This window comes from Pseudomonas sp., assembly GCF_041601375.1.
Taxonomy (GTDB): Bacteria; Pseudomonadota; Gammaproteobacteria; order Pseudomonadales; family Pseudomonadaceae; genus Aquipseudomonas.
Window position 1 is genome coordinate 1 of record NZ_JBFIIG010000010.1, and the last position, 49,275, is coordinate 49,275.

Consider the following 49,275-nt stretch of genomic DNA (forward strand, 5'->3'; position numbering starts at 1 on the left):
GCTTTCTACTCAACCGCTTGCGCCTCCGATCAGCTTCTGGCATCCCGTCAGCGGGAGGCGAATTCTACAGCGTTTCAAACCGCTGTCAACCACCTCTTTCACCGCTTCCGATCTCCTCGACCGAAACACCGACAGGCTCAGACCACCACCTTGTCAGCCCGGCGCATTCTACACAGCTTTCGCTGCTTTGCAACCCCTCTTTTTAATCTAACTTCTTGTTTTACAAGAGGTTTTCCGAGAGGCCTGCGCCGGAAGAGGTGCGAATTATAGGCCCAGCAGAAACTGCGTCAAGCCTTTATTCGGCTTTTAGCGTAATGCGCGCAAAAGCCTTCCAAATTCCGACTTAACAGGCTGACCAGCTATTGATCGTCCTCTTCACTTGAACCCGCCCTGGAGTCTCCGGTAAAGGCTTGACCTGTCGCTCGCTATAAACCAACCAGCGGCTGACGGAACGCTATCAGATTGGATGATGGGGACAGCTGTGCAGCAGGATGATCTTCGCCAGATAGCAAAACCTGCGACATACCCAAGCGAATTACCTAAGAGATCTGAAAACGTGTAGCAGCCGATAATGGCGAGCCTTGCATGGACGACCAAGGAGAACATCCACGCCGCCGAGGGATCCTTGGTCCTAATTTGAACAAGCTATGGACTCGGATGAGTTCGGGTAGCAATTGCTCGCCAGCGGCTCGGCAAGCGCTTACCCCCAGAAGCGATAGCCCATTAGGGCCTCAGCCCCCTGCTGGCGACCGAGTGGCACAGAGGCCGTAATTAGCTTACCCGGCAGTAGCGGCACGAATCCGGGGAGCCTCGAAGGCTTCCGGACTGATATTGCCCGGAGCGCAATGACCACGCTGACGAATGCGGTTACGCCATACTAAAGGCAGTATCCTGTTCGCCTTGGAGCGCCTTGTTCGAAACCTAAGGCGCTACACCAGAGGCGACCGCCCTCGATCATGCATGCGGATCTGTTGAGAGGGATAAATAATCGCGCCAAAGCGATCACCCGCATGGCCTATGACTGCTCGAACGTCGACTACTTTCTACCTGAAAATCAAGGCTGCCTTCCCTGGGAAAGCGCAATGAACCAGAAAAGCCGGCGTTTCTGCGCAGCAGATTCTGGCCGACTTCGCGTAATCAAATCTCAGAGGTTGTGAACATATCAAGCGCCGTAGCGAGGCCATCTCGAGGCGTTCGCAGCGCAACGTCAGCATCGGGTGTCTGGAGGCGGTCGCAGTAGGCGAGCCTTTTTTCACAAGCGCTCAGTGGCCACGCTACTGGCAATCACCGCACTCGGCCCAGCAATAGGCACAGGCAATCCATCTTCGGCCGCTACCACTTCGCGCACCATATCCCAGTCCAGTCGCAGACTGCCCAGATCCTCACGCTTGAGTAGCGCATTGATAACGGCTGCGTGCCTGTCGACAACAGAAGACTCGCCTGTATCGTCAAGCGGTGCATGCGCCTCCAGATACACCTTGCCGTCACTCAAACCAAACTTATATGGCTCGTTGATGATGCGCACAGGCGTGCCAACCGGCGCCATGTCGGCAAGTTGCAGTATGTTGTGGTTGAGCATACGGAAACAGCCGTGACTGACGCGCATGCCGATACCGAACTTCTTGTTGGTGCCATGGATCAGGTAACCCGGCAGCGACAGGGTCAACTTGTAGGGCCCAAGGGGGTTATCCGGCCCGGGGGGGACATAAGCCGGCAGCGGATCGCCATCGGCAGCATGCTCCTCAAGAATCGACTGCGGAGGAGTCCAGCCCGGGTTTGGTGTTTTCGCGGTAATACGCGCATCGGCCAGCGGTGAGTTCCACCCCTCGCGGCCAATCCCCAGCGGATAGGTATGCACCACGCCCTGCCCCTTAGGGAAGTAGTACAGGCGGTACTCGGCGAGATTGATCACGATTCCCTCGCGCGGCCCCGACGGCAGAATAAAGCGCGTGGGCAGGATGATTTCCGCGCCTTCTCCAGGCAGCCAGGCATCGACCCCCGGGTTGGCTGCGATCATTTCCAGATAACCCAAATCGTTGGCAACACCAAGATCGGCAAAAGTGTCTTCGTATTTGGCTCTGATTACCTGCACGTGGCCGACAACGTCTTCACCGGGTGGCGGCAAAGGCCATTCCATGGCAACCACAGAACTGGCGCCGAACAACGCGCAGAGTGACAAGCAGCGGGCGATGGCAGGAACGCGCGACGACATTCGTAAATCCTTGACAAAATGGCTGACAATTCAACTGGGTAATTGTACATCGGTGGTGAAAATATCCAACGCTGTGTCGAGGTAACTTCAGGTCAAGACGAACGTTATTTCACGGCCTCTCAGGCCAGAGCGGCCGTTGCCCGCGGCGCTGCGCGTCGAGGTTCGCGCGGCACGCCGAACACAGGCGAGTATCGCGCAACATGCCTTTGTCGAGCTCGCGCCAGAGCGGTTGCGCCGGCAACAACCCGCCGCACAAGGTACGATCGGCAAAGCCACCCAGCTCGAGTTGACGCGCGACCAGATGCACGCGCACCTCTCGGCAGGCGAACAAGTCAAGCTGCTCGTCCGGCTCGATCAGTTGATAGGCGTACAAGGACCAGGCAGAACGCGGCATTGATGGCTCCTAGGCGGGGGCGCCACATTATCCGAAAGACTGCTCGCGGAAAAGCCTGTCAAAGCAGCGACTGCAGGGTCGGCCAGAGGTTTTCCAGGAGCACTGTCTGAGCAACTGCGGCTGGATGAATACCATCGCGCTGCATCATTTCGGGAACGCCGCCCACCCCGTCCAGAAAGAAGGGGACGAAGGCCACCTGCTTCTCCTCCGCCAAGGTGGCAAACACCTGCGCAAAGGCTGTCGTGTAACGGATACCGTAATTGGGTGGCAAACGCATCCCCAAAAGCAGCACCTTTGCCCCTGCGTCCTGCGCTTGCTCAATCATCGACGCAAGATTCTGTTGCAATTGAGCCGGGGGCTGGCCGCGCAAACCATCGTTGCCGCCAAGCTCTAGAATCACCAGGTTTGGCTGATGCTCGACAAGCAGCCCAGGTAGCCGTGCGGCGCCGCCTGCACTGGTATCGCCACTGATCGAGGCATTCACCACCTGGTGTTCATAACCCTGCTCGGCCAGGCGTTTTTCCAGCAAAGCGACCCAACCCTGACGGGTATCCAGGCCGAAAGCCGCGCTGATACTATCGCCAACGACTAGCACGGTGTCCGCCAGCGCGACCTGCCCCCAGCACAACAGGGTGAAAATCGCACTCATTAACCCTGCACGCATTGGATTCCCCATGAGCTCAAGCATTCTTACCGCCCGCAACCTTAGCAAAGTGGTTGCCAGCGCGGAAGGCGAGTTGACCATACTCCATGATCTGTCCCTGGCAATGAACAAGGGCGATAGCCTGGCCATTGTCGGCAGCTCGGGCTCGGGCAAGTCGACCCTGCTCGGCCTGCTCGCCGGTCTCGACCTGCCGAGTGGCGGTACTGTTGCCTTGGCCGGGCACGACCTGGCCGCACTCGATGAAGATCAGCGCGCACGGGTACGTGCCGAGCATGTCGGCTTCGTCTTTCAATCCTTCCAATTACTCGACAGCCTCGACGCCCTGGAAAACGTCATGCTGCCGCTGGAGCTGGAAGGCCATGCCGATGCCCGCCAGCGCGCCCGCGCCCTGCTCGAACGGGTCGGTCTGGGGCAGCGCCTGACCCACTATCCGCGCCAGCTCTCCGGCGGCGAGCAGCAGCGCGTGGCCATTGCCCGCGCCTTTGTGGCCGAGCCTGACGTGCTGTTCGCCGACGAGCCCACCGGCAACCTCGACAGCCACACCGGTGAACGCATCAGCGACCTGCTCTTCGAGCTTAACCGGGAACGCGGCGCGACCCTGGTGCTGGTCACCCATGACGAACGCCTGGCCCATCGCTGCCAACGCCTGATCCGCCTCGAAGGCGGCCACCTGGTCGACCACGTGGAACCCTGATGACTGGCTTGCCGTTTGCCCGACTGCTCTCGCTGGCGACTCGCCAACTGTTGCGCGACGCCCGCGCCGGCGAGTTGCGCGTACTGTTTTTCGCCCTGTTGGTCGCAGTCGCGACCAGCACTGCAATCGGCTACTTCAGTGCGCGACTGAATGACGGCATGCTGATGCGAGCCACCGAGTTCCTCGGCGCCGACCTGCTGCTCAGCGGCAGTTCGCCCGCCGCACCGGAACAGATCAGCCACGGTAAACAGCTGGGCCTGGACCATTCCCAAGTGGTCGAGTTCTCCAGCGTGATCGCCGGCGATGCCGGTATCCAGCTGGCCAGCGTCAAAGCCGCCGACAACGCCTACCCCCTGCGTGGCCAGCTGAAAAGCGCCGCGGCCCCCTACGAAGTTGAGCAAGCCGGCGCGGGGCCACAACCCGGCGAGGCCTGGGCCGAGGCGCGCTTGTTCGCCGCACTCGAACTGAGCGTCGGCGACACCATCGAGGTCGGCTCGAAAACCCTGACCCTGCGTCGGGTCCTGACCTACGAACCGGATCGTGCCGGCGACTTCTATAGCCTAACCCCGCGCGTACTGATGCACCTGGACGATCTGACTGCCACCGGCGTGGTGCAACCCGGCAGCCGGGTGCGCTACCGCGAACTCTGGCGTGGCGCACCAGAAGCGCTGGCGGCTTACCGCCAAGCCATCGGCGCAGACCTGGCGGCCAACCAGCGCCTCGAAGATGCCCGCGACGGCAACCGGCAAATCGGCAGCGCCCTGGGCCGCGCCGAACGCTACCTGAACCTCGCCAGTCTGGCGGCCGTGCTGCTCGCCGGGGTTGCGGTAGCCCTTTCGGCCGCGCGCTTCGCCGCCAGGCGCTTCGATGCCAGTGCCTTGCTGCGCTGCCTTGGACTGTCGCGCAACCAGGCGCTGGGCCTGTTCAGCCTGCAACTGGCCCTGCTCGGTCTCGGTGCCAGCCTGATCGGCGCCTTGCTCGGCTGGCTGGCCCAGCATGGCCTGTTCTACCTGTTGCAGGACCTGCTGCCGACGCAGATCCCGGCGGGCGGTTTATGGCCCGCACTGGCCGGCATCGCCACCGGCCTGGTCGCCCTCGCCGGCTTCGCCCTGCCTCCCCTGGCCGCCCTCGGCCGAGTGCCGCCGCTACGCGTGTTGCGCCGCGACCTGCTACCCGTGCCCGCCAGTTCCTGGCTGGTGTATGGCGCCGCCCTGTTCGCCCTCGGCCTGATCATGTGGCGCCTGAGCCTGGACCTGCAACTGACCTTCGCCCTGCTCGGCGGCGGTCTGGTCGCCGCCCTGCTGCTCGGTGGCCTGCTCCTGCTCGGCCTGCAAAGCCTGCGCCGTCTGCTGGCCCGCGCGTCACTGCACTGGCGCCTCGGGCTCGGCCAGTTGCTCCGTCATCCCTTGGCCGCCGCCGGGCAAGCCCTGGCGTTCGGCCTGATCCTCCTGGCCATGGCCTTGATCGCCCTGCTGCGCGGGGAACTGCTCGATACCTGGCAGGATCAATTGCCAGAGCAGGCGCCCAATCATTTCGCCCTGAATGTATTACCGGCCGACAAGGATGCATTTGCCGCCCGCCTGGCCGAGCTATCGCCTCACCCAGCTCCGCTCTACCCGGTGGTGCCCGGACGTCTGACCATGATCAATGGCGAGCCGGTGCGGCAAATCGTCAGCAAGGAGTCCCAGGGCGAGCGCGCCGTTCGCCGTGACCTCAGCCTAACCTGGGCGGCCGATCTGCCCGTGGGCAATCAGTTGCTCGCCGGCGATTGGTGGAGCGCGTCCACCGCCGACGACTTGCCGGGCGTCTCGGTCGAGTCGGAGTTGGCCGAGAGCCTGCAGCTCCAACTGGGCGACCGCTTGCGTTTCAATGTCGGCGGCCTCGACCGCGACGCCCGGGTCAGTAACCTGCGTGAAGTCGACTGGAACAGCTTCCAGCCCAACTTCTACATGATCTTCGAACCCGGCACCCTGCAGGATCTGCCGGTCACCTACCTGACCAGCTTCTACCTCCCCCCCCAGCAGGAACGACGCCTGGTCGAACTGTCGCGCGCCTTTCCCGCGGTCACCCTGCTGCAAGTCGAAGCCCTGCTCGCGCAGCTGCGCAGCATCCTGGCCCAGGTTACTCTGGCCATCGAGTTCGTCTTACTGTTCGTTCTCGCCGCCGGCCTGGCCGTGCTGTTCGCCGGGTTGCAGGCCACCCTGGACGAGCGCATCCGCCAGGGCGCCTTGCTGCGCGCCCTGGGGGCCGAGCGCAAATTGCTGGTCAAGGCGCGGCGGACCGAGTTCGTCCTGCTCGGGGCTATCAGTGGCCTGCTGGCCGCCATTGGCTGCGAACTGATCAGTTTCCTGCTCTATCGCTTCGCCTTCGACCTGGCCTGGAATGCCCACCCCGGGCTATTGCTCCTGCCGCCGATCGGCGCGCTTCTGGTGGGCGGCGCTGGCGTGCTGGGTACCCGCCGCGCATTGAATGTCAGCCCGCTGACGGTGCTGCGCGAGGGCTGATAGACTCGCAACTCACTCGTCACCCAGCAGTCCTATGAGTCGCTATCGCCCACCCCGTTCCGCCGGCACGCCACTGATCACCCCCGAAGGCGAGGCGCGCCTGCGCGCCGAACTGCACGAGCTTTGGCACGTACGCCGGCCCCAGGTTACCCAGTCGGTCAGTGAGGCGGCGGCGCAAGGTGATCGTTCGGAGAACGCCGAGTACACCTATGGCAAGAAAATGCTGCGCGAGATCGACAGTCGCGTGCGCTTTCTCAGCAAGCGCCTGGAAAGCCTGAAAGTGGTCAGCAGCCGACCCAGCGATGCCGACAAGGTCTATTTCGGCGCCTGGGTCACCCTCGAAGACGAGGACGGCAAGGAGTCACGCTACCGTATCGTCGGCCCGGACGAGCTGGAGCTGAAACTCAACCTGATCAGCATCGACTCGCCCCTGGCCCGCGCCCTGATCGGCAAAGCCCTGGATGCCGAGGTCCGGGTGGCAACCCCGACCGGCGAGAAGACCTGGTATGTGATCGCCATCGATTACCCCTAATTGCAGGCAGCACTTTCAACTACTGACAGGCTTAGCGGCGGGTGATCAAGCCCTGCCGGGCGACCCGCGTCAGCTCCCGCACGGTGACATGCAGATGCTCGGCACTGGGTGCTTGCAGCACGGCCATATCGAAGCTGTCGCGGGCGAAGCGCGCCAGCGCCTTATAGTCGTCGACGAAGTGGATCAGAAAGGCGCGCGACCCGCCCCAACGTCTGGGCCAGCCGTCGAGATAGCGCAGCAGGGTCGGCTGGTGGCTGCCGCCGAGGAGAATTTTCAGATTGCGCTGGCTCAGCCCGGACGTGATCGGGGCCAAACGAACCAGTGGTTGGGGACAACTCATGCTCATGTCTCCGCCTCATGAATCCCGCCGGGCAGGTGAGAGGCGACACCGAACCAGCGCTTTAGCGGTATTTCGAAGCCTCCGCAGAGTCCTTCTCAGAGCCTTGCAATCTGCAAGTGACTCGGCGCCCCGCAAGTAGCTGTTTAAATCGGCGCATGGACAGCATCCTAGAGAAGCCTGCGCAATACTGTCAAGACAGCGCCCCACACGGGAATCGAACGCCATGAAAGACGATGTTCTGCGCCTGTTCTTTGCCCTGGGCTGCCCGCTTGAACTGGCCGAGGCCATCACCACCTGGCGCAGCAGCCTGCACCTGCACGGCCGGCCGGTCGCCGCGGCCAATCTGCACCTGACCCTGGCCTTTCTTGGCCAGCAGCCGCGCGCTCGCGTAGCGGAGTTGCAGGGCCTGGCGGACGGGTTGCGCGCAACTGCATTCGAGCTGCACCTCGATCGCCTCGGACGGCACCGCAATGGCCTGCTGTACCTGGCCCCGAGCCACACGCCAGAAGCATTGCTGGAACTGGTCGAGCGGCTGTGCAGCAACCTGAGCAGCGCCGCGATCCAGCTGGACAACCGGCCTTTTCGCGCCCACCTCAGTTTGCTGCGGCGCTGCCCCATGCAGCCAATCGACGCCAACCCGTGCTTCGACTGGTCGGTGACCCGGTTTTCCCTGTTCGCCTCCGAACAGAGCACCCGGGGCACCCATTATCGGCCGTTGCACACCTGGCCACTGTTGCGCAACGGTCCGGCCTGAGGCTGCACCCTGCAATAAGCCGTCGCTCGCGAGAGGTGCACTGCCCTGCGCCCAAATACGCCCTGGGAACCCACAGATAGCCTGTTGCACACTTAATAAAAATGCCGCTTTCCCTTGGCAGGAAAGCGGCATTTTTCTGGGCGTTGAACCGTAGAACGGATGGCGTCCGTGCTTAGCCAGCGATTTGCTTGTCCAGCGACAGCTTGCCCGCCCCTTCGACCAGTATGGCCAGGCTAATGGCCATCAAGGCCAAGGCGAATTCATAGCCGTTGTTGCTCATGAAGAAGCCGTTGCTCAAATGCACCGTGACAATCGCCACCAGCATGGTCACCGCCAACACTGCCGCCACCGGGCGCGTCAGCAGACCGATGACCAGGGCCAAACCGCCGAAGAATTCGGCGCTGCCAGCCAGCAATGCCATCTGATAGCCCGGCGTCAGGCCGATGCTCTCCATCCACTGACCGACCCCCACCAGCCCATAACCGCCGAACCAGCCAAACAATTTCTGCGCCCCATGCGCAGCGAAGGTCAGGCCAGCGATGATGCGCACTATGGTCAGGCCGTAACCTGCTTGAGTAGCGACGACAGATTTGATCAGAGTGTTCATGGGTTGCAATCCTTGTGGGTAGGGGTTGATGGAGCCAAGACTAACCCAATTATCAGATATTAAAAGCCGATAAATCCGCTAATTAATATCGTATAAGCAGATCACTCCCGCACGCTAACCACCGCTTCCTGCGGCTCCAGCAAATAACGCTCGCGGTTATAAGCAAGGTAGTACTTGTTCACGCTATTTACATAACTGACCACGCCCATCCCGACCTGCTCCATGGCGATCCGCTCGACCTGGAAAAACCACTGATTGGGATTCAGGCCACGCCGACGGGCCTCGGCGCGCATACCCTGCACCCGCTGCGGCCCCATGTTGTAACCCGCCAGCACGAAGGCCATGCGCTCGCGCTCGTTGAGCTGCGGACTGTTGAAGAAGTTGCGCCGAATCATCGCCAGGTACTTGGCGCTGGCCTGCACGTTGTTCTCCAGCACGCCGATATTGGCGACCCCGACACTGCGCGCGGCGGCCGGGGTCATCTGCATCAAACCGGTGGCGCCACCGGCACCCCGCGCAGCCGGATCGAGGGTGGATTCCTTGAACGCCAGCGCGGCCAGGGTCAGCCAATCGAAGCCATGCTGCGCGGCATGCCGTTGCAGCACCGGACGCACTTTCTCCAGGCGTTGACGTTCGATTCGCCCAAGCGGGTAATGCACCTTGTAGAGACGCCGATAGATCCGCTGAAATGCGCCATCCAGATCGGCCGGGGCGCGATAGGCCGCCAGAAAACGGTCGACACTGGCACCGAGCATCGACGCTTCACGGCGCAGGTACCAGCGCATGTCGCCGTCCTTGGCCAGAACCAGGTGCGGCTCCGGGCGCAGCTTGGGCATGACCTTGGCCCAGCGCTCGGCAATCGGCTGCTCCACTGCGGTGACACTGTAGATACCGGCCTGCACCATTTCCAGCACATCCTCGACCGCGAGGCTGGGGTCGACCCACTCGATGATGATCGGCGGTCGCTTGTTCTGCAGCAGCTTCTGGTTGAACGCATGCACGGCAGTGCCCGCGGCACTACCAGTCGCCAAGGCCAAGCTACGCCCGGACATCTGCTCGAGACTCTGATAGCGCCTATCGCCCTGGCGCGCCACTATGATCAAGGGGACATTGCTACGGATCGCCGCACTGGCGCTGACACCGCCGCCACCGCGCATGTCGAGCAACTCCCCCGGCGCGACAAGATCGCCTTCGCCACGCTGCAGGGCCGCGAGCAGTTGGTCCTTGGCTTTGGGAATGATCTTCAGTTTGAGCGCGCGACCATCGCGGGCTTGCCGGTTGAGGTACTGCTCGAATGCACGCAGGCGGTGGTACTCCACCCCGATGCTCTGGCCTTTGATTTCACCGGAGCTATTGCGACTCTGATTGACCAGCACACGCAGTTCACCACTGTGGCGAATACTCGCCAGATCACGCGCCTGGCTCGGCTGCCGCACTTCGAGCGGCCCAGCCACACGTGCAGCGGCCGACAACGGCAGCAGTAAGAAAAGACAGAATACGAGCAGCGGGCGCGACATCGAGTCTCCACGGCGAGGGCAGCCACCAGGCGTCATTGGCCGAGTGAGAGTACCGCAGCGCTCGCCAAGTTCCAGGAATGCGTGGGCCGCGGAGATTCGCACAGCTCGCTGGCGGATACCAGCCCGACGACCGACTCAACATTACAAAGCCATCATATCGCACTGTAATTTATGGATTTTTTTAAAACAAAAAAGCTCTGCTATGCTGCCATCCCCAGCCCATAGGTCGCACCATGCAACTCATCGACATAGGCGTCAACCTGACTCACCCAAGCCTCGCCGAACAGCCTGAGGCCCTGCTCGCCCGCGCCTATGCCGCCGGGGTCTGCCAGCTTGTGCTGACCGGTACCAGCCTCGAACAGAGTGAACAGGCCCTGGAGCTGTGCCGCCAACTGGATGAAAACGGCCAGCGCCTGTTCAGCACCGCCGGCATTCACCCGCACGACGCCAGCAGCTGGCACGCCGACAGCGCCAACCATCTGCGGGCCTTGCTGCGTGAGCCACAGGTGCGCGCCGTGGGTGAATGCGGGCTCGACTTCAATCGTGATTTTTCGCCGCGCCCACAACAGGAAAAGGTACTCGAAGAACACCTGGCCCTGGCCGTCGACCTGCAGATGCCGGTCTTCCTCCATGAACGCGACGCCGACCAGCGTCTGCTGGAGATCCTGCGCGACTACCGCCACCGCTTGCCCGCAGCGGTGGTGCACTGCTTCACCGGCGAAAAGCGCGCCCTGTTCAACTACCTAGACCTCGACCTGCACATCGGTATCACCGGCTGGATTTGCGACGAGCGCCGCGGCACCCACCTGCACCCGCTGGTGAGGGAAATCCCGGTCGGCCGGCTGATGCTGGAAACCGATTCACCGTTTCTGCTGCCGCGCAGCCTGCGCCCGAAACCGAAGAACGGCCGCAACGAACCGGCCTTCCTGACCGAGGTGCTCCGAGAGGTGGCGCTGCACCGCAACGAAAGCCTGGAAACCTTGGCGGCGCACAGCAGCGCCTGCGCCAGGCAGTTCTTCGGCCTGCCCGTCGTTGCCGAGACAGCCGCCGAGAGCGAGCACGACTGAAGTCCGCGGCGGCCGCACGACACAACACTTGAGAAATAACCGCGGCAAGACTTTTTCTAAAGTCCGCAGCAAAGCAGTCGTTAACCTGAACGGACCTTCCTGTTGATAAAGATCAACAGGCGCTATGCAGTTTCGCGAGACAGTAATAGCTCTTTGCCAAATTGCTTCCACCGCCAGCAGAAGAAGACATCTATGGGCTCTTGGGTTCGCGATCTTTCACTCAAATACAAGTTCTGGGCCGTCAATGCAGTGGCCTTCTTCACGACCCTGCTGCTGGTGCTCTACGCCCTGCAACTGGAACAACAGGTTCATGTCGACGCCGCCAAGCGCGCCGCACAAGCGCAGGCCAAACTCCTGAGTGCCTGGCCGGCAGGCCAGCCGCTGCCTGACGGCGCGCATCTGCTGGCGTTTGCCGATGGCCAGACACCGCCGCTGGCCAACAACCAGGGCGCCAGCCTGAGCCGGGCGCGCGGCTGGGTCGCCCTGGAGCATGACCCGCTGTCGACCCAAGACGGCTTGATCGGCGCCGAGGTCATCGACCTGGGTCAGGGCCAACGCCTCGCCGTACTGGCCCATGCGCCCAGCCTGATGCAGGTGATCGCCGAGCGCGCACTGAGCTATGCGCTGGTTGTCGTCCTGCTGATGCTGGTCCTGCTGGCGGCCTCGCAACTGCTGATCCACTTCCTGCTGAGCCACCTCAACACCCTCAAGGATGTGATGCTCCAGGTCGAGAAAAGCGGCGACCTGGCGGCACGCGTGCCCCTCGACTGCCGTGACGAAGTCGGCCAGATGGCCACTGCCTTCAATGCCATGCAGGCCGGTTACCAACGCGTGGTCGGCATCGTTGCGCAGACCGCCGCACGCCTGGACGAAGGCGCCGAGCGCATGGCCCTGAGCATGCGTGACGTGCGCCAGGGCATGCTCGACCAGCAAAGCGAGACCGAGCAGGCGGCCACCGCGATCAACGAGATGTCCACCACCGTCCACCATATCGCCCAGCACACGGCGGATACCCGCGACCAGTCAAAAACCGCCGAGCAACTGGCCGGTAGCGGTCAACAAGTGGTCGACCGTGTCGGCCAGTCGATCTCCGGTCTGTCCAGCGGCGTGCAACAGACCGCGCAAATGATCCAGCAACTGGCCGTCGACAGTCAGAAAATCAGCACCGTCGTCAGTGAAATTCACGGCATTGCCGAACAGACCAACCTGCTCGCCCTCAACGCCGCCATCGAAGCCGCCCGCGCAGGCGAAATGGGCCGCGGTTTCGCGGTGGTGGCCGACGAGGTACGCAATCTGGCCAAGCGCGTGCAGGTCTCAACCGATGAAATCACCCTGATGATCACCTCCCTGCAAAGCGGCACCCGTGATGCCGTCGAGTTCATGCAGGAAAGCTCGCTCAAGGCCGATGACTGCGTGCAACAGGCCCGCGAAGCGGGCGAGGCGCTGGTTGCCATCACCGCTTCGGTGGCGCAGATGCGCGAAAGCAACACCCAGATTGCGGTGGCCGCCGAGCAGCAGAGTCAGGTGGCCGAAGAAATGAATCGTTCCATCGTGAGCATTCGCGACGTCACCGAGCAGACGGTGCAGCAAACCTCAGGCTCCGCCGCCACCAGTTCCGAGCTGGCAACCATGGCCGGCGAACTGACCAAGGCCATCCGCCAGCTCAGGCTGTAGCAACAGGAACGGCAACGAGGGTTGAAACGCGACAATACTCCGTAGCCCCGGATAAACCGGCACAGGCTGCAGTCCGCGATTCGACTGCGGATGGCAGCGGCGCAGGGCAGGTTACGGTGCTGTTTGCCGGTTAACCGAACACCGTGACCGTCTGCCGGCTGATCGCCAGCAACTCACCGCGCGGCCCCCACAAGGCGGCGGCGATGTGTCCGTAGCCGTCGCGGGCATGCTCGATCTGCGCACGGTAGAGGCACCAGTCGCGGGTATTCAGTTCGACAACCGGCTGGATGAACTCGATGGTCCAGGTCAGCGAGCTGCCGGGCGCCGGTGTACGCAGGTGCGGTAGAACCGCCGGCGGCCAGGCATCGACCAGGGCCAGCAGGTGCGCCTCGCCGACCGGCTGCACCTCGCCCCCTTCGCGCATGCGCACCCAGCCGCCCATTTCCCGCGAGGGGTTGTTGCTGAAGGGCATGCCGCCGATCCCCCAGCGCATCGCCAGGAAGCGAGTGAACTCCGGGGTCACATTGCGCACATAGGCGAGTTCCTGGCAGTCCTCGACCGCTTTGATCTGCGGCGCGGGCTCGGCAGCGACCTCTATCGCCGACTGGCGCGCCGCGCCGAAACTGCCCTGCACCAGGGTCACCACCTGACCATTCTGCACCGCGCGGCCCAGCACCTGACTGACCGACCTGCCTTCACGCAGCACCTCGACCTGGAAACTCACCGGCACATCCGGCTCGGCCGGGCCGACGAAGGTGATCGCCAGCGAACGCGGTGGTCGTCCTGCGGGAACGTGGGCGCGCATGGCTTCATACACCAGCGCCGCCATCAAACCACCAAAACTGGCCCGCCCCTGCGCCCAGACGGACGGGATCACCACGGCCTGCGGGTTGGCGCGAACGGCCTGGAGCAACTCGGAAAAATCCATAACCACCTCAAGACATCGATAGCAGGTGATCTTAGGGGAAATCCACGGCGGGGCGAAACGGCGTTTCGGCCAATTGACGCGGGCAAACGGCGGGGCGTGCGCGGAGATCCGACTTACCCTCGCTACGAACGGTCACGAGATAAAGTCCTCTTGCAGCGCCAGCAATGCCAGGTCCGCCCGCTCCTCGGCTGCCTGCAATGCCGTGCGCCAAGTGTCGACGCAGGCGGCCAGATCCGCTTCCTGCTCGGCCCGCTGCAACCGCTGCAACAGATCATGCCAATCGCCCAGCGCCGACTGCGCCGCCTTCAGGCGCGCCAGGGTCTTGGCCGACAATCCGCTCGGTTTCGGGTAGGCCTCGGCGCCGTAGCGCACGCGCTTGATCAACAAGCGCAGCCGATGGCGATCATGCGCCGGATCGACCAGGGCCTCGGCCAGGCGCCGCTGCTGCTTGGTCAGGCGACGCTCGACGCGTTTAGTCAGACCACGCAACTCGGCGTCCGCCGCCGCTTGGCGCCACGATTGCGGCCACTGATCCAGCGCCGCGAACAGCGCCGGCAGCGCGGCGTCGGCCAGCAGCGCTCGATAACCATCGAGCAGCCGCGACTGACGCCGGCTGACCGCATCATGCATGCCCAGAGCCTGCAAATGGCCGATCAGCACCTCGAGATCACGTAACGGCCCACTGATTCGCCCGAGCTCGGCCGCCTGTTGCTGCAGCGCATCACACGCCTCCACGCCGCGCAGCGGCCGCAGCAGGCTGCGTAGCTTGCGCAGGGCGATGCGCAGGTCGTGCACGGCTTCAGGATCGGTCGCCGCCAACAAACGTTCGCGGCAGGCATACAGCGTTATCTGCAAACGCAGAACCTGCTGCAACTCGCCTCCAATGAAGCTTCCCATAGGCCCCTCAATTACAGCCTGCCAGAGCCGCCAGCTTAGCAGGGTGCTGGAAAACTACGGCGCGCGGAGGTAATACCAACAATTTCTCGCATACTGCCTGAGTCCATATACGCCCTACGGATCGCGAGTTGCTCCGGAGCGCAGGGCAGACCGCCAGGGTAATGCCCGGCGCAATACCGCCAGGTGCGCACGCAGCACTGCCGGACAAGCCTCGCCCCCGGCATAGCGCTGCGCCTCGAACGCGGCAGCAAAGTCATGAATAGCCTGCGCCTGGGCCGGCAAGGCCAGCGCCGCACGCTCGGCATAGGCGCGCACGCCTTCGCCCGGCTGACGCTGCACGGCATGCCGCGCCAGCAAACGCTCGAAGCGCCGGAACAGACGCTGCTGCGCATCACGCTCGCGCTGCCAGGGTTTGAATAGCCAGAGCGCCAGCAGCCCCAGCAGCAGCCCACCACCGCCCACCAGGCCGAGTGCCAGAACCCGGGCGTCGATACGCCCGAACCAGCGCTGCAGCAACTCCAGCTGCTGCGCACCCTGATAGCCGAGCACCAGGCTCTGCCAGCCGTGATTGAGGTTGTCCCAGCCCAGGCGCAGCTGGTTAAGCCACGTCAGCTGACGGTAACGCAACGGCGAGAAGGGCGAGCCCTCGAGAAAGCTCTGCTCGTCGACCAGCGCCTCTTCCAGGCCCAGCTCGATGCGCTCCGGAGCCACCTGGAAGGTCGGGTCGACACTCACCCAGCCCTTGCCCGCCTGCCAGTATTCGACCCAGGCGTGGGCATCGAACTGGCGCACCTGGAGGTAGTCGCCGCCGGGGTTGTACTCGCCGCCCTGGTAGCCGGCCACCACCCGCGCCGGGATGCCGGCCGCACGCAGGACGAAGGTCATGGCGCCGGCGTAATGGGCGCAGAAGCCGTTGCGACTCTCGAAGAGGAAATCATCGATGCTGTTCAGCCCCAACCGTGGCGGGCGCAAGGTATAGCCGAAGGGCTCGCGGTTGAAATGGCTGAGCACGGCCTGCACCAGTTGCTCGGGCTGCGGGTACTGCCGCTTTAGTTCGACGCCCCAGGCGCGACTGCGTGGATCGCCATCCTCCGGCAGTTGCAGGGCGCGGCGCAGGCTGTCGCTGGAAGCCGCCGGCTCACGCACTGCCGCCGGCCAGGACGTCACCTGATAGAGCAAGGGGCGCTCGACCGGCCGCCCCCGCTGCAGACGGTAATCGCTCATCTGCCGGGTGTTTTCGAGGCTGGTTTCGGCGACGTCCAGGGCGAACAGCCAGAGCTGCGAACTGGGCTGCATGACGATGCTATAGCGCAGCGGCTCGCCCTGTTTCTCCCAGGCCGGTGCCAGCGGCAACTGGGCGAAGGCGGACTGCGACCAGCGCCGGCCGTCGAAGTGCTCGAAGGTCAACGCCCGCCAGTAGAGCTGCTCGCGTGGCGGCACCGCGCCGGCGAAACTGGCGCGAAAAGCCAACCCGCCCGAGCGGCTCAATTCGGCGATATCCGCCGGCGCCATGCTCTCGGCCAAGCCGCTGACCGCGCGCTCACTCGGCAGCGGCAGTGACCAGAGCGGCCCCAGACGCGGGAAGAAAACGAACAGCAGCAGCATCAGGGGCACGGCCTGCAGCAACATGCCGGCAGCCAGCCGTGCGGTTGCCCAGGGCTGCGCAGCGAGGCCGCTCTGCTGCAGGCCGATCAGGGCCGCCAGCAAAGCGGTGACCGGCAGCAGGCTGAACAGTGCGGCAAGCAGGCTGTCGTCGAACAGATAGGCGCTGACCACCACGAAGAAACCGAGAAAGATCACCACCAGAGCATCGCGGCGCGTGCGCATTTCGAGCAGCTTGAGGATGAAGGCGGCGACCAGCAACACCACACCGGCATCCAGGCCGAGCAAACTGCCGCGGGAAAGCAACACACCGACGGCCGTGCCGAGCAGCAAGCCGGCCTTGACCCAGGCATTCGGATAACCGGCACGCATGCGCAGTATCTGGATGCGCCAGGCCGCGCAGCCCAGCCACAGGCCGACGATCCACAGCGGCAGGTGACTCAGGTGCGGCACGATCACCAGCAGCTGGGCAACCAGCAACCAGGTCAGGCTGATCCGCGGAATATCCGCACGCCCGCTCACGCCGGCGTACCGAACAGCGCCAATGCGCGCAGGCAGGCATCGCGGTGCTGCTCGCCGCTGGCGGGCGCCAGCAACTGGCCCGGCAAGCACAGGGCAAAGGGCTGCTGGCGCTCGGACAGTTGCAGCACCCAATAACAGAGCAGCGACAGGCGCAGCTCGACATCGCCCGCCAGCGCCTCGAAATCCAGCCACGGCTCGCGCCCGCCGAACGCGGCGAAGTCCTTGACCAGCAGGCCCTGGCCGCGGGAATAGGCCTTCCAGTGCAGACGCCGCTTGGAGTCACCGGGCTGGTAACGCTTCAGCCCCTGAAAATCCTCGCTGCCCGGCCCCCGGGCACGCATGCCCTGCTCGTCCAGCTCGTCATCGGCGCCCGCGACTAGCGGCAGCTCGCCCTCCAGCGGTTGCGGATAGACCAGCAGCGCCTGATCCAGGTCGACCCAGCTCCAGGCCACCAGGATTCCCAGCGGGAAACGACTCTCGACCCGCAAGCGTCCCGGTCGCAACCAGCCACGGCGCACCGCCGGCAGGCTCAGCTCGCACTCGCTGACGCCCTGTGCCGGCACATCCCGAGTCTGATACGCCGCGCGCGACCAGCCCAGGGCAATCGCCTGGTGCGCCCGCGCGCTGCTTTCCAGGCGCAGGCGAAACGGCCCCTGTTCGCCGACGAACACCGACCTTGCCCCGGCGGCCTTGAGCACCAGACCCGCCAGGTTACGGTAGGTGTGCAGGATGGCGACGATAAACACCGATGCCAGCAAAAACGTCAGGGCATAGGCCAGGCTGTTCTGGTAATTGATCGCGGCCAGCAGCATCAGCAGCAGCGCCAGGGCAAATGCCACCCCGACCCGGGTCGGCACGATGAAGATCCGCCGCTGGGTCAGGCGCACGCTGGCGGCGGGAGGAATCCGTCGGCTCAGCCAGCGCTGCCAGTGCCGTTTGAGCAGTTGCCTCAAAGCGCCGGCACCTCGCGCAGCAACCACTGCACCAGCGCGCCGCCGCCATGCCCGGTCGGATCGCTGCGCTCGCGCAGGCGATGGCCGACCACCGCTGGCAACACCGCCTGCACATCCTCGGGAATCACATAATCGCGGCCGTCGAGAAAGGCCCAGGCACGGGCGGCGGCGAGCAGGGCCAGGCTGGCGCGTGGCGACAGACCCCAGGCGAACTGCGGCTGGCTGCGGGTGGCATCGACCAGGCGCAGCACATAGTCGACCAGCGCATCGCTGGCACGCACCCTGGGCACCTCGGCCTGGATCAGCGCCAGTTCGGCATGGTCGAGAATGGCCTCCAGGCGCGGCAGCAACGAGCGCCGCGAATAGCCGAGGAGCAGGGCTTTTTCAGCGGCCTTGGCCGGGTAACCGAGCGAAAGGCGCATGAGGAAGCGATCGAGCTGCGACTCGGGCAAGGCGAAGGTACCGCCCTGACTCACCGGGTTCTGCGTGGCGATGACGAAGAAGGGGTCCGGCAGCGGCCGGGTCGCGCCCTCGATGGTCACCTGGCCCTCCTCCATGGCCTCGAGCAGCGCACTCTGGCTCTTCGGCGTGGCCCGGTTGATCTCATCGGCCAGCACCAGCTCGGCGAAGATAGGCCCGGGGTGAAAGCGGAACTGTCCGCTTTCCCGGTCGAACACCGAGGTGCCGAGGATGTCGCCGGGCAACAGGTCGGAGGTGAACTGGATGCGCTGAAAGCTCAGGCCCAGGACCCTGGCCAGCGCGTGGCTGAGGGTGGTCTTGCCCATGCCCGGCAAGTCCTCGATCAGCAGATGACCGCGGGCCAGCAGACAGGCCAGGGCCAGGCGCACCTGCGGCTCCTTGCCCAGCAGCACCTGGTTCACCGCGTCCAGGCAGGCGTTCAGTCTTGTGCGCATCGTTCGCTCCGGCACTTTATCCAAGTGCGTCGATGCTACTGGCCGGCATCAGGCGGGCAAAGCACCCTGTAACCTTTACTGACGAAACTGTGAGCGCGGTTCTCACTTTACGGCGAACGCTACAAGCGAAAATGCCCGGCCATGCTCTGCAGTTCGCGGCCCAGCTGCGCCAAGCGAACGCTCGAGTCAGCCGTTTCGTCCATCGCCGCCGAGGACTGGTCGGCAATATCGCGAATCGAGGTGACGCTGCGGCTGATCTCTTCGGCCACCGCCGTCTGCTGTTCGGCCGCCGCGGCGATCTGCTGGTTCATTTCGAAGATCAGGGTCACCGCCTCGGCAATCCCGGCCAGGGCACCCTCGGTCTGATTGGCATCCTCGACCACATGGGCGACCAGGGCGCCGCTCTGCTGCATGTCGGCCACCGAACGGCGCGTGCCTTCGCGTAGCGTGGCGATCAGTCCTTCGATTTCCGCGGTGGACTGCTGGGTGCGCTGGGCCAGGGCGCGCACCTCATCGGCTACCACGGCAAAGCCGCGGCCCTGTTCGCCGGCGCGGGCGGCCTCGATGGCGGCGTTGAGGGCCAGCAGGTTGGTCTGTTCGGCCACGCTCTTGATCACATCCAGCACCGAATCGATGCGCTGGGTGTCCTGGCTGAGGCGCTCGATGCTCTGGGTGGTGGTGTCCATCGCCGCCGCCAGCTGGTCGATCCGCACCAGGGTCTGGCGCACCACCTCGGCACCGCGACCGACCCGGTTGTCGGCGTCCTCGGTGGACGCGGCGGCAGCCTCGGCGTTACGCGCCACCTCGTGTACTGTGGCGGTCATCTCGCTCATGGCGGTCGCCACCTGATCGGTTTCCACCCGCTGGCCATTGACGCCCAGGCGGGTCTTCTCGGTAATCGCCGACAACGACTGGGCCGAAGCGGAAATCTGGCTCACCCCGCCCTGCAACTGGCCGACCATCTCGCGCAGGTTGTCCGACATGCCCTGCATGGCGGCCTGCAACTGCCCCACTTCATCGCTGCGCTGCACCTCGATGCGCACACTGAGGTCGCCATCGGCGATCTGCCGGGCCTGCTCGATCACCTGTTTGAGCGGACGCACGATCAGCAGGGTGATCGCCAGGGTCGCCAGCAGACCGATTACCAGGGCCAGCGCCGCTGCCAGCAGAATCAGCCAGCCACTGGCCTGCAGTTGTGCCTGCATGGCGCTCTTCTGGCGGGAATAGGCCTGATCCACCAGCTCGCCGATGCGCTCGGCCTGCGCCACCAGCAGGGTGTATTCCTGCTTTTGCTGACGCAAATGGCCGTTGTACTCCTTGAGTCGTTCATTGAACGAGTCGACGTTGCCGATGACTTCCGCCAGCACCGAGGCATAGCCCGGGCTGGTCATGGCATCGCGCAACTCGCCGGCCAGGGTCTGCGCATCCAGGGCCTGCTGGATCTCGCCCTGAGCGATTTCAGCGGAACTGCGACTCAGCTGCAGGCGCACACGGGCCTGGTCGAGCGCCTGCAGCAACAACTGATGAACCTTGCTGATCTGTCCGGCCTGCAACACCGACTCGCCACCTTGGGTACCCTGGCTGCTCTCGAGCAGATCGATGCCATCCTCGGCCAGGCCCTCCCCGATCAGGTCAAGGCTGTTGGCAGCACTCACCACCAGCCAGTTGGCCGCCTCCAGGGACAGGCTCATGTTATCGGTCAGTTCGACATAGCGATCAAAGGCCGTGCGGTACTGGCCGATGGCAGTGTCGACCTCGCCCAGCAGCTGTCCCTCGGCAGCCGGCAGTTCGGCCTGCAGGGCTGCGCTGCTCGCCAGCAGCGCCTGGGCCTGCTCATGCAGGCGCTGGACATGAGCGGTGTCGGTAGTCAGGGCGAAATCCTGCTCGCTGCGGCGAATCTGCAGGACCTGGGAATTGATCGCGCTCATGCGCTCGAGCAGTGTCGAACGGACACCGACCTCGCGCAGCGCCGAATAGCCGGTGGCGGCAACCACCGTGGTGAGCGCCAGCACCACGCCAAAGCCCAGGGCCAGTTTCTTCGCCGTACTCAAGCTGGCGACGTGTCGCTGCAGATCAGTCCACATATATCCCACTCCACCCCGGTCACTGACGAACCACGCTCGCCACCTTAACACGCACGATAGGAGCGCTAGGCTGCTGGCGACAAGCCAACAGCCTAGACGATAGTACTTTTAGCTATGTGCGGGTCGTTTTCAGAGCGGGTTGGCCTGCAAGTTTCAGGGGCGCTGCATCTCGAAACTATCGCGGGTACGGGTGTAGGCCATGCCGCCCAGGCGACCGATCAGGTCGAGTTTTTGCGGATCGATCCGGCCCTTGTCGTTGAGTACCGCATCATCGACATGGGCGAGCAGCACTTCGGCGAAGATCAGGTGGCAGTTCGGCGCATCCGGCGGATACGCCAGCACTTGCGCCACACGGCACTCGAAGGCCACTGCCGCCGCAGCCACGCGGGGCACGCCAACTCGCTCACAGGTCAGGCTGGCGATGCCGCAGCGTTCGAACTCGCTGACGCCATGGGGCAACTGGGCAGCGCTGGCATTCATCGCTTCGGCTTGGGCGAAGGACACCAACTGGATCACCAGCTCGCCGCTGGCCTGAACGTTGCGCAGGGTGTCCTTGGGACTGCCGTCGTCACGCAGATTGACGTTGACCATCAGCGTCGGCGGTGCATCGCTGATCACCTGGAAAAAACTGAACGGCGCCAGGTTGCTGATGCCATCGGAGGAAACACTGGACACCCAGGCAATCGGCCGCGGCGTTACCGTGGACGCCAACCAGCGGTAGGCATCCAACGCTGTCAGGCTGGCGAAATCGAGTTGCATTAACGCCCTGCTCGCGATTCTCTGATGTAGAAGCGCGCCCGTTCGGACTTGCTGGTGCAGCCCTCGTAGCTTTCGAACTGCTGCTGGGTTTTCGCTGCGGTCAGCAGCGACAGGGCCTTGGAATAACTCACGGTGCCGGCAAAGCCTTCGGCCTTGGCCAGATCCAGCTCGGCCCAGGCCGCATTCAGTTGCTTGGCGCAGCTATCGCGGTAGGCGGTTTTGCCGGCGCAACCGGCCAGCAGCAGGGCAATCATCGGTAGCAAGATCCAGGCTTTCATGGTGCGCTCTCCTTGAGACGGGGAAATAACCAGATGGTCATGATGCGATATGACGGCCGCGGGACGAAAAAGTGCCCGCATCCTTCAAGAATGGGCGCGCTGGCGGAGAAATGCCACTACGTCCGCCTGCTCGCCCACGAACTCGATCCGCCCGGCCTTGCTCTCACGCTGGAAGACGTACATGGGGTCGTAATACTCCACCAGCAACGCCTCGATCCAACCACGGTGCAGATCCACCACACCCTGGCTCTGCTGCTCGAGCAGGGCTTGGTCCATGATCGCTGCCAGGCGCTGGTAACGTTCCCCGCCCAGGCGCTTGAGAATGTTCGCCAGGCTCTGCTGCAGGCGCTCGGCGAAGGCCTTGAAGCCCTCCTGGGCACCGTACAGGGCGACGAATTCGGCGCACAGGTCGATCACGTAGTCCTTGAGAATGCGTTCGACCCGGCCCGCCAGGCTGTCTTCCAGCCAGACCAGGGGAAATTCCTGCATGCCCTGGTAGAGTTCCAGCGGCAGGGCGCTCCTGCCGATGATGCGGCCCTCATCCTCGAGTACGAACTGGCGGATACCCGCCGCGCGTTTTTTCAGGATGTCGATGGCCAGAGCATTCTCGAAATCGATCTGCGCCGGCTGGATCGTGGCGCGTTTGCCGAAGCTGGAACCGCGGTGATTGGCATGGCCTTCCAGGTCCAGGCTGTTGTCGAGTTGCGCGATCACCTCGGTCTTGCCGGTGCCGGTCATGCCGCCGACCAGGATGAAGTCGCACTGCGCCGTCGCCTGCTGGGTGGTTTCCAGGAGGAAGGTACGCATTGCCTTGTAGCCGCCGATCACCCGTGGGTAGTCGATGCCTGCCTCGCTCTTCAGCCATTGCTGGACGATTTGCGAGCGCAGGCCGCCGCGAAAGCAATACAGGTAGCCCTGCGGGTTGGCCCTGGCGAAGGCCGCCCAGGCCGCGATGCGCTCGGCCTTGAGCGCACCGCTGACCAGCTGATGACCCAGCTCGATGGCGGCCTGCTGGCCGCGCTGCTTGTAGCAGGTGCCCACCCTCTGCCGCTCGTCGTCATCCATCAGCGGCAGGTTGATCACCCCGGGAAAGGCGCCCTTGGCGAACTCCACCGGGGCACGGGCATCCATCATCGGCACGTCGTCGAGAAACAGCTGGCGGTAATCCTGGGTGTTGTCGCGCATCACAGCACCTCGACCGCGTAAGTCTGCCGCTCAAGCAACTGGCCGACCGGCTCGAGTGTCAGGCCCAGTTCGGCGGCGACCGCGAGAAACTCCGCCTCGCCCTCGGCGGTCACCGCGATCAGCAGGCCGCCGCTGGTCTGCGGGTCGCACAGCAGGAGTTTGTGCGCTTCGGCCAGTGGCGCGATCTTCTCGCCGTAACTGTCGAAGTTGCGCTGGGTGCCGCCAGGCACACAGCCCTGCTCCAGGTAATAGTCGACGCTGGCCAGGCGCGGCACCTTGGCGAACTCGATGCGCGCGGTCAGGCCGCTGCCGTCGGCCATCTCGACCAGGTGGCCGAGCAGGCCGAAACCGGTGACATCGGTCATCGCGGTCACCCCGGCGAGCTTGCCGAAACGGCTGCCCGGCTTGTTCAGGGTGCACATCCAATCGCGCGCCAGGCCGACGTCCTCGGCGCGCAGCTTGGCCTGTTTCTCCGCGGTGGTGAGGATGCCAATGCCCAGGGGCTTGCTCAGGTACAGCCGGCAACCCGCTGTGGCGGTGTCGTTGCGCTTCATGTGACGCTTTTCCACCAGGCCGGTAACGGCCAGGCCGAAGATCGGCTCGGGCGCATCGATGGAGTGCCCGCCAGCCAGCGGGATACCCGCCTGGTCGCACACCGAGCGGGCGCCGCGAATCACCTCACGGGCCACTTCCGGGGCCAGCAGATTGACCGGCCAGCCGAGAATGGCGATGGCCATCAGCGGGTCGGCGCCCATGGCGTAGATGTCGCTGATCGCATTGGTCGCGGCGATCCGGCCAAAATCGAAGGGATCGTCGACGATCGGCATGAAGAAGTCGGTGGTCGACACCACCCCGCGCTCTGCGTCGATGGCGTAGACCGCCGCATCGTCACGCGAGGCATTGCCGACCCACAGATTCGGGTCGAGATTCTGCGCGCCACTGCCGGCCAGGATCACTTCCAGTACCTTGGGGGAAATCTTGCAGCCGCAGCCAGCGCCGTGGCTGTACTGGGTCAAACGGATCGGCTCGCTCATGAAATCTCACTCATATCGTCGACAGGCGGCGGCATTCTAGCAAATGTCGCCTTGGCGCCAGTGATCGGCGCGCGTATGTTGATAAAACAATGCCTTACGGAGGTTGAAAGATGACTCAGCGAGTAGCCTTGGTCCTGGGCTCCGGCGGCGCGCGCGGCTATGCGCATATCGGCGTGATCCAGGAGCTGGAAGCGCGCGGCTATGACATTGCCTGCATCGCCGGCTGCTCCATGGGCGCGGTGATCGGCGGCATCTACGCCGCCGGCAAGCTCAAGGAATACTGCAACTGGACCCAGAGCCTGGATTACCTGGACGTGCTGCGCTTGCTCGATGTGAGCTTCCGCCTGGGCGCCATCCGCGGCGAGAAGGTGTTCGGCAAAATCCGCGAGATCGTCGGCGAGGTCAATATCGAGGACCTGTCGATTCCCTTCACCGCGGTCGCCACCGACCTCACCAACCAGCAGGAAATCTGGTTCCAGGAAGGCTGCCTGCACCAGGCTATGCGTGCCTCGGCGGCGATTCCCAGCCTGTTTACCCCGGTGATCCAGGGCAAGCGCATGCTGGTCGACGGCGGCCTGATCAACCCGCTACCGATAGTGCCGGTGGTGTCCAGCCACTGCGACCTGATCATCGCGGTCAACCTCAACTCGACCAACCAGCAGCATTACCAGTTACCGGTGATCGAACGGCCGCCGGCACTGAAAAGCCGTTTCGACCTGGTGATGAACTCGCTAGGCTCGCGGCTGCCCTCGTTCCGCCGCAAGCAGGGCGAAGACGACGAGTTGCTGCTGCAGGACGAGGGAGAAGCAGCTGCGCAGGAGCCGTCAAATCCCTGGCTGCAACGACCCGCCACGCCCACGCACCCCGATGGACGCAGCGCAGGCGCCACCAAGTCCGCCAGCGGCTCGCGGGTCGCCGACCTGAGCGGGCCGGCCTCCCTGCTGGAGCTGATCAACCAGAGTTTCGAGGTCATGCAGACCTCACTGGCACAGTACAAGATCGCCGGCTACCCGCCGGACATCCTGATCAACGTACCCAGGCGCGCCTGTCGCTTCTTCGAGTTCTACAAGGCCCCGGAACTGATCATGCTCGGCCGGCAGATCGCCCGCGACACCCTGGAGAGGTACGAAAAGGAGAACTAGCAGCCGCCTCGGAGCCTGTCCGCGAACAGCCATCAACGTCAACTGCAGGCTGGGCCTGCGCGGCCCGGCCTGCGCGGCCCGGCCCAAGCAACAAAATCCGAGTATCCGGACAGGCGGCTAGCCCGCTTGAGCGGATGACGAGGTGTCGGGGGGCGGAGCCTTGTCCGCCACCCAATCGCTAAGCAGGCTGTAGGCCAGGGCGAGCAGGGTCGGACCGAGAAACAGGCCCATGAAGCCGAAGGCCAGGATGCCGCCGAACACTCCGAGCAACACCACCACCAAGGGCAGGTTGCCGCCGCGGCTGATCAGGTAGGGCTTGAGGATGTTGTCCACGCCGCTGATGACGAACATGCCCCAGACTCCGAGGAAGACGGCAAAGCCATAGTCGCCCTGGGTGAAGAGCCAGACCGTGGCGGGGACCCAGACCAGGGGCGGCCCCATGGGGATAAGACTGAGCACGAAGGTGAGGATGCCGAGAATCAGCGCACCCGGTACACCGGCGATATAAAAGCCGATCAGTGCCAACAGCGCCTGCGCCGCCGCCGTGCCGATCACGCCGTTGACCACTCGCTGCACGGTGCCGGCAACCAGTTCCAGGTAGTGCTCGGCGCGTTCGCCGATCAGGCGCTCGAGCAGGCTGTGGGCGAACAACGCCAGACGCGCGCCGTCACGGTAGAAAAAGAACACCAGCACCAGGCTCAGGGTCAATTCCAGCACGCCGCCGCCAATTTGTGCACTACGCGCCAGCAACCAATTGCCGACCTGACCGAGATAGGGCTTGAGGGTGCCGAAAAACGCCGCGCCCTGCTGGTCGATGGTCTGCCAGAGCCCCAGCAGGCTCTCGCCTACCAGCGGAATATCATCCAGCCAGTCCGGTGCTGGCGGCAGGCCGGTGACCTGGTAACCCTTGAATAACGCCATGGCATCGCCGATGTGCTCGGCCAGGTTGAAGCCCAGCAGCACCAGGGGCACCGCCACCAGGCCAATCCAGCCCAGGGTCAAGAGCCCGGCCGCAGCGGTTTGCCGGCCATTGAGCAAGCGGGTCAGCCCGCGCATCAGCGGCCAGCTGGCAAAGGACAGGACTGCCGCCCAGAACAGCGCCGAGCCGAACGGCGCGAGCACCCACAGGCTCGCGCCGAGTAGCCCGAGGAGCAAAATCTGCACCAGCAAGCGATCGTTATTGAGCATGCTTGCAACTCCGCAATAGTGAGAAACGACGCTGAGCCCTGCACCTCGGGTGCAGGGCTCAGCGCTTGTGAAGATATCGAGCGCCGTAGCGAGAGCGTCTCCTGGTGTTTGCGGCAAGGCGCGTTACGCGAAAAATGGGGGAGCTTTGTGAGCTAAATGACCCTGTTTTTCGCATGACGCAACGCCAGCAGCGCACGCCAGGGGGCGATCGCAGTAGGCGAGAGCCTTTTCACACGCTCTCAGTCAGCAGCCCTTACGGGGCTGGAGCACGGGCAACGTGCGCCCTCGCGGCGGGCTCAGCGCAGCACGTTGATACGCAACCCCTCAACGGCGGCATCGCCCAACTCCAGCCGAGCGGCCCTGACCCGCTGCTCGACCAGCGCCTGGCGCCAGGCTTCGGCCTGGACGCCGGCCAGGCTGACACGCAAGGTGCTGTCGAGGTTGAGGCTTCGCGCCAGCAATGTCACCCAGGCTTCGCTGGGCTCGGTCTGCTGCGGCAGGCGCAAATCGCCATCGTCTCGCAACTGGCGCAACAAGGTGGCCGGTGTTGGCAGCATCTCGGGCAGGGGTGCATTGGCGGCCAGCCGTTCGACATGCAGATAGGCACGCTTATTACCGCGGGTGATGCTGTAGAGCGCCAGCAAGCTGTCCTGGCGCGGCTCGGCCAAGCGCATCAGTACATAGGCCTGCTGGTCATCGGAGCCATACAAGATGCGATTGCCGAATACCGCATTGGCCCACAGGCTGCTCGAGCCGCACTCACGGCCCTGGCACCAGTAGAGCAGCTCGGCATCCTGCGCCTGCAACGCTTCGCGGGCCGCGGTAAATACCTCATCGGCGGCATGGGTGGGCGGCAACTCGTATGTCAGCGAGGTCAGTTGCCCCTGCACCGCTACTTCGCGCTCGTAGCGCAGACGGCCGCTGATACGCCGAATCGCACCCTGCGGGTAGATCCGCTCCTGCTCGGCGGTTTCGCTGAAAGCGACGATCTGGCTACCGGGAAACCGCGGCAGCACCTCGAGATCGCGACTGCCGGCGACATCCGCGGCCGACACCGCAGCGCTTGCCAACACCCCAGCCAACAGACTGAACCAACGCATGTGAGCCCTCATTGAATCAGCATCGACTGGGCGGTTTTTACCGCCGTGTCATCAAGTACTTCGCGGCGCGGCAAGACGATGCCGCGCTGCACCGCCGGACGGCTCTCGAGTGCAGAGAGCCAACGTTGCAAGTGCTCCAGGCCTTCGATCGAGACGCCCGACCAGTCATGACTGCGCACCCAGGGGTAAGTGGCGATATCGGCGATGCTGTAGGCGCCGGCCAGGTATTCGGCCTCGTCCAGGCGTCGATCCAGCACCTCGTAGAGGCGCCGGGTTTCGTGCTGGTAACGGTCGATCGGGCCTTGCAGCTTCTCCGGGAAGTAGCGGAAGAACACATTGGCCTGGCCCTGCATCGGGCCGACACCGCCCATTTGGAACATCAGCCACTGCAATACCAGCGAGCGGCCCTTGAGGTCCTGCGGCAGCAGTTGCCCGGTCAATTCGGCGAGGTAGATCAGGATGGCGCCGGACTCGAACACGGCGAAGTCGTCGTTATCGCGGTCGACGATGGCCGGAATCCGGCCATTGGGATTGATCTTGATAAATGCCGGGGTCTTCTGCTCTTTGCGCTCGAAACTCAGCGCATGCAGGCTGTAGGGCAACTGCAACTCCTCGAGCGCGATGGACACCTTGTGCCCATTGGGGGTCGCGGCGGTGTAAAGGTCGATCATGCGATTCTCCATTGCAATCGGCCACACCTTCCCCAGTTGCCTTTGGCAAGTCAAGACGAGCGTAAGAAAGGATTGAAACAGTCTGCTACGAGTTGCGCGCCCGCCTCGTCATCCAGATGCAGATGATGCCCGCCGGGCAGATGGGTCAGGTCGATCGGCAACCCGCTCAACAGCTCGGCGAAGCGCGGCTGCGCCAGGAGGATGCCCTGCTCGGCCAGCAACAGGCTGACCGGGCATTGCAGGGATCGGACGAAGGCCATGGCATGGGCCTGGGTCAGGCGCAGCGGCGACGGCAGGGTCAGGCGGCTGTCGGTGCGCCAGGTGTAGCCCCCCGGTACCGGCATCAGCCCTCGTTGGGCCAGCAACTCGGCGGCGTCGCGGCTGACCGCGGCGGTTCCGCGCATGCGCGCCTGGACCGCCCGCTCGAACTCGGCGTATACCGGCTTGCGCTTGCCGGCCAGGGCCATCTGCGCCTTGAGCGCCTCGGCCAGCTTCTGCGGCGCCGTGTCGGCCTCGCCGGTGTACGGGATCAAACCGTCGATCAGCGCCAGGCGTTCGACGCGCTCGGGCAATGCACCGGCCAGCAGGACCGAGACGATGGCGCCCATGGAATGACCGAGCAGGGAAAACCGCTGCCAACCGAACTGGTCGGCCACTTGCAGGACGTCATGCACGTAATCCCAGATCGCATAGCTGGCGCCCAGGGGGCGGTGATCGGAATGGCCATGACCGGCGAAATCCAGGGCGACGATGCGCAGCCCCGGCAACTTGGGCGCCAGCCGGGCGAAACTCGCGGCATTGTCCAGCCAGCCGTGCAAGGCGATCACCGGCTGGCCATCCGCCGGGCCATACAGATGGGCCGCCAGCTCGATATGCGGCAGGCTCAGACGTACTTCCTCAAACGGCAGATTCATGCGAGTTCCTCGACGGGGGGTTGACCGGACCAGCGCCTGAACAGTGAGCGCAACAGCTCGGCCGTGTCCTGCGGCCGCTCCAGGGGGAACATGTGTCCGCCCGGCAGGGTCAGGTATTCGCCCCTGGCCATTCGCCGAATCAGGCGCGCGTGATGCGGCAGCACCACCCGGCTGTGCCGCCCGCGAATCATCGCCAGCGGCACTTGCAGCTGCTGCGGGCGTCCCGGTGTGGTGTGCGGCACGCTGCGATAGATACTGATCTCCGTGGCCGGGTCGAAACGCAGGCGCAGGCTCTGCCCATTGCCATGCAGGCCATGCTGCAGATAGGCATCCAGGCATTCCGGATCGAAACGGCGAAACAGGCTCTTGGCGGCGAAGTAGCTGCGCGCCTCGATCAAATCGGCGAACTCTTCGCGCCGTCCCAGAGTGCGTCCCGCCGGGGTGATGCGGTCGATAAAGCCGAAGCGTTTGGCCGCGCGAATGACGACGCGGTCGGCCAGGGTCAGCACCGGCGAATCGAGCATCACCACCCCCAGATACAGCTCAGGCCTGAGCAAGGCCGCGTGGTAATGCAGCACCCCGCCGAGCGAGTGGCCGACGCCCCACACCGGCTCGCCGCGCTCTTCGAGGTGATGCAGCAGCTCGTCGACCAGGTTGCTCCAGTTGTCATTCACCGGGAAGCGCGGGTCGTGGCCGTGTTGCGGCAGATGCAGCACCTGGTAATCCGGAGCCAGGGCGGCGAACAGCTTGCCGTAGGTGGCAGAGGGAAAACCATTGGCATGGGCGAAGAACACGGGCTGAGTCATGGCGGCAGGCTTAGGCGAAATGATCAGAGGATTGTCCGGCAGCCTCGCCGACACGGCAATGACGAAACGGCCAATGAATGACGGCACTATGGCCAAACCCAAGGGGAGGCACGCCAGCACCCGGAGTTTGCCGCCACAGGCTCATGGGAAATCCTTTTTTTGCGGTTTAAGGGAAGCGGCTAGTGTCGCGTCACAGATCGACCTGCGGTTAAAACGGCTTTTCGTGGGTTAGGCGCACGCTGCCGATAATGATGTACCAGCAAGATCCGTTGCGCCGTAACCCACCATCGGCGCAACGCAGCCCAGTTTCGAGGCGAGGCGCTCGCAACCCGTCACTCGTGCCACAGCACCGTTTCGCGGCGCTCGACCCAGCCGGCGAAGTGCGGCCCGTAGGTGCCTTCGACCACGGCGCGCTTGATCTTCAGGGTCGGCGTGAGGAAGCCGTTGTCCACCGCCCAGACGTCCTTGACCAATACCAGACGCTGCAGACGCTCGTGCTTGTCGAGCGCCAGGTTGACCTGTTCGAGCAGGCTCTTGAGGCTGTCTTCCAGGGCGCCGCGGCTGCCATTGGCGATCTCCTGGCGGCCGACTTCGGAGAGCACGCACAGCGCCAGCGGCTGGGCCATGCCATCGCCGATCACGCACACCTGCTCGATGCGCGAATGCACGGCCAGACGGTTTTCGATCGGCGCCGGGGCGACATATTTGCCCTTGCTGGTCTTGAAGATTTCCTTGATCCGCCCGGTCAGGCGCAGGTTGCCCTCGCTATCCTGCTCACCCTTGTCGCCGGTGCGCAGGAAGCCATCGGCGGTAATGGTTTCCGCAGTTTTCTGCGGATCCTTGTAATAACCCTGCATGGTCGCACCACTGCGCACCTGCACCTCGCCATCCTCGGCGATGCGCACCTCCACGCCGGGGCTGTTCTGGCCGATCCAGCCCTGCTTGAACTGGCCCGGCCGGCCGACATGCGAGTAGCCGCAGTTCTCGGTCATGCCATAGACCTCGAGTACTTCCAACCCCAGGCGCTTGTACCAGTTGAGCAAGGTCTCAGGCACAGGCGCGGCGCCGGACAGGGCATAACGCACCGCGTCCAGGCCCAGACCGGCGAGCACCTTGTTGCCGACCAGGCGCCCGATCAGCGGCAGCTTGAGCAGGAGGTCAAGCCTTGCGGCCGACATCTTGCCGTATACCCCCATCTGGAACTTGGTCCAGATCCGCGGCACGCCGAAGATCACCGTCGGCCGGGCGCGCTTGAGATCGTCGAGGAAGGTCTCCAGGCTCTCGGCGAAGAAGACTGTCTGCCCAGAGTAGATCGACGCCAACTCGACGAACATGCGCTCAGCCACATGACACAACGGCAGGTAGGACAGCACTCGATCGTCTTCACCGACACCGAACAGCTCGGTGGCATGGCTGGCGGCAAAGCCCAGGTTGCTGAAGTTGTGCATCACCCCTTTCGGCGTGCCGGTGGTGCCGGAGGTATAGATGATGGTGGCCAGTTGATTGGCCGAAGGAGCAGGGTCGTCCTGAATCGGCGTACAGGCTTGCAGATCGTCCCACAGGTAGCTGAACGGCCCTGACGGGCGCAGCGGCAAGCCGATGGTCGGCAGGTCGGCAGGCACCCCCGCCGCCATGCCCGGCCAGTCGTCCAGCTTGCCGATGAACACCAACGCCGCCTCGGAATGTTGCAGAACCTGGCGCACCGACTCGGCGGTCAGGTTCGGGTACAGCGGCACCGAGACGTGCCCGGCCATCCAGATCGCCAGGTCGGCGATGATCCAGTGCGCACAGTTCTTGGAAATGATCGCGATGCGGCTGCCTTGCGGCAGCTCCCGGCTACGCAGCCAGTTGGCGCCACGGCGTGCCTGCTCGCCGACATCGGCCCAACTCAACTCCTGCAGCTGCCCCCCCGGCAACGGCTGCACCATATAGCGTTTATTCGGGTGTCGAGCCTCACGCTGGTAAAACACCTGCAACGGCAAACGGATAGCATCGGCCACGGGGCTTCCTCCTTTGTTGTTTTTGTGGAGCCAACCAAGCAATTGCTTGGCTGGACTATATCCACGCACAAAGGCGAGCGGCAAGTGAAGAAATGTTTCGCTGTGTAGCCCGCTTTCAGCCGTGCTGCGGGTGCACCAGGGCCAGCAAATCCATCAGACCGGCGGCCAGCACATCGCCTTCCAGTTCGGCCAGACTGGCGGTGTGCATCGGCACTGCCTGCTGGCGGTGACCATGGATCAACAAGCCGGCCAAGGCCCCGACCAGTGGCTGGTGGGTCACCAGCAGCAACTCGCCATCGCCGTAGCGATCGAGCTGGCGGAGGACTTCGCGCGGGTCGCTGTCCGGCGTCAGCCAGGGCACTGTATGGATACCGCCGGCGAAGCCCAGGGCTTCGCGAACCAGTGCGGCAGTTTGTTGCGCACGCACATAGGGGCTGGCCAGGATCGCACCGAGCGCACGCCCCTCCAGCTGCACCGCCGCCTGGCGCACCTCCTGGCAACCACGCGCCGTCAAGGCGCGCTCGGCATCGCTGCGCGCCTGTGCTTCGGCCTCGCCATGGCGCAGTAACCACAACCTCATGGGCTGGTACTCACAGCTTCGGCTCTTCGTCACGCACCGGGTGTGGTGCGGGCGGCACGCTATGCGGCGCCTGACCCTGCGCGGCTTGCGGGGTCGGCCAGTCGGCGAACGGCCAGGGCTTTTCTTCGGTGTTGAAGGTGCCGAAGCGGCCAATCTGTGCCAGGTACTGGCTCAGGCTGTCACCAAATCCGAGCAGGCTGGCACTGGGCGCACCATAAAACAGCCGGTAGCCCAACTGCAGCAAGACCACGCCACCGAGCACCAGCTCGGCCAGTTGCCAGACGATGACGAACACCACCATCCAGAGAATCCGCAGCAGAATGGATTCGCGCTCCAACTCTTTAGGCTCTTCGCTCATGAAAATCTCCTTGTGAACTAGCGGGTCAGAAACCCGTGGTGGGAATGAAATCGACGTCGGTCTTGGGTTCGGCCAGCATCAGTGCTTCGATCACCTGATTCAGCGTGCGACCCTCGAACAGAATGGCATGCAAACCCGCGACCAGCGGCATGTAGATCTGCAATTCCTCGGCCTTGGCCTTGAGCACCTTGATGGTGTTGACCCCTTCCGCCACCTCGCCCAGACGCTCCACCGCATCCTCGAGGCTCAAACCCTCGCCCAGGGCGAAGCCGACCTGATAATTACGGCTTTTCGCTGACGAACAGGTGACGATCAGATCGCCGACCCCGGCCAGGCCGAGGAAGGTCATGGGGTTGGCCCCCAGTTGCACGGCAAAGCGGGTCATCTCCGCCAATGCCCGGGTGATCAGCATGCTCCGGGTGTTCTCGCCCATGCCCATGGCCGAGGCCATCCCGGCCATGATCGCGTAGACATTCTTCAGCGCGCCGCCCAGCTCCACGCCGAAGCGATCGCCACTGGCATAGACGCGGAAGGTACGACCGTGCAGCGCCTCCTGGACTCGCAGGCACAGTTCTTCATCCTCGCTGGCGATCACCGAGGCAGTCAGCGCGTGCTCGGCGACCTCCCGGGCCAGGTTCGGCCCGGACAGTACGCCGATACGTGCCTGCGGGACGACCTCTTCGAGAACCTGACTCATCAGTTTGAAACCATGCGCCTCGATACCCTTGGTGGTGCTGACCAGCAACTTGCCGGCGAGCTGCTCGGCCACCGGCTGCAGCGCCTGACGCAGGGCGCTGGAAGGCAAGGCGACAAATACCAGCAGGCAGGCACTCAGGGTCGCGGGCAGATCGGTGAGCGGCTCGACACCGGGGTGAATCTTCACCCCTTTGAGATAGCGCGGGTTTTCGCGAGTCGCGAGGATCGCCTCGACCTGGTCCGGGTCGCGCATCCAATGCAACACATGCTGACCATTCTCTGCCAGCAGGTTGGCAATTGCGGTACCGAAACTGCCGCCGCCAAGCACGGCTATAGGTTGCTGTTCAGTCATAAAGGTATCCGTTTTGGGCCATGCGCAATGGCAATCTGGACAGCATTATACGGGCCAAGGGGACAGCGACCAGCTTTTAGCTGGCTCTCAAGCCTCCCGCGCACTGGCAGAAATACGCTCAAGCGTGCGCACGCCGACTGAAAAAGCGGTGTGGCTCGGTTAAGATGCCGCCACCCCCACCACGAACAAGGCCGTTGCGTGGCTATCAACATCCGTGCCTCACTCCCCCTGTCGTTGCTGGCGCTGTTGGCCACTGGCGCAGTGCTGGGCGATGATCTGTTCGACAACGCCTATGCCATGCCGGAAGTACTGACCGCTACGCGTTTGAAGCAGTCGCCAGCGGCAGTTCCCGGCAGCGTCACGGTACTCGACAGCACCCTGATCAAAGCCAGCGGCGCCCGTGACATCCCGGAACTGCTGCGCCTGGTGCCCGGCATGATGGTCGGCTACCGCCACGGCAACCAGGCCACCGCCAACTACCACGGCAGTAACGTCACCGAGGCCAGGCGCCTGCAGGTGCTGATCGATGGCCGTTCGGTCTATCGTCCCGGCCTGGCCAGCGTGGACTGGACGGATATTCCCGTGGCGATCGAAGACATCGAGCGGATCGAAGTGTTTCGTGGCCCGAACACCGTCAGTTACGGGGCCAACGCCTTGATGGGGGTAATCAATATCCTCACCCGCACTCCCCTCGACAGCCGCGGCACCCGCCTGAAAACCACCCAGGGTCAGCGCGGCATCCATGACTGGTACGCCAGCCACGGCAGTGCCTGGCAGGACGGCGCACTGCGCCTATCACTCTCGGGCCTGCAGGACAGCGGCTTCGATCACGACCAGTTCGGCCGCGATTACCGCGACAGCCGTCGGCTCAACCGCTTCAACCTGTCCGCCAGCCAGCAATTCGACAGCCGCCACAGCCTCGATTGGCAACTGGCGGCCAAGGAAGGCAGCAACCAGCGCCCCTATGGCTACACCCCGGTGTTCGGCGACATCGCGCCTGGCGACAATGGCTCGGACGTCACTGCCCGCGACTATGCCGGCTCGCTGCGCTGGACCCTCGACTTCAGCCCCGAGCACAGCCTCTACCTGCAGAGTTCGGCCCAGCACTGGGAACGCAAACAGGTCTGGCGCGCCTGCGAGGCGGAAGTCGCCTTCAGCCCGGAACTGGGCGAGCTGTGGGATCTCAACCCGTTCTACACGGTCAAGTTCGGCAAGAACCCGCTCGGCGCGGTACCGCCCGGTACGGCCCAGGAACAGGCCCTGGCCACTGCCGTACGCGCACAATTGCTCGGCGGTGCCGCGGCCCCCGTCTGCGGCGAGGTCAACCAGAGCATGCGCGAGACCCGCTACGATTTCGAAGTGCAAGACACCCTGAGCCTGTCCGACGACCTGCGCCTGCTCAGTGGCCTGGGTTATCGCTACGATCATGCGGACTCCGAGACCTACTTCAACGGCGCTTTGAGCAACCACATCTGGCGCCTGTTCGGCCACCTGGAGTGGCAACTCGGTGCCCACTGGCTGGTACAGGGCGGCGCCATGCTGGAAGACGACCGGCTTTCCGGCAGCTCGCTGACCCCGCGCATCGCCGTCAACTACCTGATCACGCCACGCCACGGCTTGCGCGCGGTCTACTCCGAAGCCGTGCGCTCGCCGGACATGTACGAGAACAACGTCGACTGGCGCTACCGCGTGCGCAAGCTGCAGCCACAGGCCTTCGGCCAGAGCAGCGCGACCTACTTCGCCCGCTCCCGCGGCCCCGGCAATCTCGATCAGGAAATCATGCGTTCGCGCGAACTGGGCTACAACGGCTCGTTCGCCGATGCCGGCATCGCCCTGGATATCAAGCTGTTCTACGACGAAATCCACGGCATGATCAGCGAGCCGCTGCGCAACGACCGATTTTTCCCGAGCAACGCCAACAGCATGCGCTTCAGCGGTGCCGAGACCCAGATCGACTGGCAACTCAGCCATGCCGACCGCCTGCGCCTGAGCTACGCCTACGTCGACGTCAGCGCCAGCAGCCGCCTCGATCGGCGTCTCACCGCGCGCAACAGCGGGTCCGCCGGCTGGCTGCGCGACTGGGGTCGGGGCTGGTCGAGCGCCCTGTTCTATTACGGCGCCGACCAACTCAATCAGTACCGTTTCGAACGATTGGATCTGCGTGTGGCCAAACGCATCGCCATTGGCGGCGCGGCCCTGGAACTGGCCGGGGTCATGCAGCAGCGCCTCGACGATGAGCCACTGACCTGGCAAGAAAACAACCACGACGAACGACACCTGCTGTATTTCAGCGCGGAGCTAGAATTCTAGGATGCCTTCCCCCCCCTCACGGATGAGCCCCATGCGATCTTCATGGATGCGGCACTGGCTCCTGCTCTGTTGCCTGCTGTGCAGCGCCCCGTTGCTCGCCGCCGAGATCATCCTCAGCGGCGCCGAAGACAACCCGGCCATACGCGCATTCAGCGCCGCGCTGGCCGAATTGCGACCGCAGGATCGGGTGCGCTTCCTTCCGCTGGCGCAACTGCCGAGCCCCGAGCGCATCCCCGCCGATACCCGGCTGATCCTCCTCGACCTGCACGCCCTCGACTGGCGCCTGGACACGTCCGCAGGTCCACCGACCCTGATGCTGCGAATCAGCCGGGTGCACGCCCGGGAACGCCTCGACAATCGCCGCCCGGCTCATCTCAGCCTGCTCTGGAGCGATCCGGCGCCCGCCCGCCAACTGCGCCTGATACGCCTGCTCGTGCCCCAGGCGCAACGGATCGGCGTGCTTTACGACGAGCACAGCCAGTTTCTGCTCGACGAACTGCGCCACGCCGCCACGCCCCTGGGGCTGGAGATCGTCGGCCAAGCCTGGCCGGACAGCCGTGACAACCGGCCCCTGCTGACCCTGCTGCAAAGCAGTGACCTGTTGTTCGGGGTCAACGATGACGATCTGTTCAATCCACGCACCGCGAAAAACCTGCTGCTCACCAGCTATGCCCAACAGCGCGCCATGATCGGCCCCAGCGCCAGCTTCGTGCGCGCCGGCAGCCTGGCCAGCGTCTACAGCGACCAGCAAGACTGGCTGAACAGCCTCGACCGACTGCTCGACCAGCCACCTTCGAGCTGGCCGCGCAGCGCTTACCCCGCCTATTTCAAAGTACTCGGCAACCGTCAGGTGGCCCGCGCACTGGCCATAGAACTGGCCGATGACGCCAGCCTGGCGCAGCAAGTGGCTGAAGGAGAAAACCTATGAAGCTGGGCCGTGGCTGGGACATCCATACCCGCACGCAATTGATCAGTGTCGGTCCGGCGCTGTTGATGACCCTGCTGTTGACTGGTTTCTTCACCTTCGTACGCCTACAGGATCTGCGCCAAGAACTCGACCACACCGGCCAACTGATCGCCAGCCAGCTGGCCCCGGCGACCGAATACGGGGTTATTTCCGGCAATCTGGAGGTACTCGACACCCTGCTGCAGGCCACGCTGAAGACTCCACACGTGCGCTTTCTCGAAGTGCGTGACCACGCCGACAACATCCTGGTGTATGTCGAACAGCCCAACAGCAATAACCACGGCAACGCGCAGGTGGAAATCTTCCATGCGCCCATTCGCCTGCAGCGGATAGCCCTGGACAGTGACTTCCTGCAAACGCCCACGGCCGGCCTCGAGCAAGCTGCCGAACAGGACCTGGGACGTGTCGTGGTCGGCATGTCGAATGACGCTTTCAACACCCGGCAACAGGAAATCCTCCTCAAAGCCGCGGTCCTGGCGCTGCTCGCCCTGATCCTGACCTTTATCCTCGCCCGCCGCCTGGCCCGCCGCCTGTCGCAACCCCTGAGCGCCATGGGCGAAGCGGTCACGGCGATCCAGGGCGGCGACTACCACACCGCCCTGCCCGAACCCGAGGATGGCGAACTGGGCGCCCTGGCCCGGCACATCAACAACCTGGCCAACGGCCTGAAGCGCGCCAGCCTCGAGCAGGAGCAGGCCATGGCGCTGCTGATCAAGGCCCGCGAAGAGTCGGAACAGGCCAACAGCGCCAAATCCGACTTCCTGGCCATGATGAGCCACGAACTGCGCACCCCGATGAATGGCGTACTGGGCATGCTGCAACTGCTGGAAACCACCCAGATGACCCAGGAACAGGCGGAGTATGCGGCGCTGGCTGCAGAGTCCACCGAGCACCTGCTCAAGGTCATCAACGACATTCTCGACTTCTCACGCATTGAGCGCGGGGCACTGGAACTGGAATCCATCCCCTTCAACCTGCTGGAACTGGTGCAGGCCTGTGTGCAGGTGTTCCAGCACAGCGCCCAGCAACGCGATCTGGAGCTGCAACTGGACACCCAGGGCGGCCTCGAGTCGCTTGAAGTTCAAGGCGACCCGACACGCATTCGGCAGATCCTGGTCAACCTGATCGGCAATGCACTGAAGTTCACCGAAGCCGGCAGTATCCGCGTGCAAATCCGCTGGCAGGCGCTGGATGACCAGGTGCTGTGGCTCACCTGTGCGGTGCACGACAGTGGCATAGGCATCTCGGCCGAACGCCTGGAACACATGTTCGACGCCTTCCAGCAGGCCGACACCTCGATCTCCCGGCGCTACGGCGGTACCGGCCTGGGTTTGCCGATCGCCCGCACCCTGGCCGAGCGCATGGGCGGCACCCTGCGCGGCGAAAGCCAGGAGCAGTGCGGCTCGGTTTTCACCCTGGAAATACCCCTGCCCTTCTCCCGCCAGCTCCGCCAGATCACCGCCAATGCCCCGGCACAAGAGCACCAGGGACAAGGTCAAGATGTGCTCCTGGTCGAGGACAATCCAGTCAACCAGACCGTGATTGAGGCCATGTTGCGCAGCCTCGGCTATCAGGTCTGCCTGGTCGGCGATGGTGCCCAGGCCGTGCAGAGCGTCCAGCGCCGGCACTTTGCCGCCATCCTGATGGATTGCCGTCTGCCGATCATGGATGGCTATGAAGCCACCCGCCAGATTCGCCGCCTCGCCGACCAGGCCGATATACCGATCATCGCCCTCACCGCCAATGCCCTGCAGGGCGATCGCGAGACCTGCCTGGATGCAGGCATGAATGATTACCTGGCCAAACCCTTCAAGCGCGCCGAGCTGCAACGGATACTGCTACGCTGGCTGCCTCCCCGACCTTCGACCAGTGGCCAAGACAGTTAAAGTGTTGCAGGCTTGACCTGCATAGGCTTACCCAGGCGCCCCTCTGTGGCAAGATGTCGGGGCGCAGTAGCGCTGTATTCTGCACGCTGTGACTTTCACCACAACGCAACAGTCTATGACTAGGCTATCGGTAGACGCACAATAGCGGCGTGACCGGCCAGGACGATTCACCCAGCCTTGGCGCATGGGAAATATTGAGGAGCTCGCATGACCAAACAAAACGCCTTCACCCGGGAAGACCTGTTGCGCTGCAGCCGCGGCGAACTGTTCGGCCCAGGTAATGCGCAATTGCCCGCCCCGAACATGCTGATGATCGACCGCATCACCCACATCAGCGATACTGGCGGCAAGTATGGCAAGGGCGAGATCGTTGCAGAGCTCGATATCACCCCGGACCTGTGGTTCTTCGGCTGTCATTTCGAAGGCGACCCGGTGATGCCAGGCTGCCTCGGCCTCGACGCCATGTGGCAGCTGGTTGGTTTTCACCTAGGCTGGCAGGGCAACCCGGGCCGCGGCCGCGCCCTGGGTTCCGGCGAAGTGAAGTTCTTTGGTCAGGTCCTGCCGACGGCCAAGAAAGTTACCTATAACATTCATATCAAACGCACCATCGCCCGCTCGCTGGTTCTGGCCATCGCCGACGGCAGCGTGAGTGTCGATGGCCGCGAGATCTACAGCGCCGAAGGCTTGCGTGTCGGCCTGTTCACTTCTACCGACAGTTTCTAAAGGATTTCTCCCATGCGTCGCGTCGTGATTACCGGTCTGGGCATCGTTTCCTGCCTGGGCACTGATAAAGAAACCGTCTCCGCCAGCCTGCGCGCCGGCCGACCCGGTATCCGTTTCAATCCGGAATACGCCGAGATGGGCCTGCGCAGCCAGGTATCCGGCTCCGTTGACCTGAAACTGGAAGAGTTGATCGACCGCAAGGTCTACCGCTTCATGGGCGATGCGGCGGCCTTCGCCTACCTGTCCATGGAACAAGCGATCAAGGATTCCGGGCTGAGCGCCGAAGAGGTTTCCAACCCGCGCGTCGGCTTGATCGCCGGCTCCGGTGGTGCTTCGACCTTCAACCAGATGGAAGCCCTGGACATCATGCGCGAGAAGGGCGTCAAGCGGGTCGGCCCCTACCGAGTGCCGCGCACCATGGGCAGCACCGTATCGGCCTGCCTGGCGACTCCGTTCAAGATCAAGGGCGTCAACTACTCGATCTCCTCCGCCTGCGCCACCAGTGCTCATTGCATCGGCAGCGCCATGGAGCAGATCCAGATGGGCAAGCAGGACATGGTGTTTGCCGGCGGCGGCGAAGAAGAACACTGGACCCAGAGCTTCCTGTTCGATGCCATGGGCGCCCTCTCCACCCAGTACAACGAGACCCCGGAAAAAGCCTCGCGGGCTTACGACGCCAAGCGTGACGGCTTCGTCATCGCCGGTGGCGGCGGCATGGTGGTGGTCGAAGAGCTGGAGCATGCTCTCAAGCGCGGCGCCAAGATCTACGCGGAAATCGTCGGCTACGGCGCCACCTCCGACGGCTACGACATGGTCGCACCGAGCGGCGAAGGCGCGGTGCGTTGCATGCAGCAGGCCATGGCCACGGTAAAAGACCCGATCGACTACCTGAACACCCACGGCACCTCGACTCCGGTCGGCGACGTCGCGGAAAGCCGCGCAATACGTGAAGTGTTCGCCGACAAGGCCCCGGCCATCAGCTCCACCAAGAGCCTGACCGGCCACTCTCTGGGCGCCGCCGGCGTGCAGGAAGCGATCTATTGCATGCTGATGATGGAAGGCAACTTCATTGCCGGCTCGGTCAATATCGACGAAATCGACCCTGAAATCGCCGACCTGCCGATCCAGCGCAGCACCGTCGAGAATGCCAAGATCGACACAGTGATGAGCAACAGCTTCGGCTTCGGCGGCACCAACGCCACCCTGGTGCTCAAGCGCTGGACCGGCAAGTAGACCGGATCGGACGCAGAGGCCCGCAGGGCAAGGTGCATGGACGCACCTTATGAAACAACCGCACACGACAAAGGGCGCCCAATTGGGCGCCCTTCGTTTTGCCTGGGCTTCAGGCCACTTCTTCAACCCCTTCAACTCGCTTGGCCTTCCTTAGGCGCGGCAGCAACATAGGCACCTGCTGACGATAGGCCGCATATTCCGGGTGAGCTTTCAGCAAGTCGCGCTCCTCCAGGAAAATGCCGATCAGGATATAGACGCTGGTCAGCACGGCGAACAGCAGGTGCGCCGCCGTCATCTGCGGGGTGCACCAGAAGGCGAAGAACCAGCCCAGGTAGAGCGGGTGACGCACCAGCTTGTAGGCGGAAGGAGTATTGAACGGCAGCGCCGTATAGGGTTTGCCCAGTAGTTGCAGCCAGACCTGACGCAAGCCGAACAGGTCGAAGTGGTTGATCAGGAAGGTGCTGTACAACACCAGCGCCCAGCCGAAGCCGAAGCCCGCCAACAACGGCAACTGGGCACCGCGACTCTCCACCTGCCAGATGACGCCGCCCATGGGTTGCCAGAAGTAGAACAACGCGATCAGCGCCAGACTGGAAAGCAGCACATAGGTGCTACGTTCAGCCGCCTGGGGAATGATGCGCGTCCACCAGGCCTTGAAGGACGGCCGGGCCATCACGCTGTGCTGGATGGCGAACACCGCCAACAGCAGCATATTGACCGCCAAGGCGTTGCCGAAAGCCATTTGGGGGATCCCGTCAATGGCCCGCGGCACCAGCGGAAAATTGCCAACGAAGGCAATGGCGTAAAGGAAAGTGGCGAGAAACACGACATAGCTGCCGACGCCGTAGAGAAAGATCGCAAAGCGTTTCATGGTTATGGTCCTGCCTCGATTGGGGGGAGCTGCAAGACTGTTTGCAGTCGAGGTCAGATTGCGCCGGCTCTGTATCTGTACGATGGCGGCATGTTTAGCCTGTGTATGCGCGTGGTTTCAGTCACTGTCACTGGGCAGCACCGTGCGCAGCCAGGCATGCAACTGGGCCTGGTCCAGGGGCTTGCGCATCAGCGCACGAATGCCCTGGGCCAACACCGCGGCTTCGTCGAGTTGCTCGCTGAAACCGGTATAGAGGGCAATCGGCCAGTCGCCACGGGCGGCCAACAGGCGGCGGGCCAATTGCAGCCCCGTCAGGCGCGGCATGCACTGGTCGAGAATCACCAGATCCCAGGCGTATGGGTCGTTGAGCAACTGCACCGAGGCCTGTTCGGCATCGCCCCACAGGCTCACCTCGAGCCCCCATTGGCTCAGGCGTTCGGCCATGAACTCGGCGACCATAGCCTCGTCGTCGACCACTGCGACCCGCCCGCGCAGACGGGCCCGCTGCCCATCCTGGGCCAAGCTCGAATGACCCGCCGACGCCTGGGTGACGCTTTGCACCAGCGGCGGGATCAGCACCCTGAAACTGGCGCCCTGACCCGCGCAGCTGTCCAGCAGGATATGCCCGCCATACTCATGCACGATGCCATGCACCATGGACAAGCCCATGCCGCTGCCCTGGCCGGGCGCCTTGGTGGTAAAGAACGGCTCGAACATGTGCAATTGAACCTGCCCACTGATACCGGGGCCGCTGTCCTGCACCGACAGCATCAGGTAGTCGCCAGTGAACGTCTGCTGGCAGGAGGCGCAGCTAGTGGGCGGCTGGACGATCCGCTGCAAGGCGATGTGCAGCCGACCGACGCTGCCCATGGCATCACGGGCATTGATGCACAGGTTCATCAGCACCTGCTCGAGCTGCACCGGGTCGACCAGGGCCGGCGGCAGATCCGCGGCCAGGCTCATCTCGATTTCCACGCTGGTTGGCAGGGTGGAGTGGAGCAATTGACGGAATTCGCCAATCAATTTGCCCAGCGCCACCGGCTGCGGCTGACCCCGACTGCCGCGGCTGAAGGTGAGCATTTGCTGGATCAGATCGCGGGCCTTTTCCGCCGAGTGTTGCACGCGGGTCAAATAACGGCCCAAGCGCTCATCGCCCTGCTTTTCGGCCAACTCCTCGGCCATCACCGTGTAACCGAGCATGCTGGTCAGCAGGTTGTTGAAATCATGCGCGATGCCACCGGTGAGGTGACCTATGGCCTCCATGCGCTGGGCCTGGCGCAACTGCTGTTCCAACTCTGCGCGCCGGGCCTCGGCCCGCTGGCGTTCGGTGATATCCCGCAGGAAGCCGATAATCTGTGGCCCCTCGGCGCCCTGCACCACCGAGAGCGCCAGCTCGGCAGGAAACTCCTGACCATCGGCGCGCTGCGCGCAGACTTCCACCCGGCGACCGAGAAAGGCCCCCTGCCCGCTCTCGAGAAAGCGCTGAAAACCCAGGCGATGGGCATGTCGATGGCGCGGGGGAATCAGCAATTCGGCCAGCGACTGACCCAGCACCTGCTCAGCCGTATAACCGAAACACTGTTCGGCGGCCGGATTGAAAGTGGTGATAAGCCCCCGGGCATCCATGCCAATGATGCAGTCCAGTGCGCTACCGACGATGGTGCGGTACTGCTGCTCGCTGGCACGCAGGGCGTTCTCGGCCTCCTTGCGCTGGCTGATCTCGCGGGTAAAGGCGAGAACCCGGTCGATGCCGGCGATGCTCGCGCGCTTGAGGAACACCTCGTCCCAGTGCAGGCTGCCATCGCGGTTGCGCCTGAGCCACTCGAAACGCTGCGGCCCTTCATCGCGGGCCCGGGTCAGCCAGCGCAAGGCATCGGCACCGGTATAGGGGGGATAACCGGCGCTGAACACATCGATGTCCAGGCGCAGCATCTCTTCAAGCGTGTAACCGTAGATCTCGCAGGCCCGTGGATTGATGTCCACCAGGGCAAAGCTGTTCAGGTCATGGACGGAGATCGCATCCGCGGACGCCTCGAAGATCGAACGATAACTGGCCTCGGCGTCCAGACGCTGCAATTCGGCGGCAGCCCGTACCGAAAAGATGCGCTGGATCGACTCCACCCGGCTGCGATCCTGCATGGGCCCGCAACGGCCCGCGGCGATCAGCCCCAGCGGCGTGCCATCGCTGGCGAACAGCGGATAACCGGCATAGCTGTCGATGCCAAAAGCCGACAACATGCCATCGTCCGGATAGCGCTCGAGCAGCCCACTCTCGACGAAGTGGAAGGCCTTGTTGAACACCGCCGCGCAAGGCGTACCCGGCAGCTCGTAGGTGACGTTGCCGTGCAGTTTGCCCGCGTAGTACAGCGCCAGGGTCGTCAACGTCAGCGGCACGCCTTCGTTGACGCGACTGACGAAGGCGAAATCGGCGCGTAGCGAGCGTGCCATGTAGCGCGCGATGGCTTCGAACACCGCCTCGCCGGTGGCGGCGCTGACGCCCAGGGCAACATGCCGCAACGCCTCCTCGACGCGTTTGCGCTCGCTGATGTCGGTGGAGATGCCGCATACGGCGATGACCCGCTCCTGCTCGTCGTACAAGGGGAACTTGTTCGACAGATAGACCCAGGAGCGATCCTGCAGGATCAGTTGCTCCTCGAACTCGATGGAATGGCCGAGACTGGTCACACACAGATCGTTGTTGCGCAGGGCGTCGGCAACGGTGGAGGGAAATAGCTCGTGATCGCTGCGCCCCAATACCTGCTCGGCGCGCAACTGGAAGAACCGCTCGAAGGCCCGGTTGACCAGTCGATAGCGGCCCTGCAGGTCCTTGATGTAGATCACCGCACTGCTGTTATCGACGATCTGCCGTAACGGATGATCCAGGGCACTGGCCACCAGTGCCGGAAGCGGTTGGGTCATGCTGCCTCTCCGCACGGATGTTGTGCCCTGAGTATAGAAAGCGCAGCTGCCGGCACGACACTCGACAACCAGGCTGAAACAATTGAAACAGAGGCCGATGGCCGTGAAAAAATCCCGACCGACGCCCCTCTACCTCAGCTAACGCAGCTTCACCCGCGACCGGCTCAATCCGGCGGGCCGACTACCAGCATGTAACCCACGCCACGCAGGGTGCGAATGATCTGCGGCTTTTCCGGATCGCCCTCCAGCTTGCGGCGCAGACGGGCGATGCGGATATCGATAGAACGGTCGTAAGGGGTCCAGTCGCGGTTCTGCGTCAGGTTGAGCAACTGATCACGCGACAACGGGCGATTGGGTCGCTGAGCGAACGCCTGCAACAGATCGAATTCCATGGCGGTCAGTTCGACTTCATGGCCCTGCTCGTCGTACAGCTGCCGTCGCTGCAGGTCGAGACGATAGCGGCCCAGGCGGATGCCCTCCTCGCTCGCGCCGCCGGCCTCCCTCACCGCCGTACGCTGATAGCGGCGCAACACGGTTTTCACCCGCGCCAGCAGCTCGCGCGGATCGAAGGGCTTGGCCAGGTAGTCGTCGGCGCCAACCTCCAGGCCGATGATCCGGTCGAGCGCACTGCCGGCCCCGGAAATCATGATCACCGGCAGGTCGTGGTGTTCGCGCAGAAAGCGCGCCAGGCTCAGGCCATCCTCACCGGGCAGGCCGACATCCAGCAGCACCAGGTCGGGCATCCCGCTTTGCAGGAGCTGGCGCATGGCCGCACTATCGGCGCAGGTGCGCACCTGATACCCCTGCCCGCCGAGGTAGTCCTCGAGCAACTGGCGCACCTCGTCATCATCGTCCACCACCAGGATCTGTGTGCCCTCCTGCATGCCCGCCACCCTCGCCGACCCGCTGCTCTTCACAGCATAGTCAGCCAGAGGCGCGGCGCATCAGGCTAATGGCCGAACGGGCATTGCGCCTTGCTTGACCCGGATCAAAGCCTCGGCCGCCGACCGTCCTATGCTGCTGACAACGCCAACCGCAGCACGATGAGGAACAGGCATGACAATCAAAACCATCAGCGCCCATGGGCACATGCAGGCCGGCATGAGCATCGAGGTGCAATGCGGCGATTATCGCGTGGTCATGGACCAGCCCGCGCATGCCGGCGGCCAGGGTCTGGGCCCCACCCCGCTGGATATCGTTCTGGCGGCGGTCGCCGGCTGCTTCGGAACCCTGGGCCGCTACATCGCCCATCAGCAGAAGATCGAACTGCGCGGCATGCGTTTCGAGATCGAGGCCGACTACGACCCCGACGGCCTGCTCGGCCGGCGCGATGACGTGCGCCCGGGGTTCCAGGCACTGAGGGTCAAGGTGGAAATCGACGCCGACCTCGACCGCGAACAAAAGCAGGCGCTGCTCGACGAAATCGAGCGCCGCTGCCCGCTGGCCGACAACCTACTCAACGGCACTCAACTGCACAGCAGCCTGGTCTGATTTGGTGGGCAACCATCAGCGCACCAGAAAGCGCTGTTCGGCCAGTTTGCGATCATCCTGGAACACCATGAAATGCCACTCGCCCGGCACGATTTCATGGGGTTCGCTGAACTCGAAGGCCATGACGTCCTGGGGCGCCCCGGGTACCAGTGCCTGCACCACGGCAAACTTGTCGTGACGCTTGCCATCGGGAGTGGTGACACCGGGCGTCAGGTAGAGCAGGGTCAGGGGAGCGCCGTCGACGGTTTTACCGACCAGGGTATAGCGCATGCCGAATTTGCTGCCGAGCTTGGCCGGGATCACCTCGCTGCGCTCGATCTGCTGATTGCTGCGGGTCAACACCCGCTCGCCCGGCTTGAAGTCCTGGTACTGGCTGGCAAAGATGCCGTATTCCACGGGCCCCTCGACCCGCACCTCGGCCTGTGCCAGTCCGGCCGTCAGCATGAAGGCGGCCAGTGCACTGAAACGAATGTATTGCATGTCGCGCTCCTTGTTTGGGATGGCGCGAGCCTATGACACCCGTGTGACAGGCGAATGACAAGCTACTGCTCGAGTTCACCGCGCACCTTGCGCGGCAGTATGGCGAGGAAGTTGTCCCGCGCCACCTTGTGTGCCACCTCGGCGGGCAAGGCATCGAGAAACGGCTCGAACCCGCGCATGTACTCGCCCATGCTGTCGAAGCGACCCACCACGTCGGAGCCGAGCATGAACCGCTCGGGATAGCGCCTGACCAGTTCCAGCCAAGCCGGGTCAGGCTTGCCCTGCTCATCCAGCAGATAGGGCCTGAGCATGCTCCAGGACAGATCGATATACAGGTTCGGGTAGGCTTCGAGCATCCGCTCGAGGGTCGCCAGGAGGAAATCCAGCTTGTCCTGATGCCGATGTATTTCCAGGCTGGTGCCGGCATGCGCCCAGATAAAGCGCACATGCGGATGATTGCGCAGCGGTGCTTCCATTTCCTGTAAATACAGTGGGTTACGCTCGCGCTTGGAGGTGATATTGGAATGCAGCATCACCGGCAAATCGTATTCGGCGGCCAGATGGTAGACCCGCGCCAGCGCCTCGTTGTCGGCCCGCGGTGCATCGCCGTGGATCAGCGCGGTCAGATCGTCGTGCCGGGTGAATATTTCGCCGATGCCCTGCCACAGGCCCGGATCCATTTCGAGCATGCGACGAATATGCGCATCGGCGTTCATGTCGCTGGGGTTGAAGCCGGAGAGGAAAGGATGAAAGCGCCGACGCTGCTCGGCCGGCAGCTGCTTGTAGGCATGCGCGATCAGCCCATCGGTGGCGCTGTACCAATAGGCATTGGCGTCGTCGCCGGCGTAGTAGCGCGGGCGCTTGGGTTCGTTTTCATCCCACTTCTTCGCCACCGGGATCCCCGAGAGCATCACATCCTCGACATTGGCCTCGGCCATGCGCGCGAGCAGCTTCTCCATGCCCTCGCTTTCCTGGAAGAAATCGACATAGTGCAGGTGCGCATCGCTGTAGCGGTAGTCCCGCGCCTGCACCAGGCCGCTGCACAGCACGGCAAACAGACAAAGACTCAATCCTTTCAAAGCCAAGACCCGCTCAAGACGTGAAGCCAATAGACTCACTACACTGAGTTCTAGTTCATCCACCAGCATGCTGGCAATGGCTCCAGCGCCGTGCCCACATTCAACCCGAGTGTTCAAATGATCCGTATCAGCAACGAGAACGGCCTGCTGCAGCGCATCAGCATCGGTCCACATACCCTGCACAGCGACGTATCGGTGGAACTGGGCGGCGCAGGTTCGGCCCCCGAACCCCACGACCTGTTCGACGCCGCACTGGGTGCGTGCAAGGCGCTGACCCTGACGCTGTATGCCAAGCAGCGTGGCCTGCCCCTGGAAGGCCTCGACGTACAGCTCAGCCGCGACGACAGCCAGGAGCGCCAGGGCATCTACCGCCTGGATGTCGAGCTGACCCTGCATGGCGCGCTGGATGACGCGCAACGCCAGCAACTGCTGCGCATTGCCGATAAATGCCCGATCCACAAGCTGATGACCAGCAGCGAGGTCCAGGTCAGCACCCAGCTGCGCGAGGAGGTGCAATGAACGACTTTCTGCTGATCCAGCCGCGCCAGGAAGACATCGCCGGGCAACCCATTCTGCGCCCCCTGCCCTCGGCCAAATGCCGCAGCGTCGGGCCCTTCGTGTTCTTCGACCATATTCTGGAAAACACCTACCCGGCCGGTAGCGGCATGAATATCAACCAGCACCCGCATATCGGCCTGTCCACCCTCACCTACCTGTTCGAGGGGCAGTTGCAGCACAAGGACAGCCTCGGTTCGGATCAGTTGGTCAGCCCCGGCGAAGTCAGCTGGATGACCGCTGGAAAAGCCGTGGCGCATGTCGAGCGCACCCCACAGGCTTTGCAACAGAGTGGTTCGCGCATGCATGGCCTGCAGGTGTGGCTGGCCATGCCTGCCGCCGAGGAACAAGGCGAGCCCAGCTACAGCCATCACCCTGCCGCCAGCCTGCCGCGCAGTGCCAGCATGGGTGTGGAAATCTGCCTGATCGCCGGCAGCGGCTTCTGCCTGCAATCGCCGGTACCGGTGCTGTCCCCCACTGTTTACGCCGAGTTCAAGCTGGCCGCCGGAGCCGCGCTGCAGATTCCCGCCGAGCATGCCGAACGTGCGCTGTACCTGATTGACGGCGAGGCGACACTGGACGACCAGCAACTGCCGCTGCGCGGCCTGCTGGTGCTGCCCGAAGGCGAGATCTACACCCTCAGCGCCTGCAGCGAGAGCCACCTGGTATTGATTGGCGGCGCACCGATCGGTCCGCGACGGATCAACTGGAACTTCGTCGCCAACGACCCGGCGCTGATCGACCAGGCCCGTCAACGCTGGGCCGCGCAGGACTGGCCAACGGTGCCAGGCGAGACCGCGCGAATCGAGCTGCCACGCTGACGGAGAAGATTTGTTGCA

The 49,275-nt window shown here is 63.8% G+C and carries 45 protein-coding genes and 1 pseudogene; 15 read left to right on the forward strand and 31 right to left on the reverse strand.

The window, feature by feature from the left end; translation table 11 throughout:
* Nucleotides 1–1,252: 1,252 nt before the first annotated feature.
* The 3 genes from ABZE94_RS02805 to ABZE94_RS02815 form a co-directional block, all read right to left on the reverse strand.
* Complete coding sequence (locus ABZE94_RS02805) at nucleotides 1,253–2,212, reverse strand: L,D-transpeptidase family protein (protein WP_372874012.1); 960 nt, start codon at nucleotides 2,210–2,212, stop codon at nucleotides 1,253–1,255.
* A gap of 109 nt (nucleotides 2,213–2,321) precedes the next feature.
* The gene (locus ABZE94_RS02810) at nucleotides 2,322–2,606 is read right to left on the reverse strand and encodes a hypothetical protein (RefSeq protein WP_372874013.1); all 285 of its coding nucleotides are present in this window, start codon (nucleotides 2,604–2,606) and stop codon (nucleotides 2,322–2,324) included.
* Nucleotides 2,607–2,664: 58 nt separating this feature from the next.
* Entirely contained in the window at nucleotides 2,665–3,270 is a 606-nt protein-coding gene (locus ABZE94_RS02815) for an arylesterase (protein ID WP_372874052.1), read from the reverse strand.
* 10 nt (nucleotides 3,271–3,280) lie between these two features.
* On the opposite strand from ABZE94_RS02815, the gene ABZE94_RS02820 reads away from it, so the two are divergent.
* Genes ABZE94_RS02820 through greB form a run of 3 tightly spaced genes read left to right on the forward strand, consistent with a single transcriptional unit; the run spans nucleotide 3,281 to nucleotide 7,000 of the window.
* The gene (locus ABZE94_RS02820) at nucleotides 3,281–3,964 is read left to right on the forward strand and encodes an ABC transporter ATP-binding protein (protein ID WP_372874014.1); all 684 of its coding nucleotides are present in this window, start codon (nucleotides 3,281–3,283) and stop codon (nucleotides 3,962–3,964) included.
* Nucleotides 3,964–6,468, forward strand: a complete 2,505-nt coding sequence (locus ABZE94_RS02825) for an ABC transporter permease (protein ID WP_372874015.1) — start codon at nucleotides 3,964–3,966, stop codon at nucleotides 6,466–6,468. The genes ABZE94_RS02820 and ABZE94_RS02825 overlap by 1 nt, the downstream gene beginning before the upstream one ends.
* Nucleotides 6,469–6,502: 34 nt before the next feature.
* Complete coding sequence (greB, locus tag ABZE94_RS02830; RefSeq protein WP_372874016.1) at nucleotides 6,503–7,000, forward strand: transcription elongation factor GreB; 498 nt, start codon at nucleotides 6,503–6,505, stop codon at nucleotides 6,998–7,000.
* A 31-nt stretch (nucleotides 7,001–7,031) separates the two neighbouring features.
* Here greB and ABZE94_RS02835 read toward each other — a convergent pair whose 3' ends face one another.
* On the reverse strand, nucleotides 7,032–7,340 hold the full coding sequence (locus ABZE94_RS02835; RefSeq protein ID WP_372874017.1) for a class I SAM-dependent methyltransferase: 309 nt from the start codon (nucleotides 7,338–7,340) through the stop codon (nucleotides 7,032–7,034).
* 223 nt (nucleotides 7,341–7,563) lie between these two features.
* On the opposite strand from ABZE94_RS02835, the gene thpR reads away from it, so the two are divergent.
* The gene (gene thpR, locus ABZE94_RS02840; protein ID WP_372874018.1) at nucleotides 7,564–8,094 is read left to right on the forward strand and encodes an RNA 2',3'-cyclic phosphodiesterase; all 531 of its coding nucleotides are present in this window, start codon (nucleotides 7,564–7,566) and stop codon (nucleotides 8,092–8,094) included.
* Between the two features lie 172 nt (nucleotides 8,095–8,266).
* Here the strand turns inward: thpR and ABZE94_RS02845 are convergent, their stop codons facing one another.
* Nucleotides 8,267–8,701, reverse strand: coding sequence for a DoxX family protein (locus ABZE94_RS02845; RefSeq protein ID WP_372874019.1), 435 nt, complete (start codon nucleotides 8,699–8,701; stop codon nucleotides 8,267–8,269).
* A gap of 101 nt (nucleotides 8,702–8,802) precedes the next feature.
* Nucleotides 8,803–10,218, reverse strand: coding sequence for a transglycosylase SLT domain-containing protein (locus tag ABZE94_RS02850; protein WP_372874020.1), 1,416 nt, complete (start codon nucleotides 10,216–10,218; stop codon nucleotides 8,803–8,805).
* 233 nt (nucleotides 10,219–10,451) lie between these two features.
* On the opposite strand from ABZE94_RS02850, the gene ABZE94_RS02855 reads away from it, so the two are divergent.
* Together ABZE94_RS02855 and ABZE94_RS02860 are read left to right on the forward strand one after the other, a co-directional pair.
* Complete coding sequence (locus tag ABZE94_RS02855; protein WP_372874021.1) at nucleotides 10,452–11,285, forward strand: TatD family hydrolase; 834 nt, start codon at nucleotides 10,452–10,454, stop codon at nucleotides 11,283–11,285.
* Nucleotides 11,286–11,477: 192 nt separating this feature from the next.
* Nucleotides 11,478–12,959: a methyl-accepting chemotaxis protein gene (locus tag ABZE94_RS02860; RefSeq protein ID WP_372874022.1), complete on the forward strand. Its 1,482-nt coding sequence runs from the start codon at nucleotides 11,478–11,480 to the stop codon at nucleotides 12,957–12,959.
* Nucleotides 12,960–13,089: 130 nt separating this feature from the next.
* Here ABZE94_RS02860 and ABZE94_RS02865 read toward each other — a convergent pair whose 3' ends face one another.
* The 11 genes and pseudogenes from ABZE94_RS02865 to selD all read right to left on the reverse strand — a co-directional run bounded on the left by ABZE94_RS02865 (nucleotide 13,090) and on the right by selD (nucleotide 24,115).
* Nucleotides 13,090–13,887: an acyl-CoA thioesterase gene (locus ABZE94_RS02865; RefSeq protein ID WP_372874023.1), complete on the reverse strand. Its 798-nt coding sequence runs from the start codon at nucleotides 13,885–13,887 to the stop codon at nucleotides 13,090–13,092.
* A gap of 132 nt (nucleotides 13,888–14,019) precedes the next feature.
* Nucleotides 14,020–14,784 carry a CHAD domain-containing protein gene (locus ABZE94_RS02870; RefSeq protein WP_372874024.1) on the reverse strand — a complete coding sequence of 255 codons (765 nt, stop codon included), beginning with the start codon at nucleotides 14,782–14,784 and terminating at the stop codon, nucleotides 14,020–14,022.
* Between the two features lie 114 nt (nucleotides 14,785–14,898).
* On the reverse strand, nucleotides 14,899–16,908 hold the full coding sequence (locus ABZE94_RS02875) for a DUF3488 and DUF4129 domain-containing transglutaminase family protein (RefSeq protein WP_372874025.1): 2,010 nt from the start codon (nucleotides 16,906–16,908) through the stop codon (nucleotides 14,899–14,901).
* The gene (locus ABZE94_RS02880) at nucleotides 16,905–17,861 is read right to left on the reverse strand and encodes a DUF58 domain-containing protein (RefSeq protein WP_372874026.1); all 957 of its coding nucleotides are present in this window, start codon (nucleotides 17,859–17,861) and stop codon (nucleotides 16,905–16,907) included. Before ABZE94_RS02880 ends, ABZE94_RS02875 begins: the two co-directional genes overlap by 4 nt.
* Complete coding sequence (locus ABZE94_RS02885) at nucleotides 17,858–18,775, reverse strand: AAA family ATPase (protein ID WP_372874027.1); 918 nt, start codon at nucleotides 18,773–18,775, stop codon at nucleotides 17,858–17,860. The genes ABZE94_RS02880 and ABZE94_RS02885 overlap by 4 nt, the downstream gene beginning before the upstream one ends.
* A 119-nt stretch (nucleotides 18,776–18,894) precedes the next feature.
* Nucleotides 18,895–19,767, reverse strand: a complete 873-nt coding sequence (locus ABZE94_RS02890; protein WP_372874053.1) for a methyl-accepting chemotaxis protein — start codon at nucleotides 19,765–19,767, stop codon at nucleotides 18,895–18,897.
* Nucleotides 19,750–20,859 (reverse strand): annotated as a pseudogene (locus tag ABZE94_RS02895) (HAMP domain-containing protein); the annotation flags it as partial. The pseudogene ABZE94_RS02895 and the gene ABZE94_RS02890, both read right to left, overlap by 18 nt.
* 153 nt (nucleotides 20,860–21,012) lie before the next feature.
* Complete coding sequence (locus ABZE94_RS02900) at nucleotides 21,013–21,618, reverse strand: flavin reductase family protein (protein ID WP_372874028.1); 606 nt, start codon at nucleotides 21,616–21,618, stop codon at nucleotides 21,013–21,015.
* Nucleotides 21,618–21,896, reverse strand: a complete 279-nt coding sequence (locus tag ABZE94_RS02905) for a hypothetical protein (RefSeq protein ID WP_318946027.1) — start codon at nucleotides 21,894–21,896, stop codon at nucleotides 21,618–21,620. The genes ABZE94_RS02900 and ABZE94_RS02905 overlap by 1 nt, the downstream gene beginning before the upstream one ends.
* Nucleotides 21,897–21,980: 84 nt before the next feature.
* The gene (gene mnmH, locus ABZE94_RS02910) at nucleotides 21,981–23,081 is read right to left on the reverse strand and encodes a tRNA 2-selenouridine(34) synthase MnmH (RefSeq protein ID WP_372874029.1); all 1,101 of its coding nucleotides are present in this window, start codon (nucleotides 23,079–23,081) and stop codon (nucleotides 21,981–21,983) included.
* Nucleotides 23,081–24,115: a selenide, water dikinase SelD gene (selD, locus tag ABZE94_RS02915; protein WP_372874030.1), complete on the reverse strand. Its 1,035-nt coding sequence runs from the start codon at nucleotides 24,113–24,115 to the stop codon at nucleotides 23,081–23,083. The genes mnmH and selD overlap by 1 nt, the downstream gene beginning before the upstream one ends.
* A gap of 110 nt (nucleotides 24,116–24,225) precedes the next feature.
* Between selD and ABZE94_RS02920 the strand changes: the two genes are divergently transcribed.
* On the forward strand, nucleotides 24,226–25,257 hold the full coding sequence (locus tag ABZE94_RS02920) for a patatin-like phospholipase family protein (RefSeq protein WP_372874031.1): 1,032 nt from the start codon (nucleotides 24,226–24,228) through the stop codon (nucleotides 25,255–25,257).
* 117 nt (nucleotides 25,258–25,374) lie between these two features.
* On the opposite strand, the gene ABZE94_RS02925 is transcribed toward ABZE94_RS02920, so the two are convergent.
* The 9 genes from ABZE94_RS02925 to ABZE94_RS02965 form a co-directional block, all read right to left on the reverse strand.
* Nucleotides 25,375–26,445 (reverse strand): AI-2E family transporter, encoded by a 1,071-nt coding sequence (locus ABZE94_RS02925; RefSeq protein WP_372874032.1) that lies wholly within the window; start codon nucleotides 26,443–26,445, stop codon nucleotides 25,375–25,377.
* Between the two features lie 296 nt (nucleotides 26,446–26,741).
* Entirely contained in the window at nucleotides 26,742–27,545 is an 804-nt protein-coding gene (locus ABZE94_RS02930; protein WP_372874033.1) for a DUF4892 domain-containing protein, read from the reverse strand.
* Nucleotides 27,546–27,553: 8 nt separating this feature from the next.
* Entirely contained in the window at nucleotides 27,554–28,216 is a 663-nt protein-coding gene (locus ABZE94_RS02935) for a glutathione S-transferase family protein (protein WP_372874034.1), read from the reverse strand.
* Between the two features lie 50 nt (nucleotides 28,217–28,266).
* Nucleotides 28,267–29,130: an alpha/beta fold hydrolase gene (locus ABZE94_RS02940; protein ID WP_372874035.1), complete on the reverse strand. Its 864-nt coding sequence runs from the start codon at nucleotides 29,128–29,130 to the stop codon at nucleotides 28,267–28,269.
* On the reverse strand, nucleotides 29,127–29,936 hold the full coding sequence (locus ABZE94_RS02945; RefSeq protein WP_372874036.1) for an alpha/beta fold hydrolase: 810 nt from the start codon (nucleotides 29,934–29,936) through the stop codon (nucleotides 29,127–29,129). Before ABZE94_RS02945 ends, ABZE94_RS02940 begins: the two co-directional genes overlap by 4 nt.
* A 332-nt stretch (nucleotides 29,937–30,268) precedes the next feature.
* On the reverse strand, nucleotides 30,269–31,936 hold the full coding sequence (locus ABZE94_RS02950; protein ID WP_372874037.1) for an AMP-binding protein: 1,668 nt from the start codon (nucleotides 31,934–31,936) through the stop codon (nucleotides 30,269–30,271).
* Nucleotides 31,937–32,051: 115 nt separating this feature from the next.
* On the reverse strand, nucleotides 32,052–32,516 hold the full coding sequence (gene sixA, locus ABZE94_RS02955; protein ID WP_372874038.1) for a phosphohistidine phosphatase SixA: 465 nt from the start codon (nucleotides 32,514–32,516) through the stop codon (nucleotides 32,052–32,054).
* Nucleotides 32,517–32,526: 10 nt separating this feature from the next.
* Nucleotides 32,527–32,874 (reverse strand): DUF4389 domain-containing protein, encoded by a 348-nt coding sequence (locus ABZE94_RS02960; protein ID WP_372874039.1) that lies wholly within the window; start codon nucleotides 32,872–32,874, stop codon nucleotides 32,527–32,529.
* A 25-nt stretch (nucleotides 32,875–32,899) separates the two neighbouring features.
* Nucleotides 32,900–33,922 (reverse strand): NAD(P)H-dependent glycerol-3-phosphate dehydrogenase, encoded by a 1,023-nt coding sequence (locus ABZE94_RS02965; protein WP_372874040.1) that lies wholly within the window; start codon nucleotides 33,920–33,922, stop codon nucleotides 32,900–32,902.
* Between the two features lie 198 nt (nucleotides 33,923–34,120).
* On the opposite strand from ABZE94_RS02965, the gene ABZE94_RS02970 reads away from it, so the two are divergent.
* The 5 genes from ABZE94_RS02970 to fabB all read left to right on the forward strand — a co-directional run bounded on the left by ABZE94_RS02970 (nucleotide 34,121) and on the right by fabB (nucleotide 41,041).
* Complete coding sequence (locus tag ABZE94_RS02970; RefSeq protein WP_372874041.1) at nucleotides 34,121–36,232, forward strand: TonB-dependent receptor plug domain-containing protein; 2,112 nt, start codon at nucleotides 34,121–34,123, stop codon at nucleotides 36,230–36,232.
* 31 nt (nucleotides 36,233–36,263) lie between these two features.
* Nucleotides 36,264–37,160 (forward strand): ABC transporter substrate-binding protein, encoded by an 897-nt coding sequence (locus ABZE94_RS02975; protein ID WP_372874042.1) that lies wholly within the window; start codon nucleotides 36,264–36,266, stop codon nucleotides 37,158–37,160.
* The gene (locus tag ABZE94_RS02980; RefSeq protein WP_372874043.1) at nucleotides 37,157–39,085 is read left to right on the forward strand and encodes an ATP-binding protein; all 1,929 of its coding nucleotides are present in this window, start codon (nucleotides 37,157–37,159) and stop codon (nucleotides 39,083–39,085) included. The genes ABZE94_RS02975 and ABZE94_RS02980 overlap by 4 nt, the downstream gene beginning before the upstream one ends.
* 207 nt (nucleotides 39,086–39,292) lie before the next feature.
* Nucleotides 39,293–39,808 carry a 3-hydroxyacyl-[acyl-carrier-protein] dehydratase FabA gene (gene fabA / locus ABZE94_RS02985; protein WP_090499736.1) on the forward strand — a complete coding sequence of 172 codons (516 nt, stop codon included), beginning with the start codon at nucleotides 39,293–39,295 and terminating at the stop codon, nucleotides 39,806–39,808.
* A 12-nt stretch (nucleotides 39,809–39,820) separates the two neighbouring features.
* Nucleotides 39,821–41,041 (forward strand): beta-ketoacyl-ACP synthase I, encoded by a 1,221-nt coding sequence (gene fabB / locus ABZE94_RS02990; RefSeq protein WP_372874044.1) that lies wholly within the window; start codon nucleotides 39,821–39,823, stop codon nucleotides 41,039–41,041.
* Between the two features lie 109 nt (nucleotides 41,042–41,150).
* Here fabB and mddA read toward each other — a convergent pair whose 3' ends face one another.
* The 3 genes from mddA to ABZE94_RS03005 all read right to left on the reverse strand — a co-directional run bounded on the left by mddA (nucleotide 41,151) and on the right by ABZE94_RS03005 (nucleotide 45,715).
* Nucleotides 41,151–41,912, reverse strand: a complete 762-nt coding sequence (gene mddA, locus ABZE94_RS02995; protein ID WP_372874045.1) for a methanethiol S-methyltransferase — start codon at nucleotides 41,910–41,912, stop codon at nucleotides 41,151–41,153.
* 117 nt (nucleotides 41,913–42,029) lie between these two features.
* Nucleotides 42,030–44,831: a PAS domain S-box protein gene (locus ABZE94_RS03000; RefSeq protein WP_372874046.1), complete on the reverse strand. Its 2,802-nt coding sequence runs from the start codon at nucleotides 44,829–44,831 to the stop codon at nucleotides 42,030–42,032.
* A 164-nt stretch (nucleotides 44,832–44,995) separates the two neighbouring features.
* Entirely contained in the window at nucleotides 44,996–45,715 is a 720-nt protein-coding gene (locus ABZE94_RS03005; RefSeq protein WP_372874047.1) for a response regulator, read from the reverse strand.
* Nucleotides 45,716–45,887: 172 nt separating this feature from the next.
* Here ABZE94_RS03005 and ABZE94_RS03010 point away from each other — a divergent pair, with 172 nt between their 5' ends.
* On the forward strand, nucleotides 45,888–46,322 hold the full coding sequence (locus ABZE94_RS03010; RefSeq protein WP_372874048.1) for an OsmC family protein: 435 nt from the start codon (nucleotides 45,888–45,890) through the stop codon (nucleotides 46,320–46,322).
* A gap of 15 nt (nucleotides 46,323–46,337) precedes the next feature.
* Here ABZE94_RS03010 and ABZE94_RS03015 read toward each other — a convergent pair whose 3' ends face one another.
* Complete coding sequence (locus tag ABZE94_RS03015; protein WP_372874049.1) at nucleotides 46,338–46,802, reverse strand: DUF3859 domain-containing protein; 465 nt, start codon at nucleotides 46,800–46,802, stop codon at nucleotides 46,338–46,340.
* Nucleotides 46,803–46,864: 62 nt separating this feature from the next.
* Nucleotides 46,865–47,860: an amidohydrolase family protein gene (locus ABZE94_RS03020; protein WP_372874054.1), complete on the reverse strand. Its 996-nt coding sequence runs from the start codon at nucleotides 47,858–47,860 to the stop codon at nucleotides 46,865–46,867.
* 138 nt (nucleotides 47,861–47,998) lie between these two features.
* Between ABZE94_RS03020 and ABZE94_RS03025 the strand changes: the two genes are divergently transcribed.
* Both ABZE94_RS03025 and ABZE94_RS03030 read left to right on the forward strand, forming a co-directional pair.
* On the forward strand, nucleotides 47,999–48,400 hold the full coding sequence (locus ABZE94_RS03025) for an OsmC family protein (RefSeq protein ID WP_372874050.1): 402 nt from the start codon (nucleotides 47,999–48,001) through the stop codon (nucleotides 48,398–48,400).
* Nucleotides 48,397–49,257, forward strand: coding sequence for a pirin family protein (locus tag ABZE94_RS03030; protein ID WP_372874051.1), 861 nt, complete (start codon nucleotides 48,397–48,399; stop codon nucleotides 49,255–49,257). Before ABZE94_RS03025 ends, ABZE94_RS03030 begins: the two co-directional genes overlap by 4 nt.
* The last annotated feature ends 18 nt before the right edge of the window (nucleotides 49,258–49,275 follow it).

Coding starts and splice junctions, on each gene's coding strand:
- ABZE94_RS02890 (WP_372874053.1), bottom strand. CDS start 19,767: ATGCAGGGCATGTCGGACAACCTGCGCGAGATGGTCGGCCAGTTGCAG.
- ABZE94_RS03005 (WP_372874047.1), bottom strand. CDS start 45,715: ATGCAGGAGGGCACACAGATCCTGGTGGTGGACGATGATGACGAGGTG.
- ABZE94_RS02870 (WP_372874024.1), bottom strand. CDS start 14,784: ATGGGAAGCTTCATTGGAGGCGAGTTGCAGCAGGTTCTGCGTTTGCAG.
- ABZE94_RS02805 (WP_372874012.1), bottom strand. CDS start 2,212: ATGTCGTCGCGCGTTCCTGCCATCGCCCGCTGCTTGTCACTCTGCGCG.
- ABZE94_RS02820 (WP_372874014.1), top strand. CDS start 3,281: ATGAGCTCAAGCATTCTTACCGCCCGCAACCTTAGCAAAGTGGTTGCC.
- ABZE94_RS03015 (WP_372874049.1), bottom strand. CDS start 46,802: ATGCAATACATTCGTTTCAGTGCACTGGCCGCCTTCATGCTGACGGCC.
- ABZE94_RS02940 (WP_372874035.1), bottom strand. CDS start 29,130: ATGAATCTGCCGTTTGAGGAAGTACGTCTGAGCCTGCCGCATATCGAG.
- fabB (WP_372874044.1), top strand. CDS start 39,821: ATGCGTCGCGTCGTGATTACCGGTCTGGGCATCGTTTCCTGCCTGGGC.
- ABZE94_RS02980 (WP_372874043.1), top strand. CDS start 37,157: ATGAAGCTGGGCCGTGGCTGGGACATCCATACCCGCACGCAATTGATC.
- ABZE94_RS02850 (WP_372874020.1), bottom strand. CDS start 10,218: ATGTCGCGCCCGCTGCTCGTATTCTGTCTTTTCTTACTGCTGCCGTTG.
- ABZE94_RS02945 (WP_372874036.1), bottom strand. CDS start 29,936: ATGACTCAGCCCGTGTTCTTCGCCCATGCCAATGGTTTTCCCTCTGCC.
- ABZE94_RS02810 (WP_372874013.1), bottom strand. CDS start 2,606: ATGCCGCGTTCTGCCTGGTCCTTGTACGCCTATCAACTGATCGAGCCG.
- ABZE94_RS03000 (WP_372874046.1), bottom strand. CDS start 44,831: ATGACCCAACCGCTTCCGGCACTGGTGGCCAGTGCCCTGGATCATCCG.
- ABZE94_RS02965 (WP_372874040.1), bottom strand. CDS start 33,922: ATGACTGAACAGCAACCTATAGCCGTGCTTGGCGGCGGCAGTTTCGGT.
- greB (WP_372874016.1), top strand. CDS start 6,503: ATGAGTCGCTATCGCCCACCCCGTTCCGCCGGCACGCCACTGATCACC.
- ABZE94_RS02860 (WP_372874022.1), top strand. CDS start 11,478: ATGGGCTCTTGGGTTCGCGATCTTTCACTCAAATACAAGTTCTGGGCC.
- ABZE94_RS02975 (WP_372874042.1), top strand. CDS start 36,264: ATGCGATCTTCATGGATGCGGCACTGGCTCCTGCTCTGTTGCCTGCTG.
- ABZE94_RS02865 (WP_372874023.1), bottom strand. CDS start 13,887: ATGGATTTTTCCGAGTTGCTCCAGGCCGTTCGCGCCAACCCGCAGGCC.
- ABZE94_RS03010 (WP_372874048.1), top strand. CDS start 45,888: ATGACAATCAAAACCATCAGCGCCCATGGGCACATGCAGGCCGGCATG.
- ABZE94_RS02960 (WP_372874039.1), bottom strand. CDS start 32,874: ATGAGCGAAGAGCCTAAAGAGTTGGAGCGCGAATCCATTCTGCTGCGG.
- ABZE94_RS02930 (WP_372874033.1), bottom strand. CDS start 27,545: ATGCGTTGGTTCAGTCTGTTGGCTGGGGTGTTGGCAAGCGCTGCGGTG.
- ABZE94_RS02935 (WP_372874034.1), bottom strand. CDS start 28,216: ATGATCGACCTTTACACCGCCGCGACCCCCAATGGGCACAAGGTGTCC.
- ABZE94_RS02845 (WP_372874019.1), bottom strand. CDS start 8,701: ATGAACACTCTGATCAAATCTGTCGTCGCTACTCAAGCAGGTTACGGC.
- ABZE94_RS02815 (WP_372874052.1), bottom strand. CDS start 3,270: ATGCGTGCAGGGTTAATGAGTGCGATTTTCACCCTGTTGTGCTGGGGG.
- fabA (WP_090499736.1), top strand. CDS start 39,293: ATGACCAAACAAAACGCCTTCACCCGGGAAGACCTGTTGCGCTGCAGC.
- selD (WP_372874030.1), bottom strand. CDS start 24,115: ATGAGCGAGCCGATCCGTTTGACCCAGTACAGCCACGGCGCTGGCTGC.
- ABZE94_RS02925 (WP_372874032.1), bottom strand. CDS start 26,445: ATGCTCAATAACGATCGCTTGCTGGTGCAGATTTTGCTCCTCGGGCTA.
- ABZE94_RS02835 (WP_372874017.1), bottom strand. CDS start 7,340: ATGAGTTGTCCCCAACCACTGGTTCGTTTGGCCCCGATCACGTCCGGG.
- ABZE94_RS02855 (WP_372874021.1), top strand. CDS start 10,452: ATGCAACTCATCGACATAGGCGTCAACCTGACTCACCCAAGCCTCGCC.
- ABZE94_RS02900 (WP_372874028.1), bottom strand. CDS start 21,618: ATGCAACTCGATTTCGCCAGCCTGACAGCGTTGGATGCCTACCGCTGG.
- ABZE94_RS02885 (WP_372874027.1), bottom strand. CDS start 18,775: ATGCGCACAAGACTGAACGCCTGCCTGGACGCGGTGAACCAGGTGCTG.
- sixA (WP_372874038.1), bottom strand. CDS start 32,516: ATGAGGTTGTGGTTACTGCGCCATGGCGAGGCCGAAGCACAGGCGCGC.
- ABZE94_RS02905 (WP_318946027.1), bottom strand. CDS start 21,896: ATGAAAGCCTGGATCTTGCTACCGATGATTGCCCTGCTGCTGGCCGGT.
- thpR (WP_372874018.1), top strand. CDS start 7,564: ATGAAAGACGATGTTCTGCGCCTGTTCTTTGCCCTGGGCTGCCCGCTT.
- ABZE94_RS03030 (WP_372874051.1), top strand. CDS start 48,397: ATGAACGACTTTCTGCTGATCCAGCCGCGCCAGGAAGACATCGCCGGG.
- mddA (WP_372874045.1), bottom strand. CDS start 41,912: ATGAAACGCTTTGCGATCTTTCTCTACGGCGTCGGCAGCTATGTCGTG.
- ABZE94_RS02920 (WP_372874031.1), top strand. CDS start 24,226: ATGACTCAGCGAGTAGCCTTGGTCCTGGGCTCCGGCGGCGCGCGCGGC.
- ABZE94_RS03025 (WP_372874050.1), top strand. CDS start 47,999: ATGATCCGTATCAGCAACGAGAACGGCCTGCTGCAGCGCATCAGCATC.
- ABZE94_RS02825 (WP_372874015.1), top strand. CDS start 3,964: ATGACTGGCTTGCCGTTTGCCCGACTGCTCTCGCTGGCGACTCGCCAA.
- mnmH (WP_372874029.1), bottom strand. CDS start 23,081: ATGCGCGACAACACCCAGGATTACCGCCAGCTGTTTCTCGACGACGTG.